A 57,671-nucleotide genomic window follows, 5' to 3' on the forward strand; every position below is an offset into this window, starting at 1 on the left:
TCGCGTTGCGTCCCTTGACCACCTTGACGACCTGTAGGCCGTCACAGGCGCTGACGACGCGCACGGCATACGTCGTGAGCACGTCGCCGTCGAGGAAGTTGCTGAGCGCGACGGCCCCTGGCGCGGAGCCGGAGTCGGACCAGGTCGTGCCGCCGTCGGTGGTGACCTTGACGTCGCCGGACGCGCAGAGCGCCTCCGCCTGGGTGGATGACGTGCGCGACAGGTCGACCACGGCCTCGGTGTCGCACGGCTTGGCGTGCTCGTCCCGGGGGGCGAGCACCTCGGTCGGGGCGTCCAGCTGACGCGCCCAGCCGTTGGAGACGTTGGTCGGTGCCTGCCAGCTGTCGCCGGCGTCCGCGGTGGTGAACTGCTTCAGGTTGCAGTCGGCGCCGGCGCCGATGAGGAAGGCGCGCTTGCTGTCGAGGACCTGGACCCGAGACACGGCGCGCGCCGGCGGTTTGAGCGTGTTCCAGGTCTTGCCGGAGTCGGTGGTCAGCTCCACGGCCGAGCCGCCCGAGCTGCACGTGCCGCTCTTGACCCGCCAGGCCGTCTGCCCGTCGAGGGCGGACACCAGCAGGCCGACGGGGACTGCGCCCGCGGCAGCGGTGCCCGTCGTCGCTGAGGCCGTGCTGGTCCCCGTCCCAGTGGGCGAGGTGCCGCTTCCCGTGACCGTCGTCGGCGTCGAGACAGGGATCGTGGACGGCGGCTCGCTCGGAGCCCGGTTGGGCCGCAGCGCCAGAGCGACGAGCCCGACGTCGACCGCGAGGAAGGCCACGAGGCCGATGGTCGCCACCCGGTTCTTCATGCCGTTCTACCCCTCAACACGTGCATCTTTCGCTGGTCCGGGTGACATCGTACGAGGCGAACCCGGCTCCCGAGACACGCTGCCCGAACTGTCGGGAGCGCCCGCCCGGGCAGCGCAGGCCCTGAGCCCCGGCAGTCGGCCCCGCGGTCACCCCGGGCCGACACCTCGGGCGGACACCTCGGGCGGACACCTCGGGCCGACACCTCGGGCCGGGCGTCAGCGCGCCGGCGGGCGCAGCGCGGTCGCAACGACGAGCAGGTACGTCTCGACCTCGTGGGTCATCAGGGCGTAGGCCTCCGCGCCCTGGCCATAGGGGTCGGTGATGTCGGACTCCCCCGCCGGAAGCGCCGGCGACTGCCCACGCTGCTGCCGTGCCGCCTCGGCCACCGTGGCGGCCCAGGGCTCAGCCCCGTCCGGCGCGAGCTCGGCGGTGCGCAGCAGGTCGGCGAGCTCTCCGAGACTGAACGTCCTGCGCAGGGTGCGGGGGTTGAGCGAGACCACGTCCCGGCGGTGCCGCTGGGTGGCCGTGATGACCAGGTCGGCGTCGTCGAGCATCGCGTGGGTCAGCTGACGGGAGACGAAGCCGGAGCCATCCGCGCCGACCGACTCGAGCGCCTCGTGCGACCCCTCTTGCATGTCCTGTCCCACCAGGGCCCGAGTCCCGGCACTCTCGATGAGCACATCGGTGTCGGCGAGCAGCTGCGCGAGGCGACGCTCGATGTACGGCGAGCGGCATACGTTGCCGGTGCAGACGACCATGATGCGTCCGACCCGCGATGTAGCCGGGGCGGCCGGCGTCGCCGAGGTCCCCGAGGTCTCCGAGGTCTCCGAAGTCGCCGGGGCGAACGCCGTCGCCGGGGTCTCTGGTGCGGCGGGACCGCTGGGCTCGCTCATGAGCCGGCGCGGCCGGCCAGCGACCGCTGGTAGTCGGTGCAGACGTCGAAGTCGGGCAGGATCCCGGCGTCGCGCGCGCCGCTCAGCGTCGGCGCTGAGGCGTCCTTGGGTGACAGCAGCGGCGTGATGCCGTCGGGCAGGGCCAGCCCGATCTCTGGGTCGAGCGGGTTGATGCCCCGCTCCGCCGAGGGGTTGTAGGTCGCCGAGCACAGGTAGTAGGCGGTCGTGCCGTCCTCCAGCGAGCAGAAGGCGTGGCCGAGCCCCTCCCCGAGGTAGACCGCGCGCCGGTCGACGGTGTCGAGCAGCACCGAGTCCCAGGTCCCGAAGGTCGGTGAGCCGACTCGGAGGTCGACGATGTAGTCGACGAGGGACCCGGACACAGCGGTGACGTACTTCGCCTGTCCCGCAGGGACATCCGCAAAGTGGATGCCACGCACCGTCCCCCGCGCCGACACCGACACGTTGGTCTGCTGCACCTCCAGCGGATGCCCGATGACCTCGGCGAGCCGGTCGCTGCGGAACGCTTCGAGGAACACCCCGCGCTCGTCGGGGAACTGGGTCGGGGTGATCTCCCAGGCGCCCGCGATGGCGAGCGGTCGGATCTGCATGTGTGGGTTCCCTTCAGGGGCCGTCGCGGCCTTCGGAGAGCAGTGCGCGCAGGTAGAGACCGTAACCGCTCTTGGCCTGGTCGTCGGCGTGCTTGCGCATTCCGGCGTCGTCGAGCCACCCGTTGCGCCAGGCGACCTCCTCCACACACCCGATCTTCTGCCCTTGCCGGGCCTCGACAACGTGGACGTACTGGCTCGCCTCGATGAGTCCCTCGAACGTGCCGGTGTCGAACCAGGCCGTCCCGCGGGGCAGGACACTCACGGTCAGCGCGCCCCGGCGGAGGTACTCGTCGTTGACGGCGGTGATCTCGAGCTCGCCGCGGTCGCTCGGGACCAGTCCCTTCGCGATGTCGATGACGTCGTTGTCGTAGAAGTACAGACCGGGCACGGCATAGCTGGACTTCGGGCGGGCGGGCTTCTCCTCGATCGAGATCACCCGGCCCGCGCCGTCGAACTCCACGACGCCGTATGCCGTCGGGTCGGCCACGCGGTACGCGAAGACGTGCCCGCCATCGACCTCCGTGTGCTCAGCGAGGCGGGTGCCGAGGCCCGGGCCGAAGAAGATGTTGTCGCCGAGCACGAGTGCGACCCGGTCGGCGCCGATGAAGTCGGCGCCGAGCAGGAAGGCCTGGGCCAGGCCGTCGGGGCTGGGCTGGACGGCATACGAGATCGACATACCCCATTGCGAGCCGTCTCCCAGCAGGCGCTGGAACTGCTCGGCGTCGCCCGGGGTGGTGATGACGAGGACGTCACGGATCCCGGCCATCATCAGCGTCGACAGCGGGTAGTACACCATCGGCTTGTCGTACACCGGCATGAGCTGCTTGCTGATCCCCCGGGTGATGGGATGCAGCCTGCTCCCCGTCCCCCCGGCCAGCACGATCCCCTTCATGACGGGCAGCCTAGGTGCTCGAGCCCGACGGGGTGGTGGACTCAGACGGTGCGGCCCATGCCGCGGTACTCCCAGCCGGCGTCGGCCCAGGTCCGCGGGTCGAGGACATTGCGGCCGTCGATGACGCGCGGGACTGCGACGAGCGACTTCGCGTGCGCGGGATCGATGCCGAGGTACTCCTTCCACGCGGTGAGGAGCATGACCAGCTCGGCACCCTCGAGGGCCTCGTCGACGGTGTCCACGATGTGCAGGTCGGGTCGAAGACGGCGCACGGCGTCCGCGCCGGCCGGGTCGGTCGCCACGACGTCGGCGCCACGGCCCCAGAGGCGCCCGGCGATGTCGAGCGCGGGGCTGTCGCGGACGTCGTCGCTGTCGGGCTTGAAGGTGAGCCCGAGCACCGCCACCCGGACGCCGACGAGGCGCCCGCCGGCCATCGCGGCAGCGAGGTCGACGGCGTGGTCGCGCCGCCGCATGTTGATCGAGTCGACCTCGCGCAGGAAGGTCAGCGACTGGTCAACCCCGAGCTCGCCCGCCCGGGCCATGAACGCCCGGATGTCCTTGGGGAGGCAGCCGCCGCCGAAGCCGATGCCGGCCTGAAGGAACTTGGGGCCGATCCGCTCGTCGTGGCCGATGGCCGCCGCGAGCTTGGTCACGTCGGCGCCCGCCGCGTCGCACAGCTCGGCCATCGAGTTGATGAACGAGATCTTCGTCGCCAGGAAGGAGTTGGCAGCGACCTTGACCAGCTCGGACGTCGGGTAGTTGACGAGCAGGCGCGGGATGCCGGCCGCGAGGATCGGCGCGTAGACCTCGTCGAGGACGGCCCGGCCGTGCTCGGCGGACGTCGCGTCGTCCGGCAGCCCGTAGACGACGCGGTCGGGGGTCTTGGTGTCGGCGACGGCGAAGCCCTCACGCAGGAACTCCGGATTCCAGACGACCACGGCGTCGAGGCCGGACTCGGCGAACCGCTGCGCGATCGCCTGCGCCGTGCCGACCGGCACGGTGGACTTGCCGACCACCACGACCGGGCCCTCGGCGTGCGGCCGGGCGTGCTCGATGATGTCCTCGACGGCTGTCCACACGTAGCTCATGTCGGCGGCGTAGCTGCCGTCGCGCTGGGGGGTCCCCACGGCGATGAAGTGGACGCGTGCGTCGCCGATCCGGGACTTGTCCGTGGTGAACGTGAGCGTGCCGGCCTCGACGCCGCGGCGGAGCACGGGCTCGAATCCGGGCTCGTGGAAGGACGGGACCCCGGCGGCGAGCTTCTCGACCTTCTCGGGCTCGACATCGACCCCGACCACCTCGTGGCCGAAGTCCGCCATGCACGCGGCGTGCACCGCGCCGAGATACCCACATCCGATGACCGAGATTCGCACGTGGGCAGCATACGCAGCGGTGGGGACGGTTCTCGACGTCCGGACGAACGCCCGGTGACGGGTGGTGGCCGGGAGTCGACCGGCCGGTGACGGCTCGGTGACCAGGCGTCGCACCCGAACGGGCAGGCGGAGGCAGAGCTGCCGGCCCGGAGGCCGTCGTCGCGTGCAGGGCCGCGTGCAGGGCGCTTACGCCAGGTCGCTGCCGGGTCGCTCGGACGCCACTACCCTTCACCCCATGCGGGTCCTTGTCACCGGCGGTGCCGGCTTCATCGGGTCGAACTTCGTGCTGCGCACGCGCAGCACCCGCCCCGGTTGGACGCTCACCGTCCTCGACTCCATGACGTATGCCGCGAACCGCCTCTCGCTCGCGCCGGTCCTGGCGAACCTCGGCGGGGACGGGTCGGTCGAGCTCATCAAGGGGTCGGTCGCGGACGCCCGGCTCGTGGACGGACTCGTTGCCGACCACGACGTCGTCGTCCACTTCGCTGCCGAGTCGCACAACGACAACAGTCTCGACTCGCCGTGGCCGTTCGTGGAGTCCAACGTCGTCGGCACGTTCACGCTGCTCGAGGCGATCCGACGTCACGACAAGCGGCTGCACCACATCTCCACCGACGAGGTCTACGGCGACCTCGAGCTCGATGACCACGAGCGGTTCACCGAGCGGACCCCGGTCAACCCGTCGAGCCCCTACTCGGCCACCAAGGCCGGCGCGGACCTGCTCGTCCGGGCCTGGATCCGGTCCTTCGGCATCAAGGCGACGGTGTCCAACTGCTCGAACAACTATGGCCCCCGCCAGCACGTCGAGAAGCTCATCCCGCGCCAGATCACGAACATCCTGCAGGGCGTCCAGCCGAAGGTGTACGGGTCGGGGCTCAACGTGCGCGACTGGATCCACGTCGACGACCACAACGACGCCGTCGTGGCGATCCTCGAGCAGGGGCGGCTCGGCGAGACGTACCTCATCGGGGCCGACGGCGAGCGGAACAACCTCGAGATCGTGGCCATCCTGCTCGACCTCATGGGCCAGCCTGCCGACTGGTTCGAGCACGTCGACGACCGTCCCGGCCACGACCTCCGCTACGCGATCGACGCGACCAAGCTCCGCCTCGAGACCGACTGGCGCCCACGCTATGGCGACATCCGCGCCGGCCTTGCCGACACCGTCGAGTGGTACACCGCCAACCCGGCGTGGTGGTCCGCTGCGAAGGTCGAGGCCGAGCGGACCTACGCCCGGCTCGGCCGGTGAGCGACACCGTGAGCGACACCGTGAGCGAGACGGGCGGCCAGACGGCGAGCGAGAAGGTGACGGGCGCGGTGAGCGAGGCACGTGGTGAGGCGGGAGTCGGCGCGGCGGGGGTCTCCCTTCGCGTCCTGGTCACCGGCGCCGGCGGCATGCTCGCGCGCGACCTGGTGCCGGCACTGCGCACCGCCGGCCATGTCGTGACCGCGCTCGGCCGCAGCGACCTCGACGTGACGGACGCCGCGGAGTGCGTGGCCGGGGTCGCGGGCCACGACGTCGTCGTCAACACCGCCGCGTGGACGAAGGTCGACGAAGCCGAGACCCATGAGGCACAGGCGTTCTCGGTCAACGCCACCGGAGTGGCCAACCTCGCGAGGGCAGCGACCCGAGCCGGGGCCCGGCTGGTGCAGATCTCGACCGACTACGTCTTCGACGGCACCGCAACTGCGCCGTATGCCGCCGACCAGCCGCTCGCCCCTGCCTCGGCCTACGGCCGCACCAAGGCCGCCGGCGAGTGGGCGGCACGAGCTCTCTGCCCGGACACCTGGCTCGTGCGCACCGCCTGGCTGTACGGCCGAGGCGGCCTGAACTTCGTCGAGACCATGCTGCGCCTCGCGGCCGGCCGCGAGACGGTCTCCGTCGTCGACGACCAGCGCGGTCAGCCCACCTCGACCGTCGAGCTCGCGTCCCTCGTCGCGCGCCTGCTCGCGTCTGAGGCGGCGCCTGGCATCTACCACGGCACGGCATCGGGCGAGACGAGCTGGCACGGGTTCGCGCGTGCTGTCTTCGCAGGCGCCGGGCTCGACCCGGAGCGGGTGCTGCCCACGACGACGCACGCGTTCCCCCGCCCCGCTCACCGGCCGGCATACAGCGTGCTCTCCCACGACACGCTCGTGGCGGCGGGGATCGAGCCGGTCGGCGACTGGCGGGCGGGCCTCACGGCATACCTGTCGGGGCGCTGACGTCCGGACGCGGCGAACGGCGCGGCCACGCCGATCCGTGAAGTCCTGGGTGCGCGCGCACGGCTCCACTACGCTGCCGAACACGGGGCTTGCCCGCTTTGCCAGCAGCAGTCGTCCGTCTCGGAGGGGATCCCGATGTACACGCCCAGGTTGAGCAAGCGGCTCGCCGTGGAAGCGCTCGGCACGTTCTGGCTCGTCTTCATCGGCTGCGGCGCAGCCATCTTCGACGCCAAGTTCGTCGTGCGCTCGCTGTCCGACCCCGCCCCGGTGCAGCTCGGCATCGGGCACCTCGGGGTCGCGATCGCCTTCGGGCTGGCGGTGACGACGATGGCGTATGCCGTCGGGCACGTCTCGGGGGCCCACTTCAACCCCGCTGTCACCATCGGCGTCGCCGTCGCCAGGCGGTTCGAGTGGCGCGAGGTGCTGCCCTACCTCGCGGCGCAGGTCGTCGGCGGCCTCCTCGCCGGGGGCGCGCTGGCCGGGCTGCTGTCCTCGCAAGGCCTTGCCACCGCGGGCAACATGGCGGCCAACGGGTACGGCGTGCACTCACCCGGCGGGTTCGGCCTCGGCGCCGTGCTCGTCGTCGAGGCCCTCGTCACAGCGTTCTTCGTCTACATCATCCTCGGAGCGACCAAGGACGACGCTCCACAGGGATTCGCCCCCCTCGCGATCGGCTTCGGTCTCCTGCTCGCCCATCTCGTCGCGATCCCGATCAGCAACGCCTCGATCAACCCGGCCCGCTCGACCGCGGTGGCGTTCTTCAACGGCGAGGGAGCGGTCGGGCAGCTCTGGGCCTTCTGGGTGGCGCCGATCCTCGGCGGCCTCATCGCCGGGGCGACCTACGCGTGGATCACCGGCGAGCGGCGCGACGACATGGACATCAGCGGGTCGACCGACTCGGTCGAGAACGCCGAGCTCGACGAACATGGGCACCCGGTCCTGGACAGCTGACTCGCGCGGACTCGTTCGTCGACGATCGTCGTGAAGCCCTGAGCTACATTTGCCACAAATGAAGTTATGATCTTCATATGGCGACAGTGAAGGCTCAGGCTTCACCGGTAGACCCGGTCGCGCTGATCGGCGATCTCGTCGAGTCGCGCTCCCGGCCGGACCGGCAGGCTCTGCACGACGAGCTCGAGGCGGCCCTGGAGCGAGCCCAGGCCACCGTGCCGGCCCTGGACCCGCCGGTGGTGACGGTCGGCGACGAGTTCCAGGGCGTCTACCGGACGCTGGGCGACGCCCTCACCGCGAGCTTCCACATCAGGGCCCTGCTCCACCCTGACGCGGACGTCCGCTTCGGGCTGGGCCGCGGCACCGTGACAACCCTCGACCCGGTCCGCGGCATCCACGACGGGCCCGCCTACTGGGCGGCCCGCGATGCGGTGGTCACCGCGGAGGAGCGCGCCCTGCGGGCTCAGACGCGCACGTCACGGACGGCATACGTCTCGGCGGTCGACCCGCCCGGCATGTCCGACGCGGTTCAGGCTGCACTCGACTGTCTGGACTACCTGGTTGGCTCGTTGACGACCACCTCACGCTCCATCCTCGGAGGACTCATGCAGGGCCACAGCCAGCACGACATCGCCGCCCGCGAAGGGGTCAGCCCGTCCGCGGTGTCGCAGCGGGTGCGACGGGACGGCATCGGGGTCGCCCTCGATGCCATGGCCACGCTCGGCAGGCTGCCGTGACCTGGCTGTCCATCGTGCTCGTCGGCCTCGGTGTCGGCGACCTGGTGCGCGCCTCGTCCTGGCCGCCCGGCCGAGTCGTCGCCCACGTGGCCACACCGGCCACGATGGCCCTGGTCGCAGTCCTCGCCGGGGTCGTGGGCTGGGCAGACGCGCTCGCGCTCGCCCTCGCTGCGGGCGGGTGCGCGCTGTGGTTCGAGCTGTCGAGGGACACCCAGCTCACGGGCCGGCGCGCACTCGCGCCCCTCGCCACGTTCGGAGTCGTCGTGGCCGGGCTCATCGCGTTCTCCGGGGCGGCCACACCGCCGGGCGGCCCGCTCGCCACCTGGCTCGCGTGGGCCGACCTGCCTGCGCCCACCACACCGCCCACGACACCGTCCGCCGCGCGCGTCCTGCTGCTCGCCGGACTCGTCATGTTCAACCTCGCGACCGCCAACGTCATCGTCCGCCTCGTCCTGCTCGCGATCGGCGCCCTGCGACCCGAGGCGATCACCGCCGCCCAGCGCACGCCCTCCTCGCCGCCGACCCAGCCGGCGGACCGGCTCAAGGGCGGTCGGCTCCTCGGGCCGATGGAGCGGCTCGTCATCCTCGGCCTCGGGGTCGCCGGCGAGCTCGGCGCCGCGGGACTCGTCATCGCGGCCAAGGGGCTGCTTCGCTTTCCCGAGATCCAGGCCGCCGCGCGGGGGTCCGGGCCGAATGCCGCAGGGACAGCGAGCTTCCCGGGCGGACCGGTCGGCATCGACGACGTCACTGAGTACTTCCTCGTCGGCAGCTTCGTCAGCTGGCTGGTCGCCCTGGCCTCGCTCGGTCTGGTGTGACCAAGCGCTCATCCCCCGGCCCGCAGGGCATCCGGGAGCGTGCTGGGGCACTGATAGCGTCGGAGCGTCCAGCACCACACCGATGTGAAGGGCCATCCTCGTGAGCACAACCCCCGTCAAGGTCGCCGTCACCGGCGCCGCCGGCCAGATCGGCTACAGCCTCCTGTTCCGCATCGCGAGCGGCGCGCTGCTCGGGCCCGACACGCCGGTCGAGCTGCGTCTCCTGGAGATCACCCCCGCGCTCAAGTCGCTCGAGGGCGTCGTCATGGAGCTCGACGACTGCGCGTTCCCGACCCTCGCCAAGGTCGAGATCGGCGACGACGCCACGAAGGTCTTCGACGGCGTCAACCACGCGCTGCTCGTCGGTGCCCGCCCGCGCGGACCGGGCATGGAGCGCGGTGACCTGCTCGAGGCCAACGGCGGCATCTTCGCCCCGCAGGGCAAGGCCCTCAACGAGGTCGCGGCCGACGACATCCACGTCACGGTCACGGGCAACCCCGCCAACACCAACGCCCTCATCGCGATGTCCAACGCCCCCGACATCCCCACCGAGCGGTTCTCGGCGCTGACCCGCCTCGACCACAACCGGGCGATCAGCCAGCTCGCGGCAAAGCTCGGCGTGCCCGTCACCGACATCCGCAGGATGACGATCTGGGGCAACCACTCCGCGACGCAGTACCCCGACCTGTTCCACGCCGAGGTCGCCGGCAAGAACGCCGCCGACGCCGTCGGCGACCAGGACTGGCTCGCCAACACGTTCATCCCGACCGTCGCCAAGCGCGGCGCCGCGATCATCGAGGCCCGCGGCGCGTCGTCCGCTGCCTCCGCCGCCTCGGCGACGATCGACCACGCCCGCACGTGGGTCGAGGGCACTGCGGAGGGTGACTGGGTCTCGATGGCCGTCCGTTCGGATGGTTCGTACGGCGTGCAGGAGGGCCTCATCTCCTCGTTCCCCGTGACCGTGAGCGGCGGCCGGTGGAGCATCGTCCAGGGCCTCGACATCGACGAGTTCTCCCGGGGCAAGATCGACGCCTCGGTGCAAGAGCTCGCCGACGAGCGTGACGCCGTCAAGGCCCTCGGCCTGATCTGACCCGCGGCCTTCACCCCGCGGGCTTCATCCCGCAACACACCGAGCAGTCGCAAGATCCGACGGTAATAACCGTCAGGGGTTTGCGACTGCTCGGTGTGTTGCCGTTAGGACCGGCGCCGGGCCGGGTGCCAGCGGCGCCGGGGCGGGTGTCAGCGGCGCCAGCCGAGCCGGGCGGCTCGTGCCTTGAGCGCCTCGGTGAGGCTGAGGGTGCTCCCCTGCGGCCGGACGTGCGTGCCGCGCAACCGCCAGTACTTTGCCTCGGCCCACTTGGTCACCTCGCCGGGGTGCCGCCACCACAGGCGCAGCAGCCGAACGCGGTGAACTGCCTTCTCCCGCAACAGGGTCGGTGGGGACACGTCGCGGCGGTAGACCAGCTCGAGGTCGAACCGCTCGTTGACGACCCGCGGGGAGATGCGCGAGCCGACAGTCATGTTGAGCAGGTTGGTCCCATGGATCACCTGGGCCCACATCGGCGGGGCGCTCACCTCGCGCAGGGGTCCCGACTGGCGGGCGCGGGCATGCCGGGCGGAGTAGACGGTCCGCGGCGTGGCTCCCGGGTGCCGTCGCTCGATGAGCGTGAGGAACGGGCTGGAGAGCTGGTCGTAGAGGTAGGTCGAGCCGGTGCGGTCGATCTGGACGCCGCGCGGGAAGTCGACGAAGAGCCCGTCGGTCGGCGTGAACTCGCGCTGTACCGCGGCCATGAAGTCGCGGGCGATGGCGTCGTCGCTGTCGAGCCGCGTCGTCAGCAGCCACGGCGCAGACCGGTCGCCCAAGCCGAGGTCCGGGTCGTCCGGCGGGGCGGCTGCGATCGCCTGGCCGAAGACCGACGCCGACCACGGCTGGTGCGTCCACACAGGCGTGAAGGTGTCGACGGCGAGCGACTCGATGTCCTCGCGGAAGTCGTCGGGACACCGGTCGTCGAAGAGCACGAGCCACCGGAAGTCGGCGCCCTGCTGGGCCCGGACGGACGACCAGCAGGCGTCGACGAAGAAGCCGAGCCGGTAGCGGAGCCACTCCGGCTGGGCCGGCGCCGATGTCAGCACCGCACTGAAGCGCGTGAGCAGGACATGGTCGAACTGGCCGGGTGCTCCCGGCGTCGGGGACGCCGCTGACGCTGCGGGCGGCTCATCTGCGGAGGCCACCTTGGGCGCGGACGACGGCGACCCGGCATACGGCGACCCGGCATACGGCGACCCGGCATACGGCGACCCGGCATACGGCAGTTCGGAAGACGAGGGCTCGGACGACGCGGCGGGCTCGGTCATCGGCTCAGCCGGTGCCGACGTGGCTGGTTGTCCGGCTCGGGACGTCCGCGTTGACGTTGACGGTCGCCGAGGCGATGAGGACCCCGATGCCAAGAGCCAGCAGGATGATGACGTCGAGGCTGCGCGAACGGACGTTGAGGCCGCCCGCCTTGCGGGAGGGCCGCGCGACGAGCCGGATGACCGCGCCGATGCCGAAGGCCGCCGCCATGATCCGCCCGCCCCACCGCACGTCTGCGAAGGCCATGACGAAGACCCCGACGGCGGCGACGCCCGCGACGAGGTACCACCAGCCGAGGACGACGAAGCCGCTACCCCGCCACTGCATGGAGGACGCTCAGGCGTCGATGGCGGCCAGGGCCTCGGCCGCTTCGACGATGTTCGTGAGGAGCAGGGCACGCGTCATCGGACCGACGCCACCGGGGTTCGGGCTGACCCAGCCGGCGACCTCGGCGACGTCGAGGGCGACGTCCCCTGCGATCTTGCCGTCGACGCGGCTCACACCGACGTCGAGCACAGCGGCGCCCGGCTTCACCATGTCCTTGGTGACGATGTTGTGCCGGCCGGCGGCCGCGATGACGATGTCAGCCTGGCGCACCTCGGCGGCGAGGTCCTTCGTGCCCGTGTGGCAGAGCGTGACGGTGGCGTTCTCGGACTTGCGGGTGAGGATGAGCCCGAGCGGTCGACCCACCGTGAGACCACGGCCGATGACGACGACCTTCACTCCGGCGATCGGGACCTCGTAGCGCCGCAGCAGCTCGATGCAGCCCATCGGGGTGCACGGCAGGGGCGCGTGCTTGCCGAGCACGAGCCAGCCGAGGTTCATCGGATGCAGCCCGTCCACATCCTTCTCCGGCGACACCCGGGAGAGCAGGGCCATCTCGTCGAGGCCCGTGGGTTGCTGCACGAGGAAGCCGGTGCAGGTGGGGTCGGCGTTGAGCTCGTCGATGACCGCCTCTACCTCTGCCTGGGTGGCTGTGGCGGGCAGGTCGCGGCGGATGCTGGTGATCCCGATCTCGGCGCAGTCGCGGTGCTTGGCGTTGACGTACCAGTGGCTGCCGGGGTCGTCGCCGACGAGCACGGTGCCGAGGCCCGGCACGATGCCCTGTGCGCGCAGCCGCGCGACGCGCTCGGTCAGCTCGACCTTGATCGCCTTGAGGGTGGCCTTGCCGTCGAGGATCTGTGCCGTCACGGGGAACATCCTGCCACGCACCGGTATGCCGCTCGGACGCGGCTGAGCAGGTCCGGCCGGCCTCTCGCGGTGCTGGCTGAGCCGGCAAACGCGTCAGTGGTGATTTGACCGCAACAACGAGTTAAGGGGCGCTTCGCACATACCCGGCGACATCATTCTGACGGTTGCGCGTCTCCAGGGTGAGAGCAGTGGCGTCGACACGACGGCATTGCCCTCGGCCCGGCCGGTCATCGACGACCGGCGACAGGGGTCCAACACTGATTGGAGGGCACATGAAGCGTGCAATAAGGCGGTCGGCATCGGTCCTGGTGGTGGCGTTCGTCGCCAGTGGCGGCGTGGTGGCCGGGTCGGCCCTTGCTGTGGGCAACTCAGGCAGTGGCGCGAGCAAGGCGGACGCGCCAGGAGTGACCAAGCTGGACATCCCCGTCGTCGACGACCCGTCGACCATGGATGCGCTGGGGAGGCTCAAGTACGAGTCCGACCGGCCGGGGACGGACGGCTGGGTGCCGAGGGGCCAGCGGAAGAACGAGCTGCGCAAGCCGGAAAGCATCAAGGCGGCTCTGGGCATCAGCCCTCTCAGCCTCCCTCCGGACCCAGGCGGCTATCCGTCGTCGGCGTATGTGAAGGCCAACCAGCAGGGCCAGCAGCGGGACTACTGGTGCGGGCCGGCAACTCTCGTCGAGACCCTGGGGCAGCACCCCGGTGCGACGACCGGCACGCAGTCGTGGGCGGCCAGCCAGCTGGGGACGACCACGGATGGCACGACCAAGGACGCCATGAACCGTGAGCTGAACCAGTGGGCGGGCGGCTTCCTCTACGACCGCGTCGACCTGCCGTTCACCCCCTCCAGCACCGACGTCGCGAACTTCAGGAGCCACCTCAAGGAGGACATCAACAGGACCGCGGGCGTTGCAGGCGTTGCTTACGAGGTATACCAAGGCCCGCACCTGAGAGGTCATCCCGACAACAGCAAACCGATCTACCACTACTTCAACATCCGGGGCTACAGCGACAGCGGATCCACGACGTACTACGAGGACTCCGCGACCACGGTGTGGCCCGCCGTGCCCGCGTACTCGTACCTGGGCACGTCCACGATCGTCATGATCATGGGTGGCCGGGGCTACCACTGGTGAGCTGACGGCATCCCATGATCAACGCACGCATCGGGCGCCTCGGTGGCGCCATCATGCTCACGCTCGCGCTCGGTGCCTGCACGAGCGCCGGTCGCCCACTCTCGGACCCCAACCACACGACCCGCTTCACGACGCACCAACACATCGACCATCGAACCTCGAGCCCGCCTTCCACCGTCCCGACCATCCGCCCGGACCGTGAGCCGATCGCGGATGACAAGCCCTTCTGTCGCACGTCAATGCCAGCAGCATGGAAGGCGGCGAAGGTCGTCAATCGCGGCGGAGGGTATGTATGGGGCATATCGAGCGGCGGTTTCGTCCGGTGGGTGAATCCCGAGTTGATCTGGGTGGCCGCCGGTGGGTCGCGGTCCCAAATCGCGAGGCTCCCGGCCCCTGGCGGCCTCGGTATGGCCTGGATGGTTGGTCACCACATCGCCTACAACAACGCTCGATCTGAGCAGAACTGGGGCGACTGGGAGCTGTTCCTGTGGGATTCAACTCAGCGGCGGAAGCCGGTCAGGCTCGACGAGAGTGACGGCGAGGTGCCCAACGCCCCGTTCCTGCTCGTTACCGCGGACGACACGAATCTTGCCTGGCTTCATCCGCTCAAGGACGGGAGCCGAGAGGTTCGCCTCCACGATGTCATGACGGGGAGGACTCGTGTCGTGCACGTCGGCCACGAAGGGGCCCCGCTCATTGCGGGTCACCTGCTGATCTGGCCCGAGGCGTTCGCCCCCGACACCCCGGCCAGGCTCGTCGCCGTGGACCTGCATACCCTCAAGCCCGCAGCCCTGCCCGGGCCGTTGTCCGGGCTGCGAGACCCGCAGGAGATGTCCACTGACGGGCGCACCTACGCCTGGACGACCAAAGACGGCACACGGCTCATGGTCTGGCGGCAGGGCTGGGCGGCTGCACGGATCGTCGTCGAGAGGCCGAAGGAGAACCCAGTGTCCTGGCCGAAGGTGAGCGGCGACACGGTCTCCTGGGTCGACGATCGAACCTACACCGCCGACCTGCGCGCCGGCTCCTACGTGCCGATGACCAGGCAATGGGGTGGCGCCGAGGTGTGGGGCAGGTACCTGCACATCGGGGTCCCCAACGGAGCCGGGCTGAGCTTCCACCTCGACACCTCGAAGCTCCCGCCCCTGCCCCGGTGCTCATAGCCCCACCTGGTTCCGTCGGTCAGGCTTCAAGCTCCGTGTCAAAGGGACCACTCGACGTGGCGGTTCACCTCGAGTGGTCACTTTGATACGGGCAGAAGGTTCTCCAACTCGGCGGGATCAGCCCCGCCCGAGGTCTTCCAGAGAAACGTTCGGGTCGGTGAGGCGGTCACGGTCGACGACGACCCGGTTGCGAACGAGTTCCTGGACAGCGTCGATCGTGTCCCAGATGTTGACGTGCATGCCCGCGAGCACCCGGACCCCGTCCCCATCCGGGACCACCCAGAAGGCCATGAACTCGTCGCTCGACGGGTCACCCCGCAGCACGACTTCCGCGCCTGCGTCCCGAGGGACGTGGCCGGCATACTCAAGTCCCGCGTCGTACTGGTCGGAGAAGAAGAACGGGATCGGGTCGTACGTCACGTCCTGCCCTGCCATCGACCGCCCGGCGGCCAGCCCGCCGTCGAGCGCGTTGGCCCAGTGCTCGACGCGGACGTTCGTGCCGAGCGTGGTGCTGCGCCAGTTCGCGACATCGCCTGCCGCCCAGACTCCGTCGGCCGACGTGCGCAGGGCGCTGTCGGTCAGGATCCCGTTGTCGACGGAGATGCCCGCGTCGGCTGCGAGCGACGTGTTGGGGGTGATGCCGACGCCGACGACGACCGCGTCCGCCGGGATCGTGTCGCCGGACTTCGTGACCACGCCGGTGACGGACCCGTCGCCCTCGATCCGCTCGACACCCTCACCGAACCGGAACTCGACACCGTGACGACGGTGGAAGTCCGCGAACCACCCGCCTATCTCCTGGCCCATCACTGCGAACAGCGGCGCCGGCTGCGGCTCGATGACGGTGACGTGCGCGCCGGCCTGGCTTGCGGCTGATGCCACCTCGAGGCCGATCCACCCGGCTCCGATGATGACGATCCGGGAGTCCTTGGTGAGCCGCTTCTGCAAGGTCTGCGACTCCTGCATCTCGCGGAGGTACAGGACGCCCTCGAGGTCCGCGCCCGGCACGTTCAGCCGTCGAGCCGTCGAACCCGGCGCCAGCAGCAGCTTGTCGTAGTTGAGGACCTGGCCGTCGGCGAGGGTGACCGCGTGGGCCTGCGTGTCGAGGCTGGTTGCCGGGTTGGCGAGCATCAGCTTCACGCCATTGTCGGCGTACCACTGAGCGTCATGCGTGAACGCGGAGTCGTACGGGTCGTCCCCCTTGAGCGCGCCCTTGCTCAACGGGGGAAGCTCGTAGGGCAGCTGATCCTCCTTGGTGACCAGCACGATCGAGCCGCTGGGGTCGCTCTCGCGGATCCCCTCCACTGCCTTGGCGGCCGTGAGCCCACCCCCGACGAGGACGTATGCCGCCCGCTCTCCTGTGCTGCTCGCCTCCGTAGTCATGGGCCCCACTCTCACACGGCAGGTGTTCCCCGTCGAGAGGTGCCCTCGGTGGGTTCGCTCCCGTTGTCGGCAGTGTCGCCCGGCGATGCCGGACTCGGGTCGTGCTGGACGAGCAGACGTTCGCGGAGGCGGTCGACGAGCTGACGTCGCGTGACGCGGACCTGGCCCGTCTCGTCGCCGACCACGGCCGGCCGGCCCTGTGGTCCCGGCCTGCCGGCTTCCCAAGCCTCGTCCTGCTCATCCTCGAACAGCAGGTCAGCCTCGCGTCAGCGGCTGCGGCTTACACCCGGGTCCTCGCGCGCATCGGCACGATGGAGCCCGACCAGCTGCTCGCCACCACCCCGGAGCAGCTGCGAATCGACGGCGTGTCGCGCCAGAAGGACCGATACCTGCGGGCGCTCGCGACCGCTGTGAGCAGCGGTGACCTCGCCCTCGACTCCCTCGAGCGGGTCAGCGACGACGAGGCTCGGCGTGACCTGCTTGCGCTACCTGGCATCGGACCGTGGACCGCCGACGTCTACCTACTGGCGTGCCTCGGACGGCCCGATCTGTGGCCGGTAGGTGACCGTGCGCTTCAGGTCGCGACCGCCGAGGCCCTGGGTCTTGGCACAGTCCCCGATCGCACGCAGCTGGAGATCCTCGGCGACCGGTGGCGGCCGCTGCGGTCCACCGCTGCCCGGTTGCTGTGGCACGGGTACCTGGCCCGCCGTGGTCGGGCCGAGACCCCGCCCGCGTTGCTCGGCTCCTGAGCCAGTCGCCGGCCCCTGCCCTGACCCACCCGTCGAGTGAGCTGGGGCGGGTGGGGCGGAGCGCTCACTCGACAGGGGGTCGGCGCGGGTGAGCTGGCCCTGGGCGGGTGGGACGGAAGGCTCAACTCGACCTGGGGGGTCGGCGCGGGCGGTCAGGAGGTCCAGGCACGCCAGAGGGCGGCATACTCCCCATCGCGCTCGACGAGCTCATGGTGACTGCCGAGCTCGGCCACACGACCGTCGATGACGACGGCGATGCGGTCGGCGTCGTGCGCCGTGTGCAGCCGGTGCGCGATCGCGACCACCGTGCGGCCCGCGAGCAGCGCGTTCATCGAACCCTCGAGGTGGCGGGCAGTGCGTGGGTCGATGAGCGAGGTCGCCTCGTCGAGGACGATCGTGTGTGGGTCGGCCAGGATGAGCCGCGCCAGAGCGACCTGCTGCGCGCGTCCCGGAGTCAGGGCCTGGTGGCCCGACCCGAGCTTCGTGTCGATGCCCTCCGGGAGGCGCTCGACCCAGTCGATGGCGTCGACAGCACGCAGGGCCTGCCGCACCTCGTCGTCCGTCGACCCCTCGCGCGCCAGCACGACGTTGTCACGCACCGAGCCGATGAACACGTGGTGCTCCTGCGTCACGAGGGCGACCTCGGTGCGCAGCACGTCGAGCGGCAGGCTCGTCAGCTCGACGCCGCCGACCTGGACCGTGCCGGTGCGGGGCCCGTGGATGCCAGCGAGGAGCCGGCCGAGCGTCGACTTGCCGGAGCCGCTCGGGCCCACGATCGCCAGCCGCTCGCCGGTGCGCAGGTCGAGGTCGATGCCGTGCAGAACGTCGTGGTCTGCGCGGTACGCGTAGCGCAGGTCCCGGCCGACGAGCTCGGCACCGGCGGGTCGTCCCGCGCCGGCCTCCCGATCGGCCGGCACTGTGGCGATGCCGAGCAGGCGGGTCGTCGACGCGATTCCGACCTGCACCCGGTCGACGGTGTGGACGAGCATGTCGAACGGGCCCCACAACGCCTCCGTGTAGAGGATGGCCGTCGTGATCTGCCCGAGCGTCGCCCAGCCCTGCGCGTAGCCGATGGCGCCGAGGAGCAGCACGAGCACGCGCGGCAGGCTGAAGGCGACGTCCATGACGGCGAACAGCAGGTTGCGCAGGGTCATGGTGTAGCGCTCGGCCTGGCCCGACACCTCGATGTCGTCGTCGCCGCGCTCGAGGCGGTGACCGGTGAGCCCGAGCGCCTCGACGGTCCGAGCGCCCTCGACCGTCTCGGTCAGCGTCGTGTTGATGCGGGAGTATGTGCCGCCCTCGGTGAGGTATCCCTTCGGCGCGCGCGTCAGGTAGCGACGGATCTGGATGAGCGACAGCGACATCAGCACGATCGAAGGGACCGAGAGCCAGAGCGAGTTGCTGACCATCGCCACGAGCGTCAGCACGACGGTGATGGCCGCGAAGATCGACTCCGGCAGCGCCCAGCGGACCGACTCGCTCATCGTCCCGACGTCACGGGTCACGCGGGTGACGAGGTCGCCTGAGCTCGCACTCTCGACGCGGGACAGCGGCAGGCGCAGGATCGCCCGCACGACATACTCGCGTGCCTCGGCGAGAACGCCCTGCCCCAGCACGGTCGAGCACAGCTTGGCCACGAACACGACGAGTGACTGGATCAGGACGAGTCCGGCAACGACGATCGCCGCGGCGTTGGCCCCGGCGAGGGCAGCGTCGACCTTGCCCGCCTGCACGTCGTTGACCGTGCTGTCCACGAGGTTGCCGAGCAGCCGCGGGACGAGGAGGCCGGCGGTCGCCGCAAGCGCGTTGGCGAGGACGACTGCGGCCACCAGGCCCTTGCGGCCGGCGAGCATGCCGCCGACGAAGCGCACGACGAGCCGGCTGTTGGCGATGGGCAGGCCCTTGCGGGCGTTCATCGTGTCCGCGACGAACTCCTGCGCGCGCCGCTCGCGAAGCAGGTGGCGACGGTGCAGCGCGGTGACCCGCTCCCCGACGGAGGCAGACCGAGGCGGCCTGAGCTCGTCGGGGACGGCCGGCGCGTGCGCGCCTGCCTGCCAGCTGCGCTCGGACTCGACCGCGAGATCGGGTGGCAGCGGTGACAGCGTGCTGTCGACCTGGGTCATCGCACCTCCTCCGTCTCGCGACGCGCGAGGACTGACGCGTCGTCGTCGCCGCGCACGACGACCGAGCGGTATGCCGCTGACCCGGCGAGCAGGTCGGCGTGACGTCCGACTGCGGTGGCCTTGCCGGCCTCGAGCAGGATCACCTCGTCGGCGTGGTGGAGCAGCAGCGGCGAGGCGGTCATGACCACCGTGGTGCGCCCGGACCGGTGGTCGCCGATCCGTTCGGCGATGCGCGCCTCCGTGTGCGCGTCGACGGCCGAGGTGGGCTCGACCAGGACGAGCACCTCGGGGTCCGCAGCGAGGGCGCGGGTCAGGACGAGCCGCTGCCGCTGGCCACCCGAGAGACCACGGCCACGCTCCTCGAGCTCGCCCTGCCAGCCACCGGGCAGAGCGTCGAAGACATCTTCGGCGGCGGCAGTGTGCAGAGCCTGCTCGGCCTGCTCGCGGGTGAGCCGTCCGAGGGGGTCGACATTGTCACGCAGGGTGCCAGCGAAGACCTGGGGCGCGGTGTCGCTCACGAGGACCCGCATGCGGACCTCGTCGAGCTCGAACCGCTGCAGGTCGATGCCGCCGACGGTGACGCCCCAGGGCTCCCGGGCGCGCGCCTCGTCACGCCTGGCCTGGACCTCCCGGGCCCGGGCCCGGGCGGACCGCTCGCGACGGGCGGCCCGGCCCTTGAGCTCCTCAGGGATCTCGTCGCTGACGAGCGCCCCTTCCTCGCTCGGCAGGTAACGACCGAGCCGGTCCGCGAGCGCCGCCGAGTCGTCCGGCACAGCGGACACGATCATCGTCAGGCGGCCAGGACGGATCGTCACGCCCGAGGCGTCGTCGACCATGGCGGTGTCGCTGGGCCACGACGCGGCATCGTCCGGGTGGACCCACGGGGGCCGCTGTCCGAGGACGGCGATCGCCTTGCGCGCGGACACGACGGATCGGGTCCACTTCTGCGCGAACTCGACGAAGGTCCTCATCGGCTGGATGAGGAACAGGCCGTAGCCAAGGAAGCTGACGAGCTGTCCGACGGTGAGGCGGTCCAGGGCGACCTCACGCGTGCCGACCCACATGAGCGCCACGACGAATCCGCCCGACAGCAGGACGCCGACCGACTCGACCGCCGCGAGCCAGCGCCCGGCCGCGACGCCGGACTGGCGAACCCGCTGGGACTGGTTGGCGTAGTTGCCGCCGAAAGTCTCCTCACCGCCGATGCCGCGCAGGATGCGCAGGCCGGCGACGATGTCGGTCGCCATCGACGTGAGCTCGGAGTTGCGGGAGCGCTCGACGCCCTGCCAGCGCTGCATCGGACGCAGCAGCGGCATACCGAGCACGACGAGCAGCGGCGCGGACAGGAGGACCAGCAGCCCCATCCGCACGGAGGTCGTCAGCACGATGCCCGCAACGACGAGGTAGGCGACCAGCTGCGAGAACGCGCGCGTGCTGACCTCCATGAGCGCACCGAACTGGTCGCCGTCGCTCCCGGAGACCGAGAGCACCTCGCCGGTCGGTGTCCGCCGCGTCAGCACGTGGCCCAGCTGGAGGGCCTTGCGGGTGACGAGCTTCGTCGTGCCGTAGAGGGCGATGAGCCACTCGCGGACGATGATCGTGTGGTAGACGATGCCGCTGAAGGCTCCGACGACCGTGATGGCGGCCAGGGCGAGGATCCACCGCATCGTGGCTGCGCCGTCGCCGGCGACGATGCCGGTGTCGATGGCGCGGCCGACCATCCACGGCCCGAGCGTCTGCGGGACCATCCAGATCAAGGCGACGACGAGCCCGGCGACGAAGAGCGTGCCGTTCTGGCGGACCATCCAGATCAGGAAGGTCCGCGGGCTCCTCGTGTCGGGCGCGTCGGCGTCGCGTCGGAGGTAGGCGTCAGTGGGTGGCGGGAAGTCTCGCATGGCCCATCCACCCTAAGGTGCGGCACCGACAGCGCCCCAACGATTTTCGGCGAGCACGGGCCCGACGGAGGGCCGCCACGGCGAGCGCGACCGCACCGCTTCAGGCGAGCGCGACCGGTCCCCCGGTGCCGGTGCTGGTGTGCGCCGAAGCGCCGATCGTGGCGAGATTGGGACGAGCCGGGTGGCTCCTGCCCATCGGCCCGGCGGCCATCTCGCGGAACAGGTTCTCGGTCACCGTGCGCGCGAACGTGCTGGCGCGCTCGTCGATCCGCTTGCGGGAGTGTGGGCCTCGCAAGCCCGCGCACCACGCCATCGTGCCGACGGCGAACACGCCAGCGCCGCTCGGCGCGGTGTAGTAGGTCATGTCCGAGTGCGTGTCGGCCTTCTGGAACTGCGGAACTGGTGTGTGCGCAACGACCTGGAGGTTGTGGGGTGTGCCGGCAACCGGGTAGGCGCGGTCGATCTCGGTGGCGACCAGGCCTGGGTAGGCGTCTCCGGCCCGCGCCCCGGTGCCGGAGAAGAGGAAGAACGACGGGTCATGCACGACGAGGTCTGCCTGGGCCGGGAACGCCTCGTAGAGCATGCCGGTCAGCGAGTTCTCCGGATCGGGGTGTGGCCGCTGTCGCCACTGCGCGGTCGTGTCAGGTTGGCCTCTATGAGGGTCCAGCGTGCTCGACTTGTAGCAGGTGACCAGGCGCGCCGACTCGTCGAGGCGCACGCGCCAGTAGAGCGCGTTGGCTCCGAGGAACGCCACGTTCGTGCCGGCGTCGCGCGCCGCCTCGACGTGACGTCGCATGGGGACCGTCCAGTACTCGTCATGACCCAGCGACACGACCCCGCGTGCGCCGGCGAGCAGGCCGGGGTCATGGTGCAGGTCCCAGGAGGTGACATACGCGAGATCGACATCGAGGCCCTCCGCGACGAGGATCGGCCCCTGCTCGAAGGAGAGCACCTTCGGTGCGCCACTGGTGTCGTAGGGACGGTCGAAGCTCACCGCGTAGGAGCGCGACGCGAGACTCCGGTCAGGCCCCTGGTAGAGGGAGTACCCGCCCCACGTGTTGTACGCCTGCTGGGTCAGTACCGACGACACGAGGACCAACCGGCCCGCCGTCGTGCGCGACCGCACCGTGAACGGCATGTAGCGGGCCCGGCCTCCAGCCTCCAGCCGGAACAGGTAGCACCCTTCCGGCCACCCCGTCGTCGAGACGCGCAGTGACTCGGACCACCGGCACCGGACGGTCCGGTGGCTGTCGACCACCGGCGCCGCCTGACGCGTTACCGGGAGCGGTGCCGACACCCAGACCTGCCTGGCGCCGACCCCGTCGTAGCTGCCCAGCCGGAAGGCTCGCACCGTGACGGGCCCGAGCGTCGAGCTGAGGCGCAGGGCGACGTCCTCGCCGGGAAGCACGGAGACCCGGTCGGTGTATCCGGCCAGGTCCATCTCGCCCGCCTGCTCCGCCTTGCCGATCCTCCAGCCGTGGGTTCCCGCTCGCGCGTTCTCGGCACGCACCCATCCCGGGCCTCCCGAGGCGGGCACGGGTCCAGTCGTCCTTGCGATGCCGGATGCAGCCGACCCGGTCGGCGGCGCCGTGTCCTGCCCGGTGCCGGAGCCGGGCGTGCAGGCGCCGAGGAACAGCCCGGTTCCGACGGCGAGCACCGCACGTCGCGACGGTTGTTGGCCGGTCTCTTCCTCCTGGGTCACGAGGCCAAGCTAGGCGGGCCGACAGGACGCCGGCTCGGCGCAGACTGGGAGCCCGCTGGACCGCCCGGCTGGCGACTGCCGTAACGGGTGGGACCGGGCGCTCACTCGACTGAGACGTCACGACCCGGCCCCGGGTCATCACGGTTCCGTGAGGGGTGGGACCGGGCGCTCACTCGACTGGGGACCCCGCTTCCGGGGTCGAGCGAGCATCAGTCGGTCCGGCCGGGCACCAGACCCGCCAAGGCGGCCAGGGCCTGGGTGAAGCACTCCTGCGGGGGCGTGACGAGCCCGGCCCCGACCTGACCGGTGCCGGCCACCTTTCCGGCCATACCGGTGTTGATCTGAGGCAGGATGCCGGTGCGCGCCACCGCGGCGACGTCGATCCCGGTCGGGGTGCCGCGGAACTCGAGGATCGGCACCTGGTAGGCCGTGTGCTCGCCGACCGTGATCTCGTACATCGTCTGGGTCGCCCGGAGCGCGAACGGCACATCCCCGCCGACGAACCGCACGATCGCCGGCGCAGCCGCCATCGCGAACCCGCCGATGCCGCCCGTCTCGGTGATGGCCGAGTCGCCGATGTCGGGGTTGGCGTCCTCGGGACCGTACGAGCCGAGGAAGAGCCCCTCGGGTGTGTTCGCCGGCCCGGTGAACCACGCGTCGCCCGTGCCTGACACGCGGATGCCGAAGTCGGTGCCGTTGCGAGCCATGGTCGTGACGACGCTCGACCCCGGGATCCCATGTGCCGCAAGAGTGCTCAGCTTGCAGGCCGGCATACCGAGGTTGAGGAAGAAGTGCTCGTTCGCACCCGAGAACCGCACGGCCTCGGCGATATCGGTGGACGAGGCGTCCGCGGTGATCATCGTCGGGAGGAGCTCACGCAGGAGCATGAGCGAGCCGGCGCGGTTGCGGTTGTGGCCCTCGTCGCCCATCTGGAGCATCTGGGCGATGATCGCCTTGATGTCGATGGCCCCCGAGCGGTCGACACGGGCCCGAACCGCCTGCTGGAGGATGGGGCCGAGGACGCTGTTCATCCATCGGAGCCGGTCGATGACCTCTGGCCCGTAGGCGCCGTAGCGCAGCACCTTCCCGAGGCCCTCGTTGAGCGAGCACCACGAGGCGTTGCCGTGCACCTCGTCCCGCAGCTCGTAGACCCACATCGACGGGCTGATGACACCCGCCATCGGCCCGACGGCGTCGCGATGGTGGCACGGCTCGAGGGTGATCCCGTCCCCACGCTCGAGGCGCGCCTCCGCCTCCTCCGGGGTGTCGGCGAGGCCTTCGAACAGCATCGCCCCGATTAGTGCCCCACGCAGCGGCCCGGAAGCCCGGTCGAACGTGATCGGCGGCCCAGCATGGAGGAAGGTGCCTCTCTCGAGCCCGAGGGCGGCAGCGGCGGGCCGGACATCGACCAGGTCGGCCCCCGCCGCCAGCATCCGCCGAAGCGCCTCCGCGTTCGCCGCGTCGCGGCGGTCGTCTCCGAGCACCCACGAAAGAGCCCCGGACGTGCGGGGCATAGGCGGCTGCCAGGCGGCCTCCGTGACCGGGACCGCCTGCGCGCGAAGGGAGTCCGCGAAAAGCGACACCCCGGCGCTCGCCACGGTCGGCTCCGTGTCGAGAAGGTCATGAAGGGAGCCACCTGCCGGCGACGCCGTTTCGTATGCCGTTTCGTATGCCGTTCCGTATGCCGTTCCGTATGCCGTTCCGTATGCCGTCCCGTCGGCGACTGCAGCGGGTTGCGCGTCGTATGCCGCAGGTGGGGTGTGACCGAGGAGCTCCAGGGCATGACGGGTCGCCTCGGCGTTCGACAGCATGACGGTCGCACCGGCCCCCATGAGCAGACCCGCCGACCGCTCCAGTCCCTGCGGGTCGGCCGTCGTCCCGGTGACCGACACGACGACCGGCAGGTTGCGCCCGGCACTCAGGGCGGTCTCGCGCGCGGCCCGGATCGCGTCAGCCAGCTCCGGAGCGGGGTCCGGGTGGGCACCGTGTCCGAGGACGAGGTCCAGAAGCAGCACGCCGCACGTCGGGTCCGCAGCCTCGCGGGCGATCCGCTCGATACGCAGCGTCGGGTCGATCATCGGATGAGCCCGTCCCCGGGTCATGGAGTCGTCTCCGAAGTCGATGACCACATGGCCCTGGTCGAGCAGGTCGTGACCGAGCGCGAGATCGGGCCGCAGCGGGATGTTGGACCTGATGTCGCCGAGCACGCCTGCCGCGATGAGCATCGCCTCGTCGGCGAGGGTGCCCCCGCAGAAGAGCCCTCGCAACGCCCGCCCCGGGCCCGCCAGGGCCTCGTCGGACGAGGCGCCCCGCCACTGCGGCCAGTCCTGGGCACCACCGACGACGCCCTCGACCGCAGCCGTCAGGTCCGCACGACCCGGCCCGAGCGTCGCCCAGCTGACCGGCTTGCCGAGCGCGGCGGCATACGACTCGATGTCTGAAAGCACTTCCGCCGCAGGGGGTTTCGAGACAACAACGATGCGCTCGGTAGCGGGATCCGCAGCAAGCGCGGCGAGCGCCTGCCTGGTCGACCTGCCTCCGACCGCGGAGGACAGGTCCCGGCCGCCGACGCCGAGGCAGTGGCTGATGCCCACGCCTGCGGCGTCGAGCAGGCACATCACCTGCTGGGCACCCGTGCCGGACGCGGCCACCAGGCCGACCGGTCCAGGGCGCACGACGTTCGCGAAGCCCAAGGCGGCACCACCGACGACAGCCGTGCCGCAGTCGGGACCCATGACGAGGACCCCAGCCCGACCCGCGGCGTCCTTGAGCCGGACCTCGTCCGCGGTGGGCACGCTGTCGGAGAAGACCATGACCGACACGCCCGCGCGGACAGCATCGAACGCCTCGGTCACCGCGAACTCCCCCGGCACCGACACGAGCGCGACGCTGGCGCCGGACGCCCTGAGTGCGCCCCCGAGCGTGTGGGCCGGCGGCGCCTCCCCCAAACCACCGGTCTGCGCGGCCGCGGTGCGGATCGCGGCCAGCGCCTCGTCGAGGGCGGCCCGGCCGTTGGCCACCCCGACATCAGTCCCCCGGATCGCGATGAGCAGGTCGTTGGGTCCGGCGTCAGCCGGCACGGCGAAGCCCATCGCGGCGATCAGCTCGAGATTGAGCTCGGTCGCCATCGCGACCTGCGCCGCCTCGACGCCCGCGGCCATGGCGACCGCGCGGGACACCTGCATCAGGCTGACGGAGTCGAAGTACGCGCCGGTCCTGCGCTCGAGGTGGTCAGCCACGTCGGGCTCCTTTGTGGGTCGGGTCGAGGGACTCGTCGAGCGCACGGAGGGCCCCCGCGACACCGGACACGAGGTCGCGGCCCGACGAGTGGCCGATCGCCTGCACCCGGTCGAGCACCGCGGCCGGGTCGGGTGACAGCGCCTGCGCCGGGTGTGCGGGCTCTGAAGCAGGTTCGTGCGCGTCAGGCCGGTCAGATGACCCGCCGGCGACGGCGAGGGTGACCAGGCGCACGACGTCCGGGACGGCATACCCGGTGGCGGCCGCGACGAGAAGGGCAGCGGAGAGGCTGGTCGTCGACCGCACGCATGCACCCACCGAGGTGCGGAGTGCGGCAAGCGCGCGACTCGCCCGCTCGTCGTCCACCGCGGCGAGAGTCAGCAGGACACCGCACAGGACGTCGTCCCCGCTGGGCGTCAGCCCGCGACCGGCGCCTACCAGGCCCCGCACCCCCTCGTCGACCGGACGCCCGGCAAGCGCATTCGAGGCCAGCTCGTGGGCGAGCTCGGCGAGCATCGCGTGGCCGGTGAGCTCGGGGTCGTGACGTGCGGTGAGCAGCGTGCCGAGTCCGCTCCGGGATGCCGCCCACGGAGCGGGCCGGACGCGCTCAGGCCGCCTGATCCGCGCGGCGACGATGTCGAGACCAGGCAGGTGCACGCGACCCGCGCCGACCACCACCTCGTGGCCCGGCTCGACTCCCCAGGAGACCTGCTCGGACCTGGCGGTCAGGTGCAGCCCGATGGGGAGCGCCACTGCGTCGGCCGCGAGCACCGCGAGGACACGGTCGTGGGCACCGAGGTCGAGGTAGACACACGTCGGGAAGGCGGCCAGCACCCGGCACGGGCGCGCCCGGCCCGAGACCGCAGCGGCGACGAGCGGCGACACCGAGGCCGGCAGCAGCGTGACGTCGAGCCCGTCACCCATGCCGCACCTCCTCGCCCCGCGGACGGCGCCGCGGTCTGGACGGCCCGTGTCGCGACGCTACCGAGGCTGGGTAGGGTGCGCTCATGGTGAGAGTTGCCAACGATCCGGCCCTGACGGACCGTGAGTTGCCAACCGATCGGGCGGGAGCCTCCGAGCCGGCGTATGCCGTGGGCTCCCCCGAGCGCGACGCCTCGGGGATCTCGCTGCGCCTCATCGCGGGGCTCGCGGCCACGGCCCACGGGTCCGTCCAGGCCTCCTCGCCGCGGCTCGACGTCAGCGTCGACGGGACGCTGCCTCTTCATGTCGCACTGCGGGACGCCGAAGCCGGCGCCAGCCTGCGCCACCGGCTCGTCCTCGCCGACGCGGCCGCCCTCGCGGACCACGCCGGCGACCCCGGCACCGCCGTCGATGCGCTGGAGAAGGCGGGTGCCGCAGGCATCGTCGTGTCGGGAGTCGAGCCCGCTGTCGGCACCGGGCGCGCCGGTCGGCTGCGCCAGGCGGCCCTGGACTCCGGCCTCCCAATCATCGACATCGCCCTGGACCGAATCGGCACCTTCACGACCGAGGTCCTCAGCGCCATCCTCGACCACCAGACGGCCACGCTGCGGCGCCTCGAGGACGCGGACCGGGCGCTCGTGCAGATCGTGCTGGCGGGCGGGTCGCTCGACGACCTGTGCGAGCAGGTCGTCGGCTTCCTCGACGGTGCCGCGATGGTGACCACGACGGACGGCAGGGTCATCGCCCGCGCCGGGTCCGCCACCGAGCTGGCCCACGCCGAGTCGCTCGACTGTTTCGACCGGACCGGGAGGCTGCTCACGGAGGCCGAGCCGATCGGGCCTCGCCCGGACGGGCCCGGCGCGCACCGCGCGGCGGTCCGCATCGTCGCAGGCCACCTCGACCACGGCGTGCTGATGGCGTTCTGCAGCCACCGCCGCCTGACCGTCGACGACGTGCGCCTGCTGGAGCGGGCCGCAACGGTGGCCGCCCTGGCGATCACCAAGGACCAGGCCGTGTCTGCGGTCGAGAGCAAGTACCGCGCCGAGTTCCTGCGCGACGCGCTCGCCGGACGCGCCGGCACGCCCGCCGACGCCGTCGCCCACGCCGCCTCCCTCGGGTGGGACATCGACCGCACGATGGTCGTGGTGGTCGCCGAGACCGACGAGGACGACGACCGGTCGACGCGAGATGCCGAGGAGGTCCGCTTCCTCCAGCAGCGGTTCGCGCGGGCCTGGACCCATGCGGTGGCCGTGCGCGACCCGCGCACCCCGGTGGTGGGCTTCAGCCGTGAGGTCGTCGCCCTGGTGGGGGTCCCGCGCGACGCGGACACCGACCGGGTCATGCGCACCGTCGGCGAGCTGGTCCGTGTCGTGCGTGGCGACGGGGGCGGTGGCCGGCGCAGCTTCTCCGCGGGGGTCTCGCGGCCGATCACCTCCGTCGACCACCTCCCACAGGCCTACGAGGAGGCGCTCTCGGCCGTGTCCGTCGGCCGCCAGATGCACGGTGACGGCGCCCTGACGCACGTCGACGGCTTGGGGATCTACCGGCTGCTCGCCCTCGTGCCCGACAGCGCCGACCTGCGCCGGTTCGTGCACGAGTCCCTCGGCGAGCTGGCCACCGACGACTCACCCGAGAACGCCGGGCTCCGGCAGACCTTGTCGATCCTGCTCGACACGAACCTCAATGTCGCCGAGACGGCCCGGCTCCTCTTCTTCCACTACAACACGCTGCGGTACCGGATCGGCAAGCTCGAGAAGATGCTCGGCCCGTTCACGACCGACCCCGACCTGCGCCTGACGCTCGCGCTCGCGCTCAAGGTCCACCAGATGCGCGGCATCTGACCGGCTCCCCAGCCCGTGGGGGCTCGTCGGGGTGACCACACGACATGGGGTGGCTGCCAGCGGGACCGGGGTGGCCGGCATACGTCATGAACTGCCAGCCGGAGACCCTCGGCGTGTATCAACGTTTGACGAACGCTGTCCCCGGCCGCGGGAGTAGTTTTCGCCCATCCCGGAGTGGGATGTGATCCACGTCATGCCGCACCCGAGGGGTGTGGCAAGCATAGGAGTCGGAATGGCTTTGGGCTTGGGCTGGAAACTTCACGGGGACGGCAGGACCATGGGCCCCGACGACGTCGTCGCACCCGACGAACGACTGTCGTGGGGCAAGACCGTCGGGCTCGGTGCTCAGCATGTCGTGGCGATGTTCGGGGCGACCTTCGTCTTCCCGCTCGTCATGGGCCTCAACCCGCAGCTCGCGATCCTGATGAGCGGTGTCGCGACGATCTGCTTCCTGCTCATCGTCAACGGCAAGGTGCCGAGCTACCTCGGCACGTCGGCGAGCTTCGTCGGCGGCGTTGCGGCAATCCGGGCCCAAGGCGGGGACTCGGCCGAGGTCACCGGCGCGATCCTGGTCGCCGGTCTCGTCCTGCTGCTCGTCGGCGTCCTGATCCACTTCCTCGGGTCGGCAGTGCTGCACAAGGTGCTCCCGCCGGTGGTCACCGGTGCCGTCGTCATGCTGATCGGCTTCAACCTCGCACCGGTCGTCGCCAGCATCTACTTCCCGCAGGACCAGTGGGTGGCGCTGCTCGTCATGGTCTTCACGATCGTGTGCGCGGTCGCCTTCAAGGGCTTCGCCTCGCGCATCGCGGTCTTCCTGGCCCTGATCTTCGGGTTCGTCATCTCGTGGCTGTTCGACAAGATCTTCGGCCAGATCACGTCGTTCGACGCAGGCGCCGGCAAGGTCACGACGCACTTCCGCGTCAACTTCGACCAGCTCTCGTCGGCATCGTGGTTCGGGTTCCCGCCGTCGACGGGGACGCTCGGCGCCGACGGCAAGCCGCTGGTCGGCATCCATGCGCCGTCCTTCTCGGTCGCGGCGATCCTGCTCGTCCTGCCGGCGGTCATCGCCCTCGTCGCCGAGAACACCGGCCACGTCAAGGCCGTCGCCGAGATGACCGGCAAGGACCTCGACCCGTACATGGGCCGCGCAATCGCCGCCGACGGCTTCGGCACCGCCCTCGCCTCCTCGGTCGGCGGCTCCCCGACGACGACGTACGCCGAGAACATCGGGGTCATGGCGGCCACCAGGGTCTACTCGACCGCCGCGTACTACGTGGCGGCGATCGTGGCGATCCTTTTCGGCCTCTCGCCGAAGTTCGGCGCGCTCGTCTCGTCGGTCCCGGGCGGCGTGCTCGGCGGCATCACCGTCGTCCTCTACGGCATGATCGGCCTGCTCGGCGCCAAGATCTGGAAGGAGAACGGCGTCGACTTCGGCAACCCGATCAACCTCGTGCCCATCGCAGCCGGCATCATCATGGGCATCGGCAACGTCAGCCTCCAGATCACCGACAACTTCACCCTCGGTGGCATCGCGCTCGGCACGATCGTGGCCATCGCCGGGTGGCACCTGGCCAGGGTGATCGCGCCGGCGGAGCTCCGGGAGAAAGCCGAGGCCGCAGGCGGCACGATGATCTCGCTCGGCGAACGTGAGGGCGACTACGGCGACGCCGACGGGGTAGACGACCTCTACCAGGGCGGTGACCAGCGGTCCGGGTCGCCCCGCTGACCCGCTTCGGTCTCGCGTGGTGGGCCCCCGATGTCGCATCGGGGGCCCACCGGCGTGCTCGGCCGTGCTCGGGCGTGCTCGGGCGTGCTCGGATGTGCTGGACCCATCGCGCCGCGCCGGCAGGCACATGGCCGAGCACGGCAGGGTTGGGCACAAGATGCCAAAAGGCGCCGACCAGCGATGATCGACAATCCCTAGTCCGCGCGACAGACGAAAGGCAGGATCGGTTCGGTGAAGCCCGCCCCCTTCGTGCACCACGCACCACGCACCGTCGACGAGGCCGTCGCGACCCTGGCCGAGTTCGGCCACGACGGCAAGATCCTCGCAGGTGGGCAGAGTCTCGTGCCGATCCTCAACATGCGCCTGGCCACGCCGGGCCACATCGTCGACATCAACCGCGTCGCCGGCCTGGACGCGATCGAGGTGTCCTCCGCGTCGGTGCGGGTCGGTGCGCTCGTGCGGCACACCGCGCTGGAGCGCTCCGAGGAGGCGTATGCCGCATCGCCGGTCCTGCGCGAGGCGCTGGGCTACGTCGCCCACCCGGTCATCCGCAACCGCGGCACGACGGTCGGGTCGCTCGCCCACGCGGACGCGGCGGGCGAGCTGCCGGCCGTCCTCGCTCTCACGGACGGCTACGTCGAGGCGGTCGGGCCGGCCGGCGCACGTGACATCCACTGGCCCGACTTCTTCCGCGGCCCGCTGGAGACCGCACTCGGCCACGACGAGCTCGCGGTCGCGGCCCGGTTCGGGCGCTTCGCCGCGGGCTCGGGGACGGCGTTCGAGGAGGTGGCTCGCCGCCACGGCGACTACGCGCTCGCCGGGGTCGCGGTTGCGCTCACGGTGACCGATGGCGTGGTCACGGGCGCACGAGCCTCGTTCGTCTCCGTCACCGAGGTCCCGTCGGTGCTCGACCTCGGCCCGGTCCTCGGCGAGGTCACGGCCGAGCCGGCGTCCGCGGCCTGGGTGGCTGCGGTCGATGCGGCGGCCGAGGCCGCGCGTGGCCACGTCGAACCGGAGTCGGACATCCATGCGACCGCCGAGTATCGCCGGATGCTGGCGGGAGAGCTGACCCGGCGTGCACTCCGCAGAGCCGTCGAGCGGGCCACCGACCACCCCGCACCGAACGCGGCGTTCGGTGCCGAAAGCGGAGTCACACCGATGAGCTCGACACCGAACGCCGCGTTCGGGCAGGAAGGGAGGTCGTGATGGGCGGCTTTGAGGCCGAGGCGGCGGCGGAGACGCTGCACGACGTGAGCGTCACGGTCAACGGGGTCCGCCGCTCTGCGTCCGTCCCCGCCAGGCGCCTGTTGTCCGACTTCCTGCGACACGACCTGGAGCTCACCGGCACGCATGTCGGCTGCGAGCACGGCGTGTGCGGTGCCTGCACCGTCCTCGTCGACGGGGCGCCGATGCGCTCCTGCCTCATGTTCGCCGTCACGGCGCAGGACCACGAGATCACCACCGTCGAAGGGCTCGCGTCGGCGCCGGACGCCCGGGACACGCCGAGCGGGCACGTGATGAGCCCCGTCCAGCAGGCCTTCGCCGAGTGCCACGGGCTGCAGTGCGGCTTCTGCACCCCCGGGTTCCTCACGACGGTCACGGCATACCTCGAGGAGAACCCCTCGCCGACCGCAGAGGACGCACGTGACGCCATCTCGGGGAACCTCTGCCGGTGCACCGGCTACCAGAACATCGTCAAGAGCGTGCTGCGCGCTGCGGAGATCCGAGCCGAGCGGCATACCCTTGTCGGAGAAGGGGACCCGGCATGACGACACAGATGTTCGGGGCGCCGGTCAAGCGCAAGGAGGATCCGCGGCTGGTCACCGGCGGCGGGCGGTTCCTCGACGACCTCGGCCACCACGCCCTGGCCGCCGCGTTCGTCCGCAGCCCGCACGCCCACGCGCGGATCGTCGACGTGGACGCGACGGACGCGGTCGATGTCGAAGGCGTTGTCGGCATCTACGTCCACGAGGACCTCCCCGGACGCGTCGGTGAGCCCCTCCCGCTGCTCATCCCGCACCCGACGCTGACGCACGGCCGCACCGGCTACGCCCTCGCCAAGGACGAGGTCAACCACGTCGGCGAGCCGGTCGTCATGGTCGTCGCAACGGACCGCTACGTCGCGGAGGACGCCTGCCAGCGGATCCGCGTCAAGTACGCACCGCTGCCGGTCGTCGTGGGCATCGAGGCGGCGCGCGACGCGGAAAGGCTTGTGCACGAGGACGTTCCGGGCAACATCGCCGCCCACATGACGCAAGAGGTGGGCGACGTCGACGCTGCGATGTCCGCCGCCCCGCACACCCTCACCCTCGACCTCGACATCGAGCGCAGCGCCAGCACGCCACTGGAGGGTCGCGGGGTCTACGCCCGATGGGACGACGAGAAGGGCGAGCTGCGGATGTACTCGTCCACGCAGACCTCCACGGGCGTCCGCGCGGCGGTCGCCGCCAAGCTGGACCTGCCTCTCGCGAAGGTCGAGTGCATCGCGCCCGACGTGGGCGGCGGCTTCGGAGTCAAGATCGTCCACCCCTGGCCGGAGGAGGTGCTGGTCCCATGGGCCGCGCGGCTGCTCGACCGTCCGGTGAAGTGGACCGAGGACCGGCGTGAGCACTTCGTCGCCGCAGCACACGAGCGTGGCCAGCTCCAAAAAGTGACGGTGGGATTCGACGACGACGGCCGGCTTCTCGCCCTCGACGTCAAGCTGTGGCACGACAACGGCGCCTACACGCCCTACGGCATCATCGTGCCGATCATCACCTCGACCCAGCTGCTCGGGCCGTACAAGCCGGGCACCTACCGGTGCGAGTTCTGGTCGCTCTACACGAACACCGTCCTCGTCACGCCGTACCGCGGTGCCGGCCGCCCGCAGGGGTGCTTTGCCATGGAGCGCACCATGGACGCCATCGCCGACGAGCTCGGCCTCGACCGGGCGGAGGTCCGCTCCCGCAACTTCATCCTCCCGGCCGAGATGCCCTACGACCACGGGCTGCTGTTCCAGGACGGGCGGCCGCTCAAGTACGACTCCGGCGACTTCCCCGCGACCCTTGCCAAGCTCAAGGAGCTCGTCGGGTGGGACGACTTCGCCGAGTACCGCGCCGCCGCGCAGGCGCACGGGCGGCGCGTCGGCCTCGGGATCGGCTGCTACGTGGAGGGCACGGGCGTCGGACCATACGAGGGCGGTCACATCCAGATCGAGACGAGCGGCCGGGTGAACGTGTCGACGGGCCTGACCTCGCAGGGCCAGGGCCACGAGACGGTCTTCGCGCAGATCGTCGCCGAGGAGCTCGGTGTCCGTCTCGAGGACGTCTTCGTGACGACCGGCGACACCCGGAAGATGGCGTATGCCGTGGGCACCTTCGCATCGCGAGCCGCGGTCATGAGCGGCAGCGCGATCGCGCTGGCGGCGCGCAACGTCCGCGCCAAGGCGCTGAAGATCGCCGCTGACGCCCTCGAGGTGTCGCCGGCCGACCTCGAGATCGTGGAAGGGACCGTACGGGTCAAGGGCGCGCCGTCGACGTCGATGTCGCTCGGGACGGTGTCGGTGCTGTCCAACCCGCTGCGCTATGCGTTCGACGAGGCCGCGCAGGCGGCCACCCAGTTCGCCGGGACCTTCGACCCGGACAAGCCGCCGGTCGCCGACGACGAGGAGCCCGGTCTCGAGGGCAAGGACTTCTACTCCCCAACCCAGGCAACGTTCGCCAACGGCATGCATGCGGCCGTCGTCGAGACCGACCCGGTGACGGCCGAGATCCGGATCCTGCGCTACTGCGTCATCCACGACTGCGGCCCGATGATCAACCCGATGATCGTCGAGGGCCAGGTGCACGGCGGCGTGGCCCAGGGCGTCGGCGGCGCGCTCTACGAACGGATGGACTACGACGGGTCCGGGCAGCTGCTCAACGCGTCGTTCATGGACTTCCTCATGCCCTACGCCTCCGAGGTGCCCACCATCGAGACCGACCACCTCGAAACCCCCTCACCTCTGAACCCCTTGGGGATAAAGGGAGCCGGCGAGGCGGGCTGCATCCCGGTGACGGCGGTCATCGCTTCGGCGATCGAGGATGCCGAGGGCTTCCCGATCACCCGGATGCCGATCTCGCCCAACGACCTATGGGAGCTGCGCCAACGCCACGCCGCCGGCGACATCCCCTCCCTCCACCGTGCCACGACCGGCCCGAGCGGCAGCGACGCCGCGAGAACGAAGGAGCCCTCATGAAGATCACTGGATCGGCAAACCTCGCCGCCGAGCCGCAGCAGGTGTGGGACGCCTTCCACGACCCGGCCGTCCTCGCCCGGTGCCTCCCGGGGTGCAACCGGCTCACCGAGCTCGGACCCGACCGCTACGCCATGACGGTGACCGCCGGCGTCGCGGCGATCAAGGGGACCTACGACGGCGAGGTCGCGCTGCTCGACCCACAGCACCCCGAGATGTTCACGATGAAGGCGTCGGGCGCCGGCGCGCCGGGCACGGTCGACGCAGACGTCGTCGTGCGGCTGGCCCCGGCCGCAAGCGGAGGTACCGAGCTGACGTACGACGCCGACGCGGCAGTGGGCGGCATGATCGGCGGGGTCGGGCAGCGGATGCTCGCTGGAGTCACCCGCAAGATGGCCGGTCAGTTCTTCGCTGCCGTCGACGCCGACATCGCGGGCGTGGCACCGTTCGCCGTCGTCGGCGCCGCGTCCCCCACGACCCCGCTGGCGACCGCCGGTGCGGGCGCACCCAGCGCGGCGAACGGCATACCCGCCGCGGTGAGCGCGCCTCTGGGCGGGGTGGGGACGGTGTATGCCGGCCGGTCGGCCACGCAGGAGAGCTCGCGCATGCGCGACTACGCCCTGGGCGTCGTCTCCGGCGGTGCCATCGCGCTCGTCGGCGTCGTCGTCGGCTGGGCGATCGGGAGGGGCTGACATGCGTGCGTTCACGGCTGCAGCCGTCCAGGTGGCCCCCTATCCGGGCCCGCTCACCGAGCGCTCGGTCCGCGAGAACGTCTCCCGCTGTGTGGAGGTCACGCGCCGCTGCGTCGACGCGACGGGTGCCGAGCTGGTCGTTCTCCCCGAGACGGCGACGACGGGCTTCACCCCGGGGCGCACCAAGGAGGAGCTCTGGGACCTCATGACCGAGCTGCCGGGCGCGTTGCTCGAGCCGTTCCAGGAGGTGGCCCGCGAGGCCGGGGCGCACGTCTGCGTCGGCACCTACGAGCGAGGGCCTGAGCGGGGCATCGTCTACAACTCCTCCGTGCTGGTCGACCCCTCCGGCGCGCTGCTCGGCGTCTATCGGAAGACTCACCCGTTCTGCTCCGAGATCGTGAGCAACGGCGGCTGGGTGACACCCGGCGACACCGTCACCGTGTGCGACACCGACCTGGGCCGGATCGGGATGATCATCTGCTTCGACGGCGACTACCCTGAGCTCTCGCGCATCCAGGCGGTGCAGGGCGCCGAGGTGATCTGCCGGCCCTCTGCCCTGCTGCGCTCGGCCGACATCTGGGACCTCACCTCGCGGGCCCGCGCCTACGACAACCACGTCTACGTCATCGGTGCGAACGCCGTCGGGGCCGACCCGGCCGGCGCCCTCTACTTCGGCAACTCCCACATCGTGACGCCCATCGGGCACATCGTCGCCAAGGCCGCCACCCACGAGGGCTGGGTCTCGGCCCGCCTCGACCCGGCAGAGGCTCTGGCGTCCCTGACTCCCGGGTCCAGTGTCGGTCAGGCCTTCGACCATCTGCGGGACCGCAACCTCGACCTCATCCGCAAGCACCGGGACGAGCTCGAGCGCCCGGCGGAGACGTCGTTCGCCCATGCCCCGATCCACCGCGGCGACGCAGGCTGAGTCGGGTCAGGAGGCGACCGGCCCGGGGTGGGCCTCGGGGTTTGGTGCCCCAGGACCAGGCGTTCCGGGGCTGGGCGTTCCGGGGCTCGGCGCCTGCGGGGTGGTGGCCTGTGAGGTCGGGGCGGCGGCTCCGGCGGCGGCTCCCGCGGCGGCTGCGGCGGCGGCTCCCGCGGCGGCGGCTCCGGCGGCGGCTCCAGTGGCGACTGCCTGGGCCTCTGGGACCTCGGTCGCGGTGGCCGCCCAGTCGTAGATGACCGAGGTCCGGAAGAGGAGGTCGGCCGCCGAGCGGTTCTCGGGACTGACCACCACCCAGAACAGGACCAGCGGGACCAGGACGCACAGCGCTGCCCGCAGCAGAGCGACCCCCGGCCGCACCCGGCCGCCGTGCGCATTGACGACACGCAGCCCGAGCAGGCGGGCGCCGTAGGTGCGCCCTGTCGTGGCCCAGGCCAGTGCCAGGTAGACGATGAGCAGACCCAGCAGTGCTGCGAACAGGACCGCGAAGGGCACGTCGATGAAGCTGAACGTGCGCGGGTCGACGACGAAGACGAAGCCGACGACGGCGGCATACCCGATGGCGACGCCGAGGATCCCGATGACGAGGTCCACGCACGCCGCGAGCACGCGGGTCACGATGCCGGCGCGGTGCCCTTGGACCGAACGCAGCCCCTTGGGCACGATGAGCAGCGCGGTGGGGTCGTGCGGTGGAGTCGCCGATGGTGTCTGCATGGCACCCTCACCCCGTCGCCGGTGGAGTGCCGGAGTCTGTACGGTCGGACTCTGCGCTGCCGGACTCTGCGGGAGCGGGCTCCGCTGGGCCGGACGCGGGCGATGCGGGCGGGGCGGGCGATGCGGGCGCGACTGCGGAGACGTCCGCGCCGTTGGGGCCTGGCGCGGCGATCGCGGCTGGGATCGGCTCGGCGGTCACCAGCAGGGGGACGTGGTTGACGGACCCGGGCGCGCGGTTCGGCCGGCGCAGCAGCCGGTCGACGATGTGGGCCACCCGCTCGTCCGCGCTGATCCCCTGACGCCGAACCTCCCGGATGCCCTCTGAGGCCATCGACCCAGTCGAGCTGCGGATGATCCCCGGCAGGTCGATGCCCTCGACGATGAACTCGGCAATCTCGATGAGGTCGATCTTGGCGATGATGGCGTCGATGTCGAGCCGGTCGACGATCGCGCCGATGTCGACCCGCGCCACGATCGCGTCGATGTCGAGGCGGTCGACGATCGCATCGAGGTCGAGCCGGTCGACGATCGCGCCGATGTCGAGCCGGTCGACGATCGCATCGAGGTCGACCCGCGCCACGATCGCGTCGATGTCGAGCCGGTCGACGATCGCGCCGATATCGAGCCGGTCGACGATCGCGCCGATGTCGACCCGGGACACGATCTCGTCGATGTCGAGCCCGTCCACGATCGACTCGATGTCGACCCGCCCGACGATTGCGTCGATGTCTACGTCCTCGACGATGGCGTTGAGGTCCACGTTGCTGCGGACGATGTCCGTGAGGTCGACGAGCCTCAGCGCCCTGTCGACGACGATGGGCGCGACGTGGAACGCAAGCAGCCGGAGGCGGTCGGTCGACTGCCACCGCCACATCGTCCCGGTCTCCACGAGGTCGGTGGCCCACCGCTGCCCCGCCACACCCTGCACCACGCCCCGGGTCAGCCCGAGCGGCAGCTCGAGCAGGGGCGTCAACGGAGCCGCCACGGAACGCAGGGTCAACCGTGCGATCCGGGCCTGGTCAGCAGCCACCACGACCAGACCCAGCATGGCGTCGAGGAGGGCGGAGGCGGCCTGTGCGAGACCCTCCGCGGTCGAGTGCCCGTCCGAGGGCGACGGTCCTGGGTGGCCGGCGGCCACGTTGGCACCTCCTCGTCAGGGAGGATCGTGTGAGAGGACTCAATCGTGCGGGTCCGCCGGACCAGGGCGCGTCATCCCCCACGGGTGATCCCGACAGCGCGCCGAAGGTCGCGTCCGAATTGCCCTCACTATTATCACTTAGGTGCCTAAGTGATAATAGTGGCGAGATCCGGAATCACTTAGCCGACGGTTGGCTGGCGCCTGCCTGGTTCGGCGGCCGGCACCGATCCGCCAACCCCGGGAGGGTTTCGGGCATGGCGAGGGTTGGCACCAGGACCTCGATCCGTTGGCAGTTTGTGACAACGCAGAGCTCGCCGGAGCGCCGGTTGAATCCTGACCATGACTGGTGGGCTGACTGGTGGGCTGACTGACGTGGCGACGGGTGGGCCGAGGGAGCCGCGGCGGATCCGCATCGGCATCGACACGGGCGGGACGTTCACCGACGTCGTCGCCCTCGACGAGGACTCCGGCGAGCTGGTGACCACCAAGACCCCGTCGACGCCGGCCAACCCGGCAGACGGTTTCATCAACGGCGTCCGCAAGGTGCTGGACCTGATGGGCGCCTCGGGTGAGGACGTCACGGCCGTGTCGCACGGCACGACCGTCGCGACCAACAAGCTGCTCGAGGGCAAGGTCGAGGCGCTGGGGTTCATCACGACCGAGGGGTACGAGTTCGTGCTCGAGATCGCCCGCCAGGCGGTGCCCGACGGCTACGGCAACTCGTACTTCTGGGTCAAGCAACCGCGGATCGTCCCCGCGGACCGCGTCAAGACGGTAGGCGGTCGGATCGACTTCGAGGGCAAGGAGATCCGCCCGTTCGACGGGGAGGACGGGGTCAGGGCGGCGCGGTGGTTCCGCGACCGCGGCATCACCACGATCGGGGTCTGTCTGCTCCATTCCTACGCCAACGACGCCCACGAGCGCGCCCTGCGCGACATCCTGCGGCGTGAGCATCCGGACGCTGTCGTCTCGATCAGCTCGGAGGTCCTGCGCGAGTACCGCGAGTACGAACGCTCGATGACGACCCTCGTCGACGCGGCGGTCAAGCCGAACGTCTCCCGGTACGTCTCGAACATCCACGCGCGCCTCGACCAGTTCACGGGTGGGTCGCCGATCCCGTTCTACGTCATGAAGTCCAACGGTGGCGTGCTGTCCGCCGACGAGGTCGTCCACCAGCCGATCACGACGGTCCTGTCCGGGCCGGCCGCGGGCGCGCTCGGCGCGGGTCTCATCGCGAGCCGCGCCGGGTTCGACAAGGTCCTCACCTGCGACGGCGGGGGCACGTCGACCGACGTGTCGGTCGTGCTCGCCGGGGAGCCCACGCTGACGACGGAAGGCACGGTCGGGGCGTACCCGAGCAAGATCCCGATGATCGACGTCGTCACCGTGGGTGCCGGCGGCGGGTCCATCGCGTGGATCTCACCCGAAGGCACCCTCAAGGTCGGACCGCAGTCGGCGGGTGCGGACCCAGGGCCGCTGTGCTACGCCAAGGGCGGCACCGAGCCGACGATCACCGACGCCCACGTCACGCTCGGGCGCATCCCGCCGCACCTGCTCGGCGGCGAGATCCCACTCGACGTCGAGGCGGCACGCTCCGGGATCAGCGCGCTGGCCGACCGGCTCGGACTCGACTTCGAGCACTGCGCCACCGGCATCCTCGAGATCTCCGCGTGGAACCAGGCCAACGCGCTCCGCCAGGTGTCGGTCAAGCGCGGGCTCGATGTCCGCGACTTCATGCTCACGACGTTCGGGGGGTCGGGCTCGCTGCTCGCCTGCCGCCTCGTCGACATCCTCGGGCTGGCCGGCGTCGTCGTCCCCCAGAACCCCGGAAACGTCTCGGCCTTCGGGCTGCTCACCGTCGACGTCAAGAACGACTACGTGCAGACGGCGGTCGCCAAGCACCGGTCCCTCGACCACGCCGCGGTCCAGAAGACCCTCGACGAGCTGACCGACCGCGCAGCCAAGGCCCTTGATGCAGAAGGCTTCCCACGCGAGTCGCACCGCTACGTGCGCACCGTCGACCTGCGGTACTTCGGCCAGGCCTACGAGGTCCGCGTCCCCGCCCCCGACGGGCCCGTCGACGAGCGGTATGCCGCTGCCGTGGCCGACCGCTTCCACGACGAGCACCGCGCGCTCTACGGTTACGATTTCCGCGGCGACGACACGCAGCAGGTGGAGTGGGTCAACCTGCGCGTCACCGGGATCGGCCCGATCACCCGCCCGGAGCTGCGCGAGATCCCTTCTGCCCAGGACGGTTCCGCAGCGATGCCGGACATCGAGCGGCGCGCACTCCGGAGCCGACGGCCCGTGTGCTTCGACGCGGCCGACGGCTACATCGACACCGCCGTCTGGTGGCGCGCGGACCTGCTCGCCGGGGACACCGTCAGCGGCCCGGCCATCATCGAGGAGTTCGGCTCCACGGTGCCAGTCCACCCCGGTTTCGGCGTGCGCGTCGACACCTTGGGCAACCTCGTCATCACGAAGGAAGCGGTCTGAGATGTGCTCCTCCCCCGTCAACCCGGCTGGGCTGCCCACGGCATACGAGCACGGCAACCGGCTCACCGCCGAAGGAACGACCGTCGACCCGATCCTCGTCGAGATCGTCGAGGGCACGCTTGCGAGCGTCGAGATGGAGGTCGAGACGGCCATCGCGCGCACGTCACGGTCGCCGATGATCCGCGACGCACACGACTTCCGCGCCGGCATACACGACCGGCAGCTGCGCAAGCTCACGGGCCGTTCCTACAGCGCGCTCGTGCACCCCGTCGTGCGGGACTTCCCCCTCGCCGAGATGAGCGAGGGCGACGTGTTCTTCCACAACGACGTCTACGAGTCGGAGGGCGGCATCGGACACCTGCCCGACCTCTGCGTCACCGTGCCCGTCTTCTCCGACGGCGAGGTAGTCGCCTTCGTGCAGGCGTTCGGCCACCACGACGACATCGGTGGAGCGGTGCCGGGATCGATGCCGAGCAACGCGACCACGGTGTTCGAGGAGGGCCTCTCCGTCCCGCCGATCAAGCTGTGGGACAAGGGATCTCCCAACCTGGCGGCTCTACGGATCATGACCCGCAACAGCCGGATGCCCGACAGCCTGGCCGCGGACCTCGACGCCGAGTGCTCGGCCTGCCTCATGGGCGCGCGGCGGCTCTCCGAGCTCTTCGAGCGCTATGGGCGCGACACCATCGAGGCAGCCTTCGACGCGATCCTCGACAAGACCACCGAGACGTACCGGCGCGAGATCCTCAGCAAGATCCCCGACGGCACCTACGTCTGGGAGGACTACGCCGAGCACGACGGCGTCGACGAACCCATGCTGCACACACAGCGGATCACCCTGACGAAGACCTCGACCGGTGGACCCGGCCGCTCGGACCTCTACCCCGACGGCGGCCCCAGGCTCGTCATCGACTTCACCGGCACGGCTCCGCAGGCCAAGGGCCCGATCAACCACTGCGGCGACTATGTCGGCGGCAACTTCCTCAAGAAGTGGCTCGCGCCGATCCTTCGCAACCTCGCCGACACGCCCGAGCGCATGGCCGAGCTCGACGTCAACGAGGGTGTGGTTCCGCTCATCGAGATGCGGTTCCCCGAGAAGGGCACGCTGCTCACCCCGATCTACCCGGCACCGACGAACGCCCGGACCTTCGTCATCCTGCGCCTGCTCGGGGTGCTCGCCGGCGTCGTGGCCAAGGCCGTCGACGGACGGATGCCGGCCGACCAGGAGACGATCCGCTACACCGGCGTCTACGGCAAGGACCGCGACGGCAACGACTACCTCATGCGCGAGGTGCTCGGCGGCGGCTCGGGTGGTCGCTACTACGCCGACGGCGAGGACACCATCCACGTCGTCCCCGACAGCCGGAACCTGCCGACCGAGTTCACCGAGAGCCGGTTCCCGTTCCTCGTCGAGCGTCTCGGGCTCGCCGTCGACTCCGCCGGCGCGGGCCGGTATCGCGGCGGCCTCGGCTACGAGAAGCACATCCGGATGCTCCAGGATGCGCACTTCATGTCGATCGCCGACCGCTCGATCCTGTCGTGCTGGGGCGTCAAGGGTGGCCGGGCGGGCCGTCCGTTCGAGGTCACCATCGACGTGGGCGGGCCCGACGAGCGTGTCGTCGACGCACTGGCCAACGCCGAGACGGTCCGGGCCGGCCAGGTCATCCGGATCCGCACCACCGGTGGCGGCGGCTGGGGTGACCCCCTCGACCGGCCCTACGAGGAGGTGGAGCGCGACCTGCGTTGGGGCAAGGTGTCGTTCGAGGGCGCGCGCAGCGACTACGGCGTCGTCGCGAGCGGCGACCGTGACGCGCCGGTCGTCGACGTCGAGGCCTCCGACGCGCTGCGGGCCTCCCTGCGCTCAGCACGCGATGCCGAGCCGCAGCCGTTCTTCGACCGGGGGCCCGGCTATGCCCGGCTCGCCGGCGGAGCCCGCTCGGCGGAGTACGACTGGCTGTGACCGCGGCTGCCCCACCCGGCGAGGTCCTCGTCGTCGGCGCGACCGGCAAGACCGGGCGCGCCGTGACCCGCGCCCTGGTGGCCCGCGGCGCTGCCGTGCGCGCGCTGATCCACCGGCCCGACGGGTCGCCCACGGCGTATGCCGCCGGGGCCACGTCCGCTGTCGTCGCTGACCTCGACACGGGGCAGGGCCTGGAGGAGGCGATGGACGGGGTCGGCGCCGTCTACCACCTGGCCCCGAACGTCCACCCGGACGAAGTCGGCATCGCATCGAGAGTCGTCGAGTCTGCCTGTGCCGCAGGCGTTTCGCGGTTCGCATTCCACTCCGTGCTGCATCCCCACGACGCGTCCATGCCGCACCATCTGCGCAAGGCGGAGGCGGAGCGGGCGATCCGCGCCCGACTCGGCGCCGCCACGATCCTGCGCCCAGCGGCATACCACCAGAACCTCGTCGAGGCCGCACTGCGCGGCCGGCTCGAGGTCCCCTACTCCGTGGACGCGCCCTTCACCAACGTCGACCTCGACGACATCGCCGAGGTGGCCGCGCTCGTCCTGACCGACCACCGTCACGCGGGCGCGACCTATGACCTCGCCGGACCCGAGGCGCTTTCTGTGCGCGAGCTCGCCGGCATCGCGAGTGCGACGCTCGGACGACCGGTCGATGTCACCACGCAGGCGATCGGAGACTGGCTCGCGGGGCCCGGTGCCGGCCTTTCCCGCCAGGCCCGCGACGACCTCGCCGCGATGTTCCGGGCCTACGACCGCGACGGCCTGGTCGGGGACTCCACCATTCTCGGGGCCCTGCTCGGACGGCCTCCCCACACCTGGGCCGAGGTGCTCAGGACCGCCTCGACGGCCTCGGCGAGATAAGGTCGAAGGAAGGCGGGGTCCAGGTCGAAGCCGGAACCGGCGGAAGGAGTCACCGTGGGACTGGGAGTTCTCCTGGCAGTGATCGGCGCGATCCTCACCTTTGCCGTGCGCGCCCACACCTCCGTCATCAACATCACGGTGGTCGGCATCATCCTCATGGTCGCGGGAGCCGGGCTGATCATCCACGCTCGCCGCGGCACTCGTCGCGAGCGCATCGTGACGCGCGAGGAGGTCCAGCCGGGCTCGTCGACGCCGACACAGACAGTGACCAGGGTCATCGAGGAGCGCGAGATCGAGTGACCCCGGCTGCCCGCGGCGGCCTGCGGACCCTACGGGCACAAGTGACAACGGGACGGGCCCGGTTGGGCAGGAGGTGACAACGCGCCCGCTCTGCGCGGCTCCCTACGCTCTCGTCATGACGACCGATGCCCGAGGGCGCCGCCCGGACGGAGACCCCCGATGAGGGTGCTCGTCGCGCTCGGGGGCAACGCCATGACGGGCCCCGACGGCAGTGCCACGCCTCTGGCGCAGCGCACCGCCATCGCCGCGGCCATGGAGCACGTCGCCGAGCTCGTCGAGGCAGGACACGAGGTTGTGCTCACCCACGGCAATGGGCCACAGGTCGGCAACCTGCTGGTCAAGAACGAGCTCGCCGCCCACGTCGTCCCGCCCGTCCCGCTCGACTGGTGCGGCGCTCAGACACAGGGGACGATCGGCTTCACGATGCTCGACACCCTCGAGGCGTCGCTGGCCGCCCGCAGCCTCTCACGGCCCGTCGCCGCGCTCGTCAGCCGCACGCTCGTCGAGGCGGACGACCCCGGGTTCACCCACCCCACCAAGCCGATCGGCCGGTATCTCACCCGCGAGCAGGCGCAGCAGCTCATCGACCACGGCGAGCGCTGGGAGGACCGCGGCGAGAAGGGGTGGCGTCGTGTCGTGGCCTCCCCCGAGCCCGTCGAGGTGCTCGAGACCTCCACCCTGCTCACGCTGCTCGACGCGGGCTACATCGTGGTCGCGGCCGGCGGTGGCGGCATACCGGTCGTTCGCGGCCCCCACGGGCGGGTCCACGGCGTCGAGGCGGTCATCGACAAGGACCTGACCGCCGCACTGCTCGCGCGGTCGGTCCACGCCGACGTCCTCGTCATCGCCACCGACGTGCCCCACGCTGTCGCCGCCTACGGCACCCCCGAGGCTCGCGAGCTCGGCCACGTCAGCCTCGAGGAGATGGAGAGGTATGCCGCGGAAGGCCACTTCGCGTCCGGCTCCATGGGCCCGAAGGTGGAGGCCGCACTCCGTTTCGTGCGCTCGGGCGGCAGCCGCTCCGTGATCACCGCGCTCGAGCTCATCGCCGAGGCCGTTGATGGGCGGATCGGCACCGTGATCGAAAAGTCCTCTGCCCCAATCGAACCCAGCGCTCCAGCAGACCCAGCATCAGAAAGGTGAGTCCCGTGCCCGACGCCATTGAGGTACGCAAAGTCCCCATCCACTCGGTCGCCGACGCGAGCGAGCTCGCCAAGCTCATCGACGACGGTGTCATGGAGGCCGGACGGGTCATCGCCATCATCGGCAAGACCGAGGGCAACGGCGGCGTCAACGACTACACCCGCATCATCGCCGACCGCGCCTTCCGCGAGGTGCTCGTCGCCAAGGGCGCACCGGCCGAGCAGGTGAAGCAGGTGCCGATCGTCTGGTCCGGCGGCACCGACGGCGTCATCAGCCCGCACGCCACGATCTTCGCCACGCTGCCTCCCGAGAAGGCCGAGCAGTCCGACGACCTGCGCCTCACGGTCGGCTTCGCGATGAGCGAGCCGATCAAGCCGGAGGAGATCGGCTATGTCGCGATGATCGAGAAGGTCGCGGACGCCGTGAAGGTGGCCATGGAGCGCGCGGGCATCACGGACCCCGCCGACGTGCACTACGTGCAGACCAAGACGCCGCTGCTCACGATCCACACGATCCGCGATGCGAAGTCGCGCGGTCACCAGGTCTGGACCGAGCACACCCACGAGTCGATGGACCTGTCCAACGGCACCACGGGCCTCGGAATCGCCGTCGCCCTCGGCGAGATCGAGATGCCCACCGACGCCGACGTCATGCACAACCGGTCGCTCTACTCCTCCGTGGCCTCCTGCTCCTCGGGAGTCGAGCTCGACCAGGCGCAGGTCGTCGTCGTCGGCAACGCCCGAGGCGTCGGCGGCCGCTACCGAATCGGCCACTCGGTGATGCAGGATGCCCTCGACGCCGACGGCATCTGGGCGGCGATCAAGGACGCGGGGCTCGACCTGCCCGAGCGGGCGCACTGGACCGACATCGACGGCCGGCTCGTCAACGTCTTCCTCAAGTGCGAGGTCAGCCAGGACGGCACCGTCCACGGCCGCCGCAACGCGATGCTCGACGACTCCGATGTGCACTGGCACCGTCAGATCAAGTCGTGTGTCGGCGGCGTCACCGCTTCGGTCACCGGTGACCCTGCGGTCTTCGTGTCCGTCTCGGCCGCGCATCAGGGTCCCGACGGTGGCGGTCCGGTGGCGGCGATCGTCGACCTCGGCGAGGGCGAATCGACCGGCTACCGCTGGACCCGCACCCCCTGACCCGCACCCCCTGACCCGCACCCCCTGACCCGCACCCCCTGACCCGCACCCCTGACCCGACCCCCTCACCCGCACCCCCTGACCCGGGCGCACTCCCCGGCAACACACCCGGAAACCGCGAACTCCTGCTAGTTGCAACCAGCAGGAGTTCGCGGTTTCCGGGTGTGTTGCGGAGTCAGGGGCGGAGGTTCGTCAGTGGGCGAAGTGGCGGGTGCCGGTGAAGTACATCGTCACGCCCGCCGCGCGGGCCGCCTCGATGACCTCCTCGTCGCGGATCGACCCACCCGGGGCCACGACGGCCTTGACGCCCGCGTCGAGCAGGATCTGCAGGCCGTCCGCGAACGGGAAGAACGCGTCCGACGCCGCCACCGACCCGCTGGCGCGATCCTCCCCGGCACGACGCACGGCCAGGAAACAGGAGTCGACCCGGTTGACCTGACCCATGCCGACACCGACGGCCGCGCCGTCCTTGGCGAGCAGGATCGCGTTGGACTTGACAGCGCGGATCGCGCGCCAGGCGAACTGCAGGTCCGCGAGCGTCGCCGCGTCGGCCGCCTCACCTGCGACGAGGCGCCAGCTGGCGGCGTCGTCACCGCCGGTGACGGTGCCCTCGGCGTCACGCACCACAGCGTCCACGCGGTCGACGGACTGTACGAGCAGGCCACCGCTGACGGCGCGCGTCTCGATGGGGTCGGCCGCAGCAGCCGTCCCGGCGGGGAGCCGCAGGATCCGAAGGTTCTTCTTGGCCGTGAGGATCTCGAGCGCCTCGGTCTCGTAGTCCGGCGCGATGATGACCTCGGTGAAGACCGGCTTCGCGGCCTCGGCCATCGCCTTCGTCACGGTCCGGTTGGCGGCGATGATCCCGCCGTAGGCGCTGACCGGGTCGGTCGCGTGCGCCCGCTCGTAGGCCTGCTCGATCGTGTCCCCGACAGCGATGCCGCACGGGTTCGCGTGCTTGATGATCGCGACGGTCGGCTGGTCACCGTGGTCGTGCGCAGCGCGCACCGCGGCGTCGGTGTCGACGTAGTTGTTGTACGACATCTCCTTGCCGTGCAGCTGCTCGGCCGAGGCGACGCCCGGGCGCCAGTGGCGGTAGAGCGCGGCCCGCTGGTGCGGGTTCTCGCCGTAGCGCAGCGCCGCCGACCGGTCGAACGTCGCGCCCGTCCACGCGGGGAAACCCGTGCCGTCAGTCGTGTCGGCCACGACATTGCCCATCCAGTTCGCCACGGCGTTGTCGTACGTCGCCGTGTGCACGAACGCCTCGGCTGCGAGGCGCTTGCGCTCAGCGAGCGTGAAGCCGCCCGCGTCGACCGCCGCCACGACCTGGCCGTATGCCGCTGGGCTCGTCACGATCGCGACGCTCGCGTGGTTCTTGGCGGAGGCGCGCACCATCGAGGGGCCACCGATGTCGATCTGCTCGATGCACTCGTCCTCGCTCGCGCCGGACTGCACGGTCTCCCGGAAGGGGTAGAGGTTGACGACGACGAGGTCGAACGGCTCGACCTCGAGCTCGGCGAGCTGGCGCAAGTGGTCGGGGTTGCGGGTGTCCGCGAGGATGCCCGCGTGGACCCGCGGGTGGAGCGTCTTGACGCGACCGTCGAGGCACTCGGGGAAGCCGGTCAGCTCCTCGACCTGCGTCACCGGCACCCCTGCAGCGGCGATGGTCTTCGCCGTCGAGCCGGTCGAGACGATCGTCACGCCTGCGGCGCCCAGCGCCTTGGCGAGGTCGTCGAGGCCGGTCTTGTCGTAGACGGAGACGAGGGCGCGCTTGATCGGGCGGCGTCCATCGGACATGGCAGCTCCTGCAGTCGGTTCAGGTCGGTCCGTTCCAGGAGCACCCAGGCGGGCGATGCTCCGACGTTCACTCCCTGGTGGTTGACCCACCCGCGCCAGTCGTGTGCGGCCAGCCTACCGGCGGACCACCGGATGGCCCGAATCGAGCGTGACCCCCCGGTGTGACGACGGTGTCAGGTGCGAACGGTGGGACGGGGCGCTCACTCGTCTGGAGAAAGCCCGGTCGGGTGGCCACTGGGCGCAGGCGCCCGGTCAGCCGATCCGGACGTGCCGGCCCTCGACGGCGAAACCCTCGGCGGCCAAGCGCTGGACCATCTCGACGAGCAGGTCGCGCTCCTGCACCTTGATGCGCTCGTGCAGGGTCTCCTCGGTGTCCGCCGCCTCGACCCGGACGACCCGCTGCTCGATGATCGGCCCGGTGTCGACCCCCGCATCGACGACGTGGCAGGTGGTGCCGGTGACCTTGACGCCATAGGCCAGGGCGTCGCGGACACCATGCGCGCCAGGAAAGCTCGGCAGCAGGGCCGGATGGGTGTTGATGAAGCGATGATGGGCCAGCGCTGTCGGCCCCAGCAGGCGCATGAAGCCGGCCGTGACGACGAAGATCGGCGCCGCTGCAGCAAGCTCCTCAGCGAGTGCGACGTCCCACGCGGCACGGTCGGCGAAGTCCGCCGGACGGCATACGAACGTCGGTAGGCCGGCCGCTTCCGCCCGCTCGATCCCCGCACACGGGCGGTCGGCACCGACCGCCGCTACGCGCACGCCGTAGTCCGGGTCCGCAGCGGCGTCGATCAGCGCCTGAAGGAGGGTGCCGGAGCCGGAGACGAGTACGACGATGCCGACCGAGGCGGCATCGGGTGGAACGTCACGCGAGTCGGCCGGTGGATCGGCTTGCGGACCAGCAAGTCGATCAGCAGGGTCAGGGTCGGCGGGGGTCGCCTGGCTCGTCACGCGCGGCAGTCTAGCGACCGGACCGCGCCCCACCCGTGCGTCGCCCCGGACGCCCATGGGCGAGGATGGTGGCCATGACTGACCCCGACATGCAGCGAGAGCTGGCCTTCGCTCGAGAGAAGGCCAAGCTCACGCTGCCGGTGGCTGTGCTCGTGCTGCTCGCCCTGGTGGCGATGTACCTGCCGCTGCCGAAACGGTTCGTGGCGTTGATCCCGCTCGTCATCGCAGTCGTGCTCACTATCCGGTTGCTGCGCTTCCTGACGATGCGGGCGGGGCGGGAGAAGATCTGGCCCGCGCTGACCCTTGTCATCATCGGCATGCTCATCTCGTCCCTGCTGTTCCAGCTCGCCTTCTACCGCACGGTCAGTGCCTACGAGGAGTGCCGGGCAGGCGCGCAGACGGCGGTGGCGCAGGGCGACTGCGAGAAGCTCAAGGAGCCCGGCCCGCTGAGCCTGGTCATCCGCTGAGCCTGGTCCATCCGGCACCCCGCGCGGCCGCTGCCGCAGGCACGAAACCGCGTTCGTGCGTCCCGCGCCTCAGGTCACCGGCAGCCGGTCCGGGTCGTCGCCGGACCCGGTGGCCGCGCCGTCGTCGCCGTCAAGGGGACCTGGTTTGACCGGCTTCAGGCCGTCCCGCTGGTCGGCCTCGGCCGAGCGTTCTCGACGCGAGCGCACCAGGTCGGCGAGCAGGAGCCCAGCAAGCCAGAGCAGCGCGCCGCCCACGACCTCGAGTGCGAGGGCCGCCGCCAATGGCCAGATCCGCGGTCCGACAGCGGACAGCCGGTCCGTGCCGACGGCCCCGTTGCCCAGCGCCGTCAGCGCAATGACTACGGTCACGGCGAGCGCGGCCGCGACAACGGTCGCCGACACCCGCGCGCGCACGTTGCCGAAGAACTCCAACTCAGCGTCGACCCGGCGGCCCAGGTAGGCGCCGACGGCGACGGGGGCGAGCGCGACGGCATACATCAGGGAGGGATACGCATCCGACTCCGGGAGGGCGCCGAACACGGGGATGAGCGGCAGCAGGCCGGGGTGTGCCGCCGCCGGTGAGATCGTCGAGCCGACGGCGATCTGGAAGCCTGGGCCGGCAAGGAACGACAGGGCCCACGTGGCGGCGTTGCCGAGCAGCGCAACCTGCCCGGCGGCCAGGATCGCGCTCTCGGCGAGGTTGCCGGAGTACTGCTCCTGCACGGCGGACACCGAGCCCCAGCTCAGCGCGATGCGCGCGAGCGCCACGGCAAACCCGAGCGCCAGCAGGAGCACCGCGCCGCGCCATCCGATGCGCCACACGGACGGCAGCCAGGTCGGCCCGCGGCGGAACCACCGCTTGACGAAGGCCGGCGCGGTGTCGCTCTCCGGCCGCACGAGGACGAAACCCAGCGCCATCACCGGCACGACCAGCGCGCCGAGGACCGCGGCCACCCCCGGTGTAGCCGGGCCGCCGAGGGTGAACAGCGCCACCACAGCCGCGACGAGCCCGTAGCCGATGATGAAACCGGGCAGGAGCTCGCGCCCGGCGACGCGGCTCCAGCGGTCGGCGCCGACGCGCAGGCGCTGGGTCGCAGCGAGGCGTCGCGCCCAGCGGTACGCGATGTAGACGAAGACCAGCAGGAGCAGCAGCGGCGTCAGCGAGATGGACAGGCTGCCGATGCCGACGGACTGCCCGTGGCCCAGGAACCAGATCGCGGTCCCGACCGAGACAGCCGAGAACCAGCCGAGCGAGCTCTCCGACGAGGCCACCCACCCGACCAGCGCGGGCAGCACGACGACCGACCACGTACCGATGGCGGCCAGCACACCGGCCCGCAGGGCAGCCGGCATCGCCGACGAGGGGCTCGTCGATGTGGCCAGTGCTCTCACCCCGTGGCTTGTCGTGGATCGCGACCTGGGCGCGGGTATGCCGGTCGGTTCGTCCATGGTCACAAGGACCCGGACCTGGGGCGAGCCCCCACGCCGGTGGGCCGAGAAGTGGAGTGGGAACCGTGTCGTTGCTCTCGTCGGCACGCCGTCCGGCCGGGGACGCACGACGGGCGGCCACCCGCACTGGGTGACCGCCCGCGACGAACCGCGTGTGGCGGGTCAGGCCTTGACGTGCTGCTGCATGATCTCGCGCATGAGCTGCGCCGTCTCGGACGGCGTCTTGCCGACCTTGACCCCGGCGGCCTCGAGGGCCTCCTTCTTGGCCTGCGCGGTGCCCGACGAGCCGGACACGATCGCGCCCGCGTGGCCCATCGTCTTGCCCTCGGGGGCCGTGAAGCCCGCGACGTAGCCGACGACCGGCTTGGTGACGTGCTCCTTGATGTATGCCGCGGCGCGCTCTTCTGCGTCGCCGCCGATCTCGCCGATCATGACGATCGCGTCGGTGTCGGGGTCGTTCTGGAACGCCTCGAGGCAGTCGATGTGGGTCGTTCCGATGATCGGGTCGCCACCGATGCCCACGGCGGAGCTGAACCCGAAGTCCCGCAGCTCGTACATCATCTGGTAGGTCAGCGTGCCCGACTTGGAGACCAGCCCGATCCGGCCGGTGCCCGAGATGTCGGCAGGGATGATGCCGGCGTTGGAGACGCCCGGCGTGATCAGTCCGGGGCAGTTCGGGCCGACGATCCGCGTCGTGCCCTTCGCCTTGGCGTAGTTGAAGAACTCCGCCGTGTCCTTCACGGCCACGCCCTCGGTGATGACGACGGCGAGCGGAATGGCCGCGTCGATGGCCTCGACCGCTGCGGCCTTGGTGAACTGCGCCGGGACGAAGATGACGCTGACGTTCGCGCCGGTCGACGCGATCGCCTCCTGCACGGTGCCGTAGACGGGGACGGTCACGCCGCCCTCGAAGTCGACGGTGGTGCCGGCCTTGCGCGGGTTGACGCCGCCGACGATGTTGGTGCCGGACTTGAGCATCCGCTGCGTGTGCTTCATGCCCTCGGAGCCGGTCATGCCCTGGACGATGACCTTCGAGTCAGCGTTGAGGAAGATTGCCATGGCTGGTTGCGCCTCTTTCAGTTCTCGTACGTGACCCGGTCAGTTGGCTGCTGCGAGCTCGGCGGCACGGCGCGCGGCGCCGTCCATCGTCGGCTCGATGGTGACGAGCGGGTGGTCGCGCTCGGCGAGGATGCGGCGGCCCTCCTCGACGTTGTTGCCGTCGAGTCGCACCACGAGCGGCTTGGTCTCCTCGTCTCCGAGCGCGTCGAGAGCGCCGACGATGCCCCGGGCGACCTCGTCGCACGCGGTGATGCCACCGAAGACGTTGACGAAGACGCTCTTGACCTGCGCGTCACCGAGGATGATGTGCAGACCGTTGGCCATGACCTCCGCGCTGGCACCGCCGCCGATGTCGAGGAAGTTGGCGGGCTTCTGGCCGCCGAACTCCTCACCTGCATAGGCGACGACGTCGAGGGTGCTCATGACGAGGCCAGCGCCGTTGCCGATGATGCCGACGGACCCGTCGAGCTTGACGTAGTTGAGGCCCTTCTCCTTGGCGGCCGCCTCGAGCGGGTCGGCGGCGGCCTTGTCCTCGAGGGCGGCGTGGTCGGGGTGGCGGAAGTCGGCGTTGCCGTCGAGGGTCACCTTGCCGTCGAGCGCGATGATCGAGCCGTCCTCGGTCTTGACGAGCGGGTTGACCTCGACCAGCGTGGCGTCCTCGTCGCGGTACACCTTCCAGAGCGTCTTGACGACGTCGGCGATCTTCGGCTTGTCCGCGTCGTCGAAGCCTGCGGCGTCGACGATCTCCCGGGCCTTCGCGTCGTCGATGCCGACATTCGGGTCGACCGCGATCCGGGCCAGCGCATCGGGCCGCTCGACCGCGAGCTGCTCGATCTCCATGCCGCCCTCCTTGGAGCACATGGCGAGGTAGCTGCGGTTGGCGCGGTCGAGCAGGAGCGAGAAGTAGTACTCCTCGGCGATCCGGGCGCCCGCGGCGACCATGACGGTGTGGACGGTGTGGCCCTTGATGTCCATTCCGAGGATCGCCTGCGCGTGCTGCTGGGCCTCGTCGGGGCTCTTGGCGACCTTGACGCCGCCGGCCTTGCCACGACCGCCTGTCTTGACCTGGGCCTTGACGACCGTCACTCCACCGGACGCCTGGCCGATCCGCTCGGCTGCGGCACGGGCCTCCTCTGGCGTGGTGGCGATCGCGCCGGCCAGCACGGGCACGCCGTGCGCTTCGAACATGTCGCGGGCTTGGTACTCGAAGAGATCCACGGGTGGGGTCCGTCCTCGTCGTCGAAACGGGTCGTCGACTGCGCCCGCTGGACGTGCCGGGGCCCCGCGCTGGTGCTCGGTCGGTCCCTGCGCGTGAGGCGCAACCGATTCAGGCTGTCCCTGGGACTCTAGTGCCCCGGACCAGCCGCGACCGCATCGGGCGGCCCGACCGGACGAAGATCACACACCGAGGGTCCCTTCCCCCACTCGAGTGGCCGCCCCATCCCACACGCCCTCTCCCTCGAGTGGCCACTCCGTCACCCAGGCCCCACCTCGAGTGGCCGCTCCGTCACCCAGGCCCCACCTCGAGTGGCCGCTCCGTCACCCAGGCCCCACCAGTCACGGAACGGGTGGGACGGCGTGGCCACTCGACTCGGACTTTGTTGTAACAGGTGGGGCTGGGAGGCCACTCGACGGGGGGTGGTGAGAGCGGCCGGCATACCGCGCGGATCGTCCAGCCGCGCAGCGGTCAGGCGGGGTGGACGTTGTCGCGCACCCACTCGACGATCTCGGTCGTCGTCGCACCCGGAGTGAAGACCTTTGCCACACCGAGCGCCTCGAGCTCGGGAATGTCGTCGTCGGGGATGATGCCGCCGCCGAAGACGATGATGTCGCTCGCGTCGCGCTGGCCGAGCAGCTCGACGACCCGGGCGAACAGCGTCATGTGCGCGCCGGAGAGCACGGACAGACCGACGACGTCGGCGTCCTCCTGGATCGCGGCCTCGACGATCTGCTCCGGTGTCTGGTGCAGCCCGGTGTAGATGACCTCCATGCCGGCATCGCGCAGAGCTCGGGCGACGACCTTGGCACCCCGGTCGTGACCGTCGAGGCCCGGCTTGGCCACCACGACGCGGATGACGTCTCCCGCAACTGCGCCTACTGATCCCGGGGTCTCGCTCATGCCCGGAACTCTAGCCAGCGGTGTGCCGGTGCAGCGCCCAATAGTGACCCATCGCCCACTACTCGGGGTAACGTCGAAGGATGGCAGGGGCAGCACGCGCGGCGCGGACGCCGCGCCCGAGCGTGACCGAGGCGAGTGAGCCGAGTCCGCCGCAGGGGCTGCTCGCCACCGTCGGTGAGGTCGCCAGCGCGCTGCTCACACCGACCGGCCTCGCGGGGGCGGCAGTCGAGGCGACGTGGATCGGTCTGCACCTGGGCCTGTATCCCCTCGGCCTGCTCGATGTCGGCACGAGCGACCGCAGGCAGGGGTACCGGCTCGGCCATCTCCCGCCCGGCCGACGGGGTCTCGCGGTGCGCAACGTCGAGGTGGCGGAGACCCCGATCCTGCTCGTGCACGGCATGGTCGACAACCGCTCGATCTTCACCGTGCTGCGCCGCGGCCTCGTGCGCCGCGGGTTCGGCCGCATCGACACGATCAACTACTCGATCTTCACCGACGACATCCGGGCCGCTGCCGCCCGGCTCGGCGCCGAGGTGGAGCGGATCGTCGAGGAGACCGGCTACGAGCGGATCCACGTGATCGGCCACTCCATGGGCGGACTCATCGCGCGCTACTACGTGACCCGCCTCGGCGGGGACTCTCACGTGCATACGCTCGTGACTCTCGGCACGCCGCACCAGGGCAGCTACCTCGCGTACGTCTGGGACAACGGCCTGACCCGTCAGCTACGCCCGGGCAGCGCCCTCTACGACGAGCTCGCGCAGCCGGTCAAGGACTGTCAGACCCGCTTCATCGTCTACTGGTCCGACCTCGACCAGGTCGTCCTCCCGCCGCGGAACGCCGCCCTGCACCACGACGACCTCAACGTCCACAACATCGCGCTCCACGGCGTGGGGCACATGAGCTTGCCGATCACGAGCAGCGTCGTCCACGGCATCTCCACTGCGCTGGCCCATCTCGACACGAGCGGGGCGACGGTGACCCCGGGTGTCAGCACGCTGCGCACCCGACGCAATAGCACGACACCGCCTGAAGGCGGTGCACCGAAGGGGCGTGTCGGCCGTTCCGTGTGAAACGGTCTCGACCATCTCGAATCGCCACCAAAACCTCGGTGCACAACCTTGTTGCACCGACTCTGGATGCCCTAGTGTCAGGCGCAGTCGCGAACCCCTCCCGCGACGTCGGGGCTCTGGGATTCGTGGCAGATTTTTGAGTAACGAAACGGTCACGTTACCCTTGGGCCCTCGCTGACTGGAACCGTTAGGTGTTTGTTTCGTGCCCAGAGGTAGTTACGTAGGTCGCCACAGGCCGGCCATGAAGCCAACGCGGGGTCGACACATTGTCGTCCCCGTTGCTCTGCTCTCTTCCACTGTCGCAGGCGGCCTCGTGATCCGTGGTTCCGGCGCGAGTGCGCTCAGCCCCGAGGCTGCAGCGATGAAGAACGTGTCGAACACGGTCGCCGGGCTGGGACTTGCGGCGGACCCCGAAGCGGTGGCCGCCGCGGCGTCCAACCGGGCCGGCGCCCGCTCGTCCCGTGACATGGCGCGTGAGGCGACGACGCTCATCGCCGACGCGACGAGCACTGGTCAGGACGCAGCGGCCGAGGCTCAGAACGCCGCCGAAGAGGCGGCCGCAGCCAGGGCCGCCTCGGACAAGGCGAAGGCGGCCGCGGCGGCCAAGGCCAAGGCAGCCGCCAAGGCGCGCGCCATCGCCAAGGCGCACCGCTGGGTCGCCCCGGTCGCCAACTACACCCTGACCTCCGGCTTCGGCTGGCGCTGGGGCAAGCTGCACCCGGCCCAGGACCTCGCCTGCCCCACCGGCAGCACGGTGCGGGCCCTGTCCAGCGGCACCGTCATCTTCGCCGGATGGTCCACCGAGGGCTACGGCTACATGGTCAAGATCCGCTACTGGGACGGCACGGTCTCGTGGATGGCGCACAACAGCCGCCTCCTCGTCTCGGTCGGCGAAGCGGTCTCCCCGGGCGAGCGGGTGGCCTACAGCGGCAGCACCGGCAACTCGACCGGCCCACACGTACACCTCGAGATCCACCCCGACGACGGCTCGGCGGTCCCGCCCCGTCCGTGGCTCGCCAACCGAGGCGTCATCCTCTGACCTGACAGCAGACTTCGCGAGCCCGCCCCCGACCTGGGGGCGGGCTTCGTCGTTCTCGGGCCGCTTCCGTGCGATCCCGCCCGTCGCGCGCGCCCGCGCCACCACTTGAGGGCCGCGGCGCCCAGGTGGGTGGTCAGGGGCCGGCATACCCCTCCACTTGGGGGCCGCGGCGCCCGTGCGGGCCCGGGAGGTATGCCGCCCTGTGGCGCAGGTGGGTCAGGAACGTGCGGTCAGAGCTTGACGAGAGGGGCGTAGCGCAGCAGCAGGCGCTTCGTGCCGGTCTCGTCGCCGAAGTCGACGTGAGCCATCGACTTGTCGCCCTCGCCCTCGACCCGCACGACGGTGCCGAGGCCGAAGGCGTCGTGGCTCACGCGGTCGCCCGACTGGAGCGAGATGACCGGGCGCTTGCCCGGGCTGCGGACCCCTGGGCGTGCCGCGAGGATCGCAACGGCCGGCTGCGCGGAGCCACGGGCACCCGAGAACGAGGGCCCGAGCCGCTGCCAGTCGAGCAGGTCGCCCGGGATCTCGTCGAGGAAGCGCGACGGCGGGTTGTACTGCGGCGCACCCCAGGCCGAGCGCACCGCGGCGCGTGAGAGGTAGAGCCGCTCGCGGGCGCGCGTGATGCCGACGTAGGCGAGGCGCCGCTCCTCCTCGAGCTCCTTCGGGTCTGCCAGCGCTCGCAGGTGCGGGAACGTGCCGTCCTCCATCCCGGTGAGGAACACGACCGGGAACTCCAGCCCCTTGGCTGTGTGCAGCGTCATGAGGGTGACGACGCCCTGGGCCTGCGCGTCGGGCTCGTCCGGCACCTCGTCGGCATCGGCCACGAGGGAGACCTGCTCGAGGAACTCCTCGAGATCCGTTGCGGGGGCGACGTCCTCGGGCTCGGTGCCGTCCGGAGCGGGCACGATGCCTGCGGCGAGGTCGTCGGCGTCACGGGCTTTGCGCTCGTCGAACTCCTGCGCGACGGCGACGAGCTCGGCGAGGTTCTCGATGCGGGTCTCGTCCTGCGGGTCGTGGCTCGCGCGCAGCTCGGCGAGGTACCCGCTCTGCTCCAGCACGGCTTCCAGGAGGGTCGCGATGCCCCCACCGCCCTCCCGGACGATGCGCAGCCGCTCGAGCATGTCGGTGAAGGACTGGATCGCGGCGACCGACCGCGTCGCGATACCCGGGGCGTCCTGCGCCTGCCCCAGGGCGGCGACGAACGGGATGCGCTCGCGCTCGGCGAGGGCCGCGACGCACGCCTCGGCCCGGTCGCCGATGCCGCGCTTGGGCACGTTGAGGATGCGGCGCAGGTTGACCGTGTCGGTCGGGTTGGAGATCACTCGCAGGTAGGCCAGTGCGTCCTTGATCTCCCGGCGCTCGTAGAAGCGGGTGCCGCCGACGACCTTGTAGGGCAGGCCGACCCGG

48 protein-coding genes and 1 riboswitch (2 of these 49 cut by a window edge) are annotated in these 57,671 nt (G+C 70.9%); of the genes, 25 read left to right on the forward strand and 23 right to left on the reverse strand.

All coding sequences use genetic code 11. The features are described 5' to 3' along the window. The 5 genes from ACYVLP_RS16645 to ACYVLP_RS16665 all read right to left on the reverse strand — a co-directional run. Positions 1 to 805: the 5' portion of a hypothetical protein gene (locus ACYVLP_RS16645; RefSeq protein ID WP_460628458.1), read on the reverse strand. 140 nt of this gene lie to the left of the window's left edge; the window shows 805 of its 945 coding nt (coding positions 1-805); it begins with the start codon at positions 803 to 805; its stop codon lies off the left edge, out of view. 216 nt (positions 806 to 1,021) lie between these two features. Next, positions 1,022 to 1,699, reverse strand: coding sequence for an arsenate reductase/protein-tyrosine-phosphatase family protein (locus tag ACYVLP_RS16650; RefSeq protein ID WP_460628459.1), 678 nt, complete (start codon positions 1,697 to 1,699; stop codon positions 1,022 to 1,024). Beyond that, positions 1,696 to 2,307: a dTDP-4-dehydrorhamnose 3,5-epimerase family protein gene (locus ACYVLP_RS16655; protein WP_460628460.1), complete on the reverse strand. Its 612-nt coding sequence runs from the start codon at positions 2,305 to 2,307 to the stop codon at positions 1,696 to 1,698. The genes ACYVLP_RS16650 and ACYVLP_RS16655 overlap by 4 nt, the downstream gene beginning before the upstream one ends. Before the next feature lie 13 nt (positions 2,308 to 2,320). Beyond that, positions 2,321 to 3,199: a glucose-1-phosphate thymidylyltransferase RfbA gene (rfbA, locus tag ACYVLP_RS16660; protein WP_460628461.1), complete on the reverse strand. Its 879-nt coding sequence runs from the start codon at positions 3,197 to 3,199 to the stop codon at positions 2,321 to 2,323. A gap of 41 nt (positions 3,200 to 3,240) precedes the next feature. After that, positions 3,241 to 4,572 (reverse strand): UDP-glucose dehydrogenase family protein, encoded by a 1,332-nt coding sequence (locus tag ACYVLP_RS16665; protein ID WP_460628462.1) that lies wholly within the window; start codon positions 4,570 to 4,572, stop codon positions 3,241 to 3,243. Between the two features lie 235 nt (positions 4,573 to 4,807). Between ACYVLP_RS16665 and rfbB the strand changes: the two genes are divergently transcribed. The 6 genes from rfbB (at position 4,808) to ACYVLP_RS16695 (ending at position 10,370) form a co-directional block, all read left to right on the forward strand. Further along, a complete protein-coding gene (gene rfbB / locus ACYVLP_RS16670) occupies positions 4,808 to 5,821 on the forward strand; it encodes a dTDP-glucose 4,6-dehydratase (RefSeq protein ID WP_460628463.1) in 1,014 nt (337 codons plus the stop codon). A 68-nt stretch (positions 5,822 to 5,889) separates the two neighbouring features. Further along, positions 5,890 to 6,777, forward strand: a complete 888-nt coding sequence (gene rfbD / locus ACYVLP_RS16675) for a dTDP-4-dehydrorhamnose reductase (protein ID WP_460628678.1) — start codon at positions 5,890 to 5,892, stop codon at positions 6,775 to 6,777. Positions 6,778 to 6,912: 135 nt separating this feature from the next. After that, complete coding sequence (aqpZ, locus tag ACYVLP_RS16680) at positions 6,913 to 7,728, forward strand: aquaporin Z (RefSeq protein ID WP_460628464.1); 816 nt, start codon at positions 6,913 to 6,915, stop codon at positions 7,726 to 7,728. A gap of 77 nt (positions 7,729 to 7,805) precedes the next feature. Next, complete coding sequence (locus ACYVLP_RS16685; RefSeq protein WP_460628465.1) at positions 7,806 to 8,465, forward strand: SatD family protein; 660 nt, start codon at positions 7,806 to 7,808, stop codon at positions 8,463 to 8,465. Beyond that, the gene (locus tag ACYVLP_RS16690) at positions 8,462 to 9,280 is read left to right on the forward strand and encodes a hypothetical protein (RefSeq protein ID WP_460628466.1); all 819 of its coding nucleotides are present in this window, start codon (positions 8,462 to 8,464) and stop codon (positions 9,278 to 9,280) included. Before ACYVLP_RS16685 ends, ACYVLP_RS16690 begins: the two co-directional genes overlap by 4 nt. A 100-nt stretch (positions 9,281 to 9,380) precedes the next feature. Then, on the forward strand, positions 9,381 to 10,370 hold the full coding sequence (locus tag ACYVLP_RS16695; RefSeq protein WP_460628467.1) for a malate dehydrogenase: 990 nt from the start codon (positions 9,381 to 9,383) through the stop codon (positions 10,368 to 10,370). Between the two features lie 149 nt (positions 10,371 to 10,519). On the opposite strand, the gene ACYVLP_RS16700 is transcribed toward ACYVLP_RS16695, so the two are convergent. The 3 genes from ACYVLP_RS16700 to ACYVLP_RS16710 are packed head-to-tail and all read right to left on the reverse strand — an operon-like array spanning position 10,520 to position 12,824. Next, complete coding sequence (locus ACYVLP_RS16700; RefSeq protein ID WP_460628468.1) at positions 10,520 to 11,635, reverse strand: glycosyltransferase; 1,116 nt, start codon at positions 11,633 to 11,635, stop codon at positions 10,520 to 10,522. A 4-nt stretch (positions 11,636 to 11,639) separates the two neighbouring features. Next, positions 11,640 to 11,960: a DUF3017 domain-containing protein gene (locus tag ACYVLP_RS16705; protein WP_460628469.1), complete on the reverse strand. Its 321-nt coding sequence runs from the start codon at positions 11,958 to 11,960 to the stop codon at positions 11,640 to 11,642. Between the two features lie 9 nt (positions 11,961 to 11,969). Further along, positions 11,970 to 12,824 carry a bifunctional methylenetetrahydrofolate dehydrogenase/methenyltetrahydrofolate cyclohydrolase gene (locus ACYVLP_RS16710; RefSeq protein ID WP_460628470.1) on the reverse strand — a complete coding sequence of 285 codons (855 nt, stop codon included), beginning with the start codon at positions 12,822 to 12,824 and terminating at the stop codon, positions 11,970 to 11,972. Positions 12,825 to 13,096: 272 nt separating this feature from the next. Here ACYVLP_RS16710 and ACYVLP_RS16715 point away from each other — a divergent pair, with 272 nt between their 5' ends. Both ACYVLP_RS16715 and ACYVLP_RS16720 read left to right on the forward strand, forming a co-directional pair. Continuing rightward, the gene (locus ACYVLP_RS16715) at positions 13,097 to 13,960 is read left to right on the forward strand and encodes a hypothetical protein (RefSeq protein ID WP_460628471.1); all 864 of its coding nucleotides are present in this window, start codon (positions 13,097 to 13,099) and stop codon (positions 13,958 to 13,960) included. Positions 13,961 to 14,376: 416 nt separating this feature from the next. After that, positions 14,377 to 15,123 carry a hypothetical protein gene (locus ACYVLP_RS16720; RefSeq protein ID WP_460628472.1) on the forward strand — a complete coding sequence of 249 codons (747 nt, stop codon included), beginning with the start codon at positions 14,377 to 14,379 and terminating at the stop codon, positions 15,121 to 15,123. Positions 15,124 to 15,240: 117 nt separating this feature from the next. Here the strand turns inward: ACYVLP_RS16720 and ACYVLP_RS16725 are convergent, their stop codons facing one another. Continuing rightward, positions 15,241 to 16,506: an NAD(P)/FAD-dependent oxidoreductase gene (locus ACYVLP_RS16725; protein WP_460628473.1), complete on the reverse strand. Its 1,266-nt coding sequence runs from the start codon at positions 16,504 to 16,506 to the stop codon at positions 15,241 to 15,243. 101 nt (positions 16,507 to 16,607) lie between these two features. On the opposite strand from ACYVLP_RS16725, the gene ACYVLP_RS16730 reads away from it, so the two are divergent. After that, positions 16,608 to 17,255 (forward strand): DNA-3-methyladenine glycosylase family protein, encoded by a 648-nt coding sequence (locus ACYVLP_RS16730; RefSeq protein ID WP_460628474.1) that lies wholly within the window; start codon positions 16,608 to 16,610, stop codon positions 17,253 to 17,255. Between the two features lie 152 nt (positions 17,256 to 17,407). On the opposite strand, the gene ACYVLP_RS16735 is transcribed toward ACYVLP_RS16730, so the two are convergent. The 5 genes from ACYVLP_RS16735 to ACYVLP_RS16755 all read right to left on the reverse strand — a co-directional run bounded on the left by ACYVLP_RS16735 (position 17,408) and on the right by ACYVLP_RS16755 (position 27,136). Further along, on the reverse strand, positions 17,408 to 19,378 hold the full coding sequence (locus tag ACYVLP_RS16735) for an ABC transporter ATP-binding protein (protein ID WP_460628475.1): 1,971 nt from the start codon (positions 19,376 to 19,378) through the stop codon (positions 17,408 to 17,410). After that, a complete protein-coding gene (locus ACYVLP_RS16740; protein WP_460628476.1) occupies positions 19,375 to 21,273 on the reverse strand; it encodes an ABC transporter transmembrane domain-containing protein in 1,899 nt (632 codons plus the stop codon). The genes ACYVLP_RS16735 and ACYVLP_RS16740 overlap by 4 nt, the downstream gene beginning before the upstream one ends. A gap of 100 nt (positions 21,274 to 21,373) precedes the next feature. Beyond that, on the reverse strand, positions 21,374 to 22,975 hold the full coding sequence (locus ACYVLP_RS16745) for a N,N-dimethylformamidase beta subunit family domain-containing protein (protein WP_460628477.1): 1,602 nt from the start codon (positions 22,973 to 22,975) through the stop codon (positions 21,374 to 21,376). A 209-nt stretch (positions 22,976 to 23,184) separates the two neighbouring features. Next, positions 23,185 to 26,214 carry a bifunctional FdrA/YlbE family protein gene (locus ACYVLP_RS16750; RefSeq protein ID WP_460628478.1) on the reverse strand — a complete coding sequence of 1,010 codons (3,030 nt, stop codon included), beginning with the start codon at positions 26,212 to 26,214 and terminating at the stop codon, positions 23,185 to 23,187. Further along, the gene (locus ACYVLP_RS16755; protein WP_460628479.1) at positions 26,207 to 27,136 is read right to left on the reverse strand and encodes an oxamate carbamoyltransferase subunit AllH family protein; all 930 of its coding nucleotides are present in this window, start codon (positions 27,134 to 27,136) and stop codon (positions 26,207 to 26,209) included. Before ACYVLP_RS16755 ends, ACYVLP_RS16750 begins: the two co-directional genes overlap by 8 nt. A gap of 83 nt (positions 27,137 to 27,219) precedes the next feature. On the opposite strand from ACYVLP_RS16755, the gene ACYVLP_RS16760 reads away from it, so the two are divergent. The 7 genes from ACYVLP_RS16760 to ACYVLP_RS16790 all read left to right on the forward strand — a co-directional run bounded on the left by ACYVLP_RS16760 (position 27,220) and on the right by ACYVLP_RS16790 (position 36,530). Beyond that, positions 27,220 to 28,974 carry a helix-turn-helix domain-containing protein gene (locus tag ACYVLP_RS16760; protein ID WP_460628480.1) on the forward strand — a complete coding sequence of 585 codons (1,755 nt, stop codon included), beginning with the start codon at positions 27,220 to 27,222 and terminating at the stop codon, positions 28,972 to 28,974. Positions 28,975 to 29,251: 277 nt separating this feature from the next. Continuing rightward, complete coding sequence (locus tag ACYVLP_RS16765) at positions 29,252 to 30,700, forward strand: uracil-xanthine permease family protein (RefSeq protein WP_460628481.1); 1,449 nt, start codon at positions 29,252 to 29,254, stop codon at positions 30,698 to 30,700. Positions 30,701 to 30,931: 231 nt separating this feature from the next. Continuing rightward, complete coding sequence (locus ACYVLP_RS16770; protein ID WP_460628482.1) at positions 30,932 to 31,906, forward strand: FAD binding domain-containing protein; 975 nt, start codon at positions 30,932 to 30,934, stop codon at positions 31,904 to 31,906. Next, positions 31,906 to 32,469, forward strand: coding sequence for a (2Fe-2S)-binding protein (locus ACYVLP_RS16775; RefSeq protein ID WP_460628483.1), 564 nt, complete (start codon positions 31,906 to 31,908; stop codon positions 32,467 to 32,469). The genes ACYVLP_RS16770 and ACYVLP_RS16775 overlap by 1 nt, the downstream gene beginning before the upstream one ends. Next, positions 32,466 to 34,916: an aerobic carbon-monoxide dehydrogenase large subunit gene (cutA, locus tag ACYVLP_RS16780; RefSeq protein WP_460628484.1), complete on the forward strand. Its 2,451-nt coding sequence runs from the start codon at positions 32,466 to 32,468 to the stop codon at positions 34,914 to 34,916. Before ACYVLP_RS16775 ends, cutA begins: the two co-directional genes overlap by 4 nt. After that, on the forward strand, positions 34,913 to 35,605 hold the full coding sequence (locus ACYVLP_RS16785; RefSeq protein WP_460628485.1) for an SRPBCC family protein: 693 nt from the start codon (positions 34,913 to 34,915) through the stop codon (positions 35,603 to 35,605). Before cutA ends, ACYVLP_RS16785 begins: the two co-directional genes overlap by 4 nt. A 1-nt stretch (position 35,606) precedes the next feature. After that, positions 35,607 to 36,530, forward strand: coding sequence for a carbon-nitrogen hydrolase family protein (locus ACYVLP_RS16790; protein WP_460628486.1), 924 nt, complete (start codon positions 35,607 to 35,609; stop codon positions 36,528 to 36,530). A gap of 6 nt (positions 36,531 to 36,536) precedes the next feature. Here ACYVLP_RS16790 and ACYVLP_RS16795 read toward each other — a convergent pair whose 3' ends face one another. Together ACYVLP_RS16795 and ACYVLP_RS16800 are read right to left on the reverse strand one after the other, a co-directional pair. Then, a complete protein-coding gene (locus ACYVLP_RS16795; RefSeq protein WP_460628487.1) occupies positions 36,537 to 37,259 on the reverse strand; it encodes an RDD family protein in 723 nt (240 codons plus the stop codon). Positions 37,260 to 37,266: 7 nt separating this feature from the next. Then, positions 37,267 to 38,397 carry a hypothetical protein gene (locus tag ACYVLP_RS16800; protein WP_460628488.1) on the reverse strand — a complete coding sequence of 377 codons (1,131 nt, stop codon included), beginning with the start codon at positions 38,395 to 38,397 and terminating at the stop codon, positions 37,267 to 37,269. 339 nt (positions 38,398 to 38,736) lie between these two features. Between ACYVLP_RS16800 and ACYVLP_RS16805 the strand changes: the two genes are divergently transcribed. From ACYVLP_RS16805 to bar, 6 genes are all read left to right on the forward strand, one after another. Beyond that, entirely contained in the window at positions 38,737 to 40,893 is a 2,157-nt protein-coding gene (locus ACYVLP_RS16805; RefSeq protein ID WP_460628489.1) for a hydantoinase/oxoprolinase family protein, read from the forward strand. A 1-nt stretch (position 40,894) separates the two neighbouring features. Then, the gene (locus ACYVLP_RS16810) at positions 40,895 to 42,853 is read left to right on the forward strand and encodes a hydantoinase B/oxoprolinase family protein (RefSeq protein ID WP_460628490.1); all 1,959 of its coding nucleotides are present in this window, start codon (positions 40,895 to 40,897) and stop codon (positions 42,851 to 42,853) included. Further along, the gene (locus tag ACYVLP_RS16815) at positions 42,850 to 43,722 is read left to right on the forward strand and encodes an NmrA family NAD(P)-binding protein (protein ID WP_460628491.1); all 873 of its coding nucleotides are present in this window, start codon (positions 42,850 to 42,852) and stop codon (positions 43,720 to 43,722) included. The genes ACYVLP_RS16810 and ACYVLP_RS16815 overlap by 4 nt, the downstream gene beginning before the upstream one ends. 54 nt (positions 43,723 to 43,776) lie before the next feature. After that, complete coding sequence (locus ACYVLP_RS16820) at positions 43,777 to 44,022, forward strand: DUF6458 family protein (RefSeq protein WP_460628492.1); 246 nt, start codon at positions 43,777 to 43,779, stop codon at positions 44,020 to 44,022. A 159-nt stretch (positions 44,023 to 44,181) separates the two neighbouring features. Further along, positions 44,182 to 45,165, forward strand: a complete 984-nt coding sequence (locus tag ACYVLP_RS16825) for a carbamate kinase (RefSeq protein WP_460628493.1) — start codon at positions 44,182 to 44,184, stop codon at positions 45,163 to 45,165. Positions 45,166 to 45,170: 5 nt separating this feature from the next. Further along, entirely contained in the window at positions 45,171 to 46,313 is a 1,143-nt protein-coding gene (gene bar, locus ACYVLP_RS16830) for a barbiturase (protein ID WP_460628494.1), read from the forward strand. 192 nt (positions 46,314 to 46,505) lie between these two features. On the opposite strand, the gene purH is transcribed toward bar, so the two are convergent. Next, positions 46,506 to 48,107, reverse strand: a complete 1,602-nt coding sequence (gene purH / locus ACYVLP_RS16835; protein ID WP_460628495.1) for a bifunctional phosphoribosylaminoimidazolecarboxamide formyltransferase/IMP cyclohydrolase — start codon at positions 48,105 to 48,107, stop codon at positions 46,506 to 46,508. A 35-nt stretch (positions 48,108 to 48,142) separates the two neighbouring features. Then, positions 48,143 to 48,220: riboswitch (ZMP/ZTP riboswitch) on the reverse strand. Positions 48,221 to 48,359: 139 nt separating this feature from the next. Continuing rightward, the gene (purN, locus tag ACYVLP_RS16840) at positions 48,360 to 49,058 is read right to left on the reverse strand and encodes a phosphoribosylglycinamide formyltransferase (protein WP_460628496.1); all 699 of its coding nucleotides are present in this window, start codon (positions 49,056 to 49,058) and stop codon (positions 48,360 to 48,362) included. A gap of 74 nt (positions 49,059 to 49,132) precedes the next feature. Between purN and ACYVLP_RS16845 the strand changes: the two genes are divergently transcribed. Then, positions 49,133 to 49,525 carry a hypothetical protein gene (locus tag ACYVLP_RS16845; protein ID WP_460628497.1) on the forward strand — a complete coding sequence of 131 codons (393 nt, stop codon included), beginning with the start codon at positions 49,133 to 49,135 and terminating at the stop codon, positions 49,523 to 49,525. Positions 49,526 to 49,594: 69 nt separating this feature from the next. On the opposite strand, the gene ACYVLP_RS16850 is transcribed toward ACYVLP_RS16845, so the two are convergent. From ACYVLP_RS16850 to ACYVLP_RS16865, 4 genes are all read right to left on the reverse strand, one after another. Continuing rightward, on the reverse strand, positions 49,595 to 50,974 hold the full coding sequence (locus ACYVLP_RS16850) for a cell division protein PerM (protein ID WP_460628498.1): 1,380 nt from the start codon (positions 50,972 to 50,974) through the stop codon (positions 49,595 to 49,597). Positions 50,975 to 51,136: 162 nt separating this feature from the next. Next, positions 51,137 to 52,033, reverse strand: a complete 897-nt coding sequence (gene sucD / locus ACYVLP_RS16855; RefSeq protein ID WP_460628499.1) for a succinate--CoA ligase subunit alpha — start codon at positions 52,031 to 52,033, stop codon at positions 51,137 to 51,139. 39 nt (positions 52,034 to 52,072) lie between these two features. Continuing rightward, positions 52,073 to 53,251 carry an ADP-forming succinate--CoA ligase subunit beta gene (gene sucC / locus ACYVLP_RS16860; protein WP_460628500.1) on the reverse strand — a complete coding sequence of 393 codons (1,179 nt, stop codon included), beginning with the start codon at positions 53,249 to 53,251 and terminating at the stop codon, positions 52,073 to 52,075. 469 nt (positions 53,252 to 53,720) lie between these two features. Beyond that, positions 53,721 to 54,152, reverse strand: coding sequence for a cobalamin B12-binding domain-containing protein (locus ACYVLP_RS16865; protein WP_460628501.1), 432 nt, complete (start codon positions 54,150 to 54,152; stop codon positions 53,721 to 53,723). A gap of 80 nt (positions 54,153 to 54,232) precedes the next feature. On the opposite strand from ACYVLP_RS16865, the gene ACYVLP_RS16870 reads away from it, so the two are divergent. Both ACYVLP_RS16870 and ACYVLP_RS16875 read left to right on the forward strand, forming a co-directional pair. Then, a complete protein-coding gene (locus tag ACYVLP_RS16870) occupies positions 54,233 to 55,225 on the forward strand; it encodes an esterase/lipase family protein (protein ID WP_460628502.1) in 993 nt (330 codons plus the stop codon). 361 nt (positions 55,226 to 55,586) lie between these two features. Further along, positions 55,587 to 56,264: a M23 family metallopeptidase gene (locus ACYVLP_RS16875; RefSeq protein ID WP_460628503.1), complete on the forward strand. Its 678-nt coding sequence runs from the start codon at positions 55,587 to 55,589 to the stop codon at positions 56,262 to 56,264. Between the two features lie 230 nt (positions 56,265 to 56,494). Here the strand turns inward: ACYVLP_RS16875 and pcrA are convergent, their stop codons facing one another. Beyond that, on the reverse strand, positions 56,495 to 57,671 hold the end of the coding sequence (pcrA, locus tag ACYVLP_RS16880) for a DNA helicase PcrA (protein ID WP_460628504.1). 1,316 nt of this gene lie beyond the right edge of the window; the window shows 1,177 of its 2,493 coding nt (coding positions 1,317-2,493); the start codon falls outside the window, past its right edge; the stop codon is at positions 56,495 to 56,497.

The organism is Intrasporangium mesophilum (genome assembly GCF_054783095.1).

Excerpts from the sequence above, each read along its gene's own strand:
- aqpZ (WP_460628464.1), top strand. The coding sequence starts at position 6,913 with ATGTACACGCCCAGGTTGAGCAAGCGGCTCGCCGTGGAAGCGCTCGGC.
- rfbA (WP_460628461.1), bottom strand. The coding sequence starts at position 3,199 with ATGAAGGGGATCGTGCTGGCCGGGGGGACGGGGAGCAGGCTGCATCCC.
- ACYVLP_RS16725 (WP_460628473.1), bottom strand. The coding sequence starts at position 16,506 with ATGACTACGGAGGCGAGCAGCACAGGAGAGCGGGCGGCATACGTCCTC.
- ACYVLP_RS16805 (WP_460628489.1), top strand. The coding sequence starts at position 38,737 with ATGACTGGTGGGCTGACTGGTGGGCTGACTGACGTGGCGACGGGTGGG.
- ACYVLP_RS16650 (WP_460628459.1), bottom strand. The coding sequence starts at position 1,699 with ATGAGCGAGCCCAGCGGTCCCGCCGCACCAGAGACCCCGGCGACGGCG.
- ACYVLP_RS16785 (WP_460628485.1), top strand. The coding sequence starts at position 34,913 with ATGAAGATCACTGGATCGGCAAACCTCGCCGCCGAGCCGCAGCAGGTG.
- ACYVLP_RS16705 (WP_460628469.1), bottom strand. The coding sequence starts at position 11,960 with ATGCAGTGGCGGGGTAGCGGCTTCGTCGTCCTCGGCTGGTGGTACCTC.
- ACYVLP_RS16850 (WP_460628498.1), bottom strand. The coding sequence starts at position 50,974 with ATGGACGAACCGACCGGCATACCCGCGCCCAGGTCGCGATCCACGACA.
- ACYVLP_RS16700 (WP_460628468.1), bottom strand. The coding sequence starts at position 11,635 with ATGACCGAGCCCGCCGCGTCGTCCGAGCCCTCGTCTTCCGAACTGCCG.
- ACYVLP_RS16870 (WP_460628502.1), top strand. The coding sequence starts at position 54,233 with ATGGCAGGGGCAGCACGCGCGGCGCGGACGCCGCGCCCGAGCGTGACC.
- ACYVLP_RS16875 (WP_460628503.1), top strand. The coding sequence starts at position 55,587 with ATGAAGAACGTGTCGAACACGGTCGCCGGGCTGGGACTTGCGGCGGAC.
- ACYVLP_RS16795 (WP_460628487.1), bottom strand. The coding sequence starts at position 37,259 with ATGCAGACACCATCGGCGACTCCACCGCACGACCCCACCGCGCTGCTC.
- purH (WP_460628495.1), bottom strand. The coding sequence starts at position 48,107 with ATGTCCGATGGACGCCGCCCGATCAAGCGCGCCCTCGTCTCCGTCTAC.
- ACYVLP_RS16765 (WP_460628481.1), top strand. The coding sequence starts at position 29,252 with ATGGGCCCCGACGACGTCGTCGCACCCGACGAACGACTGTCGTGGGGC.
- rfbB (WP_460628463.1), top strand. The coding sequence starts at position 4,808 with ATGCGGGTCCTTGTCACCGGCGGTGCCGGCTTCATCGGGTCGAACTTC.
- ACYVLP_RS16825 (WP_460628493.1), top strand. The coding sequence starts at position 44,182 with ATGAGGGTGCTCGTCGCGCTCGGGGGCAACGCCATGACGGGCCCCGAC.
- ACYVLP_RS16740 (WP_460628476.1), bottom strand. The coding sequence starts at position 21,273 with ATGCGAGACTTCCCGCCACCCACTGACGCCTACCTCCGACGCGACGCC.
- ACYVLP_RS16655 (WP_460628460.1), bottom strand. The coding sequence starts at position 2,307 with ATGCAGATCCGACCGCTCGCCATCGCGGGCGCCTGGGAGATCACCCCG.
- ACYVLP_RS16735 (WP_460628475.1), bottom strand. The coding sequence starts at position 19,378 with ATGACCCAGGTCGACAGCACGCTGTCACCGCTGCCACCCGATCTCGCG.
- ACYVLP_RS16755 (WP_460628479.1), bottom strand. The coding sequence starts at position 27,136 with ATGGGTGACGGGCTCGACGTCACGCTGCTGCCGGCCTCGGTGTCGCCG.
- ACYVLP_RS16775 (WP_460628483.1), top strand. The coding sequence starts at position 31,906 with ATGGGCGGCTTTGAGGCCGAGGCGGCGGCGGAGACGCTGCACGACGTG.
- ACYVLP_RS16865 (WP_460628501.1), bottom strand. The coding sequence starts at position 54,152 with ATGAGCGAGACCCCGGGATCAGTAGGCGCAGTTGCGGGAGACGTCATC.
- cutA (WP_460628484.1), top strand. The coding sequence starts at position 32,466 with ATGACGACACAGATGTTCGGGGCGCCGGTCAAGCGCAAGGAGGATCCG.
- ACYVLP_RS16685 (WP_460628465.1), top strand. The coding sequence starts at position 7,806 with ATGGCGACAGTGAAGGCTCAGGCTTCACCGGTAGACCCGGTCGCGCTG.
- ACYVLP_RS16760 (WP_460628480.1), top strand. The coding sequence starts at position 27,220 with ATGGTGAGAGTTGCCAACGATCCGGCCCTGACGGACCGTGAGTTGCCA.
- ACYVLP_RS16810 (WP_460628490.1), top strand. The coding sequence starts at position 40,895 with ATGTGCTCCTCCCCCGTCAACCCGGCTGGGCTGCCCACGGCATACGAG.
- ACYVLP_RS16790 (WP_460628486.1), top strand. The coding sequence starts at position 35,607 with ATGCGTGCGTTCACGGCTGCAGCCGTCCAGGTGGCCCCCTATCCGGGC.
- ACYVLP_RS16845 (WP_460628497.1), top strand. The coding sequence starts at position 49,133 with ATGACTGACCCCGACATGCAGCGAGAGCTGGCCTTCGCTCGAGAGAAG.
- sucD (WP_460628499.1), bottom strand. The coding sequence starts at position 52,033 with ATGGCAATCTTCCTCAACGCTGACTCGAAGGTCATCGTCCAGGGCATG.
- ACYVLP_RS16715 (WP_460628471.1), top strand. The coding sequence starts at position 13,097 with ATGAAGCGTGCAATAAGGCGGTCGGCATCGGTCCTGGTGGTGGCGTTC.
- ACYVLP_RS16720 (WP_460628472.1), top strand. The coding sequence starts at position 14,377 with ATGGTTGGTCACCACATCGCCTACAACAACGCTCGATCTGAGCAGAAC.